The organism is Dyadobacter sp. HNCC25DJ183 (assembly GCF_056895175.1).
The window spans coordinates 461,373-518,369 of sequence record NZ_JBXHAP010000003.1; the positions used below are offsets into that span (position 1 = coordinate 461,373).

54 protein-coding genes (1 of these 54 cut by a window edge) are annotated in these 56,997 nt (G+C 46.4%); 19 read left to right on the plus strand and 35 right to left on the minus strand.

What is annotated here, in order from left to right:
- Positions 1 to 16: 16 nt before the first annotated feature.
- Positions 17 to 844 (minus strand): maleylpyruvate isomerase N-terminal domain-containing protein, encoded by an 828-nt coding sequence (locus AC1XTG_RS09415; protein ID WP_484841779.1) that lies wholly within the window; start codon positions 842 to 844, stop codon positions 17 to 19.
- A gap of 186 nt (positions 845 to 1,030) precedes the next feature.
- On the opposite strand from AC1XTG_RS09415, the gene AC1XTG_RS09420 reads away from it, so the two are divergent.
- Positions 1,031 to 1,768: a proteasome-type protease gene (locus tag AC1XTG_RS09420; RefSeq protein ID WP_056290510.1), complete on the plus strand. Its 738-nt coding sequence runs from the start codon at positions 1,031 to 1,033 to the stop codon at positions 1,766 to 1,768.
- Positions 1,769 to 1,790: 22 nt separating this feature from the next.
- On the opposite strand, the gene AC1XTG_RS09425 is transcribed toward AC1XTG_RS09420, so the two are convergent.
- From AC1XTG_RS09425 to pdxA, 7 genes are all read right to left on the minus strand, one after another.
- Complete coding sequence (locus AC1XTG_RS09425) at positions 1,791 to 3,170, minus strand: M28 family peptidase (protein ID WP_484841780.1); 1,380 nt, start codon at positions 3,168 to 3,170, stop codon at positions 1,791 to 1,793.
- Positions 3,171 to 3,205: 35 nt separating this feature from the next.
- Positions 3,206 to 5,527 (minus strand): efflux RND transporter permease subunit, encoded by a 2,322-nt coding sequence (locus AC1XTG_RS09430; protein WP_484841781.1) that lies wholly within the window; start codon positions 5,525 to 5,527, stop codon positions 3,206 to 3,208.
- 63 nt (positions 5,528 to 5,590) lie between these two features.
- The gene (locus AC1XTG_RS09435; RefSeq protein ID WP_484841782.1) at positions 5,591 to 6,781 is read right to left on the minus strand and encodes a class I SAM-dependent methyltransferase; all 1,191 of its coding nucleotides are present in this window, start codon (positions 6,779 to 6,781) and stop codon (positions 5,591 to 5,593) included.
- Positions 6,782 to 6,830: 49 nt separating this feature from the next.
- Positions 6,831 to 8,678: a tetratricopeptide repeat-containing sensor histidine kinase gene (locus tag AC1XTG_RS09440; protein ID WP_229238748.1), complete on the minus strand. Its 1,848-nt coding sequence runs from the start codon at positions 8,676 to 8,678 to the stop codon at positions 6,831 to 6,833.
- 117 nt (positions 8,679 to 8,795) lie between these two features.
- Positions 8,796 to 9,419 carry a DNA-3-methyladenine glycosylase gene (locus tag AC1XTG_RS09445; RefSeq protein ID WP_484841783.1) on the minus strand — a complete coding sequence of 208 codons (624 nt, stop codon included), beginning with the start codon at positions 9,417 to 9,419 and terminating at the stop codon, positions 8,796 to 8,798.
- Positions 9,420 to 9,423: 4 nt separating this feature from the next.
- On the minus strand, positions 9,424 to 10,311 hold the full coding sequence (locus AC1XTG_RS09450; RefSeq protein WP_484841784.1) for a YicC/YloC family endoribonuclease: 888 nt from the start codon (positions 10,309 to 10,311) through the stop codon (positions 9,424 to 9,426).
- 122 nt (positions 10,312 to 10,433) lie between these two features.
- On the minus strand, positions 10,434 to 11,540 hold the full coding sequence (gene pdxA, locus AC1XTG_RS09455) for a 4-hydroxythreonine-4-phosphate dehydrogenase PdxA (protein WP_484841785.1): 1,107 nt from the start codon (positions 11,538 to 11,540) through the stop codon (positions 10,434 to 10,436).
- A 96-nt stretch (positions 11,541 to 11,636) separates the two neighbouring features.
- On the opposite strand from pdxA, the gene AC1XTG_RS09460 reads away from it, so the two are divergent.
- Complete coding sequence (locus AC1XTG_RS09460; RefSeq protein WP_484841786.1) at positions 11,637 to 12,563, plus strand: 2-hydroxyacid dehydrogenase; 927 nt, start codon at positions 11,637 to 11,639, stop codon at positions 12,561 to 12,563.
- Between the two features lie 60 nt (positions 12,564 to 12,623).
- On the opposite strand, the gene AC1XTG_RS09465 is transcribed toward AC1XTG_RS09460, so the two are convergent.
- From AC1XTG_RS09465 to AC1XTG_RS09490, 6 genes are read right to left on the minus strand one after another with little or no spacing between them, the layout of a single operon-like run.
- Positions 12,624 to 13,190 (minus strand): 50S ribosomal protein L25/general stress protein Ctc, encoded by a 567-nt coding sequence (locus tag AC1XTG_RS09465; protein ID WP_056289314.1) that lies wholly within the window; start codon positions 13,188 to 13,190, stop codon positions 12,624 to 12,626.
- 36 nt (positions 13,191 to 13,226) lie between these two features.
- Positions 13,227 to 14,171, minus strand: a complete 945-nt coding sequence (locus tag AC1XTG_RS09470) for a ribose-phosphate pyrophosphokinase (protein ID WP_484841787.1) — start codon at positions 14,169 to 14,171, stop codon at positions 13,227 to 13,229.
- A 38-nt stretch (positions 14,172 to 14,209) separates the two neighbouring features.
- Positions 14,210 to 14,785, minus strand: a complete 576-nt coding sequence (locus AC1XTG_RS09475) for a phosphatase PAP2 family protein (protein WP_056289307.1) — start codon at positions 14,783 to 14,785, stop codon at positions 14,210 to 14,212.
- Positions 14,782 to 15,759: a tryptophan--tRNA ligase gene (trpS, locus tag AC1XTG_RS09480; RefSeq protein ID WP_056289303.1), complete on the minus strand. Its 978-nt coding sequence runs from the start codon at positions 15,757 to 15,759 to the stop codon at positions 14,782 to 14,784. The genes AC1XTG_RS09475 and trpS overlap by 4 nt, the downstream gene beginning before the upstream one ends.
- A gap of 25 nt (positions 15,760 to 15,784) precedes the next feature.
- Positions 15,785 to 16,078, minus strand: a complete 294-nt coding sequence (locus tag AC1XTG_RS09485) for a type II toxin-antitoxin system RelE/ParE family toxin (protein WP_484841788.1) — start codon at positions 16,076 to 16,078, stop codon at positions 15,785 to 15,787.
- Positions 16,075 to 16,302 carry a hypothetical protein gene (locus AC1XTG_RS09490; RefSeq protein WP_056289298.1) on the minus strand — a complete coding sequence of 76 codons (228 nt, stop codon included), beginning with the start codon at positions 16,300 to 16,302 and terminating at the stop codon, positions 16,075 to 16,077. Before AC1XTG_RS09490 ends, AC1XTG_RS09485 begins: the two co-directional genes overlap by 4 nt.
- Positions 16,303 to 16,415: 113 nt before the next feature.
- Between AC1XTG_RS09490 and AC1XTG_RS09495 the strand changes: the two genes are divergently transcribed.
- The 5 genes from AC1XTG_RS09495 (at position 16,416) to AC1XTG_RS09515 (ending at position 21,891) form a co-directional block, all read left to right on the plus strand.
- Entirely contained in the window at positions 16,416 to 17,099 is a 684-nt protein-coding gene (locus AC1XTG_RS09495; RefSeq protein WP_484841789.1) for a DUF2461 domain-containing protein, read from the plus strand.
- 39 nt (positions 17,100 to 17,138) lie between these two features.
- The gene (dnaE, locus tag AC1XTG_RS09500; protein ID WP_484841790.1) at positions 17,139 to 20,789 is read left to right on the plus strand and encodes a DNA polymerase III subunit alpha; all 3,651 of its coding nucleotides are present in this window, start codon (positions 17,139 to 17,141) and stop codon (positions 20,787 to 20,789) included.
- 86 nt (positions 20,790 to 20,875) lie between these two features.
- The gene (trxA, locus tag AC1XTG_RS09505; RefSeq protein ID WP_031527084.1) at positions 20,876 to 21,208 is read left to right on the plus strand and encodes a thioredoxin; all 333 of its coding nucleotides are present in this window, start codon (positions 20,876 to 20,878) and stop codon (positions 21,206 to 21,208) included.
- A 102-nt stretch (positions 21,209 to 21,310) separates the two neighbouring features.
- Positions 21,311 to 21,490: a type II toxin-antitoxin system HicA family toxin gene (locus tag AC1XTG_RS09510; protein ID WP_484841791.1), complete on the plus strand. Its 180-nt coding sequence runs from the start codon at positions 21,311 to 21,313 to the stop codon at positions 21,488 to 21,490.
- Positions 21,491 to 21,495: 5 nt separating this feature from the next.
- Positions 21,496 to 21,891: a type II toxin-antitoxin system HicB family antitoxin gene (locus tag AC1XTG_RS09515; protein WP_484841792.1), complete on the plus strand. Its 396-nt coding sequence runs from the start codon at positions 21,496 to 21,498 to the stop codon at positions 21,889 to 21,891.
- Between the two features lie 20 nt (positions 21,892 to 21,911).
- Here AC1XTG_RS09515 and AC1XTG_RS09520 read toward each other — a convergent pair whose 3' ends face one another.
- The 7 genes from AC1XTG_RS09520 to AC1XTG_RS09550 all read right to left on the minus strand — a co-directional run bounded on the left by AC1XTG_RS09520 (position 21,912) and on the right by AC1XTG_RS09550 (position 29,252).
- The gene (locus tag AC1XTG_RS09520; protein ID WP_484841793.1) at positions 21,912 to 22,790 is read right to left on the minus strand and encodes an aldose 1-epimerase family protein; all 879 of its coding nucleotides are present in this window, start codon (positions 22,788 to 22,790) and stop codon (positions 21,912 to 21,914) included.
- 9 nt (positions 22,791 to 22,799) lie between these two features.
- Positions 22,800 to 24,011, minus strand: coding sequence for an aspartate aminotransferase family protein (locus AC1XTG_RS09525; protein WP_484841794.1), 1,212 nt, complete (start codon positions 24,009 to 24,011; stop codon positions 22,800 to 22,802).
- A 50-nt stretch (positions 24,012 to 24,061) separates the two neighbouring features.
- Positions 24,062 to 25,252: a hypothetical protein gene (locus AC1XTG_RS09530; RefSeq protein WP_484841795.1), complete on the minus strand. Its 1,191-nt coding sequence runs from the start codon at positions 25,250 to 25,252 to the stop codon at positions 24,062 to 24,064.
- Complete coding sequence (locus tag AC1XTG_RS09535) at positions 25,245 to 26,087, minus strand: type 1 glutamine amidotransferase (protein ID WP_484841796.1); 843 nt, start codon at positions 26,085 to 26,087, stop codon at positions 25,245 to 25,247. Before AC1XTG_RS09535 ends, AC1XTG_RS09530 begins: the two co-directional genes overlap by 8 nt.
- A gap of 135 nt (positions 26,088 to 26,222) precedes the next feature.
- Entirely contained in the window at positions 26,223 to 27,323 is a 1,101-nt protein-coding gene (locus tag AC1XTG_RS09540) for a carboxylate-amine ligase (RefSeq protein WP_056289275.1), read from the minus strand.
- A gap of 24 nt (positions 27,324 to 27,347) precedes the next feature.
- A complete protein-coding gene (locus AC1XTG_RS09545; RefSeq protein WP_484841797.1) occupies positions 27,348 to 28,508 on the minus strand; it encodes an ATP-grasp domain-containing protein in 1,161 nt (386 codons plus the stop codon).
- 36 nt (positions 28,509 to 28,544) lie between these two features.
- The gene (locus AC1XTG_RS09550; protein WP_056289270.1) at positions 28,545 to 29,252 is read right to left on the minus strand and encodes an esterase family protein; all 708 of its coding nucleotides are present in this window, start codon (positions 29,250 to 29,252) and stop codon (positions 28,545 to 28,547) included.
- Between the two features lie 113 nt (positions 29,253 to 29,365).
- Between AC1XTG_RS09550 and AC1XTG_RS09555 the strand changes: the two genes are divergently transcribed.
- Positions 29,366 to 30,163, plus strand: coding sequence for an alpha/beta hydrolase (locus AC1XTG_RS09555; RefSeq protein ID WP_484841964.1), 798 nt, complete (start codon positions 29,366 to 29,368; stop codon positions 30,161 to 30,163).
- 4 nt (positions 30,164 to 30,167) lie between these two features.
- Here the strand turns inward: AC1XTG_RS09555 and AC1XTG_RS09560 are convergent, their stop codons facing one another.
- Positions 30,168 to 31,184 carry an acyl-CoA reductase gene (locus AC1XTG_RS09560; RefSeq protein WP_484841798.1) on the minus strand — a complete coding sequence of 339 codons (1,017 nt, stop codon included), beginning with the start codon at positions 31,182 to 31,184 and terminating at the stop codon, positions 30,168 to 30,170.
- Between the two features lie 128 nt (positions 31,185 to 31,312).
- On the opposite strand from AC1XTG_RS09560, the gene AC1XTG_RS09565 reads away from it, so the two are divergent.
- From AC1XTG_RS09565 to AC1XTG_RS09575, 3 genes are all read left to right on the plus strand, one after another.
- Positions 31,313 to 31,660, plus strand: coding sequence for a 4Fe-4S binding protein (locus AC1XTG_RS09565; protein ID WP_031527072.1), 348 nt, complete (start codon positions 31,313 to 31,315; stop codon positions 31,658 to 31,660).
- 346 nt (positions 31,661 to 32,006) lie between these two features.
- A complete protein-coding gene (locus tag AC1XTG_RS09570; RefSeq protein ID WP_484841799.1) occupies positions 32,007 to 33,203 on the plus strand; it encodes a porin in 1,197 nt (398 codons plus the stop codon).
- A gap of 49 nt (positions 33,204 to 33,252) precedes the next feature.
- On the plus strand, positions 33,253 to 34,572 hold the full coding sequence (locus AC1XTG_RS09575; protein ID WP_484841800.1) for an ammonium transporter: 1,320 nt from the start codon (positions 33,253 to 33,255) through the stop codon (positions 34,570 to 34,572).
- 102 nt (positions 34,573 to 34,674) lie between these two features.
- Here AC1XTG_RS09575 and mtaB read toward each other — a convergent pair whose 3' ends face one another.
- Entirely contained in the window at positions 34,675 to 36,003 is a 1,329-nt protein-coding gene (mtaB, locus tag AC1XTG_RS09580; RefSeq protein ID WP_484841801.1) for a tRNA (N(6)-L-threonylcarbamoyladenosine(37)-C(2))-methylthiotransferase MtaB, read from the minus strand.
- Positions 36,004 to 36,040: 37 nt separating this feature from the next.
- Positions 36,041 to 37,876, minus strand: coding sequence for an LTA synthase family protein (locus AC1XTG_RS09585; RefSeq protein WP_484841802.1), 1,836 nt, complete (start codon positions 37,874 to 37,876; stop codon positions 36,041 to 36,043).
- Positions 37,877 to 38,028: 152 nt separating this feature from the next.
- On the opposite strand from AC1XTG_RS09585, the gene AC1XTG_RS09590 reads away from it, so the two are divergent.
- Both AC1XTG_RS09590 and AC1XTG_RS09595 read left to right on the plus strand, forming a co-directional pair.
- Positions 38,029 to 40,215: a glutamine synthetase III family protein gene (locus AC1XTG_RS09590; RefSeq protein WP_056289249.1), complete on the plus strand. Its 2,187-nt coding sequence runs from the start codon at positions 38,029 to 38,031 to the stop codon at positions 40,213 to 40,215.
- 36 nt (positions 40,216 to 40,251) lie between these two features.
- Positions 40,252 to 40,803 (plus strand): hypothetical protein, encoded by a 552-nt coding sequence (locus AC1XTG_RS09595; RefSeq protein ID WP_056289244.1) that lies wholly within the window; start codon positions 40,252 to 40,254, stop codon positions 40,801 to 40,803.
- A gap of 78 nt (positions 40,804 to 40,881) precedes the next feature.
- Here the strand turns inward: AC1XTG_RS09595 and AC1XTG_RS09600 are convergent, their stop codons facing one another.
- A complete protein-coding gene (locus AC1XTG_RS09600; RefSeq protein ID WP_056289241.1) occupies positions 40,882 to 41,892 on the minus strand; it encodes a glutamine synthetase beta-grasp domain-containing protein in 1,011 nt (336 codons plus the stop codon).
- Between the two features lie 390 nt (positions 41,893 to 42,282).
- Between AC1XTG_RS09600 and AC1XTG_RS09605 the strand changes: the two genes are divergently transcribed.
- From AC1XTG_RS09605 to AC1XTG_RS09615, 3 genes are all read left to right on the plus strand, one after another.
- Positions 42,283 to 42,990, plus strand: coding sequence for an RsmE family RNA methyltransferase (locus AC1XTG_RS09605; RefSeq protein WP_484841803.1), 708 nt, complete (start codon positions 42,283 to 42,285; stop codon positions 42,988 to 42,990).
- Between the two features lie 200 nt (positions 42,991 to 43,190).
- Positions 43,191 to 43,850, plus strand: a complete 660-nt coding sequence (locus AC1XTG_RS09610) for a DUF4159 domain-containing protein (protein ID WP_484841804.1) — start codon at positions 43,191 to 43,193, stop codon at positions 43,848 to 43,850.
- A gap of 135 nt (positions 43,851 to 43,985) precedes the next feature.
- On the plus strand, positions 43,986 to 44,732 hold the full coding sequence (locus tag AC1XTG_RS09615) for an acyl-CoA desaturase (RefSeq protein ID WP_056289231.1): 747 nt from the start codon (positions 43,986 to 43,988) through the stop codon (positions 44,730 to 44,732).
- A 251-nt stretch (positions 44,733 to 44,983) separates the two neighbouring features.
- Here AC1XTG_RS09615 and AC1XTG_RS09620 read toward each other — a convergent pair whose 3' ends face one another.
- From AC1XTG_RS09620 to AC1XTG_RS09640, 5 genes are read right to left on the minus strand one after another with little or no spacing between them, the layout of a single operon-like run.
- Positions 44,984 to 46,360: a sensor histidine kinase gene (locus tag AC1XTG_RS09620; protein ID WP_056289228.1), complete on the minus strand. Its 1,377-nt coding sequence runs from the start codon at positions 46,358 to 46,360 to the stop codon at positions 44,984 to 44,986.
- A gap of 1 nt (position 46,361) precedes the next feature.
- Positions 46,362 to 47,039 carry a response regulator gene (locus tag AC1XTG_RS09625; RefSeq protein WP_484841805.1) on the minus strand — a complete coding sequence of 226 codons (678 nt, stop codon included), beginning with the start codon at positions 47,037 to 47,039 and terminating at the stop codon, positions 46,362 to 46,364.
- Complete coding sequence (locus AC1XTG_RS09630; protein ID WP_056289223.1) at positions 47,036 to 47,569, minus strand: 5' nucleotidase, NT5C type; 534 nt, start codon at positions 47,567 to 47,569, stop codon at positions 47,036 to 47,038. The genes AC1XTG_RS09625 and AC1XTG_RS09630 overlap by 4 nt, the downstream gene beginning before the upstream one ends.
- Positions 47,569 to 48,840 (minus strand): dihydrolipoamide acetyltransferase family protein, encoded by a 1,272-nt coding sequence (locus AC1XTG_RS09635; protein WP_484841806.1) that lies wholly within the window; start codon positions 48,838 to 48,840, stop codon positions 47,569 to 47,571. The genes AC1XTG_RS09630 and AC1XTG_RS09635 overlap by 1 nt, the downstream gene beginning before the upstream one ends.
- A 49-nt stretch (positions 48,841 to 48,889) precedes the next feature.
- The gene (locus tag AC1XTG_RS09640) at positions 48,890 to 50,161 is read right to left on the minus strand and encodes a competence/damage-inducible protein A (protein WP_484841807.1); all 1,272 of its coding nucleotides are present in this window, start codon (positions 50,159 to 50,161) and stop codon (positions 48,890 to 48,892) included.
- Positions 50,162 to 50,267: 106 nt separating this feature from the next.
- Here AC1XTG_RS09640 and AC1XTG_RS09645 point away from each other — a divergent pair, with 106 nt between their 5' ends.
- Positions 50,268 to 50,996 (plus strand): DUF4197 domain-containing protein, encoded by a 729-nt coding sequence (locus AC1XTG_RS09645; RefSeq protein WP_484841808.1) that lies wholly within the window; start codon positions 50,268 to 50,270, stop codon positions 50,994 to 50,996.
- A 57-nt stretch (positions 50,997 to 51,053) separates the two neighbouring features.
- On the plus strand, positions 51,054 to 51,395 hold the full coding sequence (gene gldC, locus AC1XTG_RS09650) for a gliding motility protein GldC (RefSeq protein WP_484841809.1): 342 nt from the start codon (positions 51,054 to 51,056) through the stop codon (positions 51,393 to 51,395).
- A gap of 82 nt (positions 51,396 to 51,477) precedes the next feature.
- On the opposite strand, the gene AC1XTG_RS09655 is transcribed toward gldC, so the two are convergent.
- The 5 genes from AC1XTG_RS09655 to AC1XTG_RS09675 all read right to left on the minus strand — a co-directional run bounded on the left by AC1XTG_RS09655 (position 51,478) and on the right by AC1XTG_RS09675 (position 56,567).
- Positions 51,478 to 51,834, minus strand: a complete 357-nt coding sequence (locus AC1XTG_RS09655; protein ID WP_484841810.1) for an MmcQ/YjbR family DNA-binding protein — start codon at positions 51,832 to 51,834, stop codon at positions 51,478 to 51,480.
- Positions 51,831 to 52,010, minus strand: a complete 180-nt coding sequence (locus AC1XTG_RS09660) for a DUF6728 family protein (protein WP_031527053.1) — start codon at positions 52,008 to 52,010, stop codon at positions 51,831 to 51,833. Before AC1XTG_RS09660 ends, AC1XTG_RS09655 begins: the two co-directional genes overlap by 4 nt.
- A 170-nt stretch (positions 52,011 to 52,180) precedes the next feature.
- Positions 52,181 to 54,175 (minus strand): (E)-4-hydroxy-3-methylbut-2-enyl-diphosphate synthase, encoded by a 1,995-nt coding sequence (ispG, locus tag AC1XTG_RS09665; protein WP_484841811.1) that lies wholly within the window; start codon positions 54,173 to 54,175, stop codon positions 52,181 to 52,183.
- A 73-nt stretch (positions 54,176 to 54,248) separates the two neighbouring features.
- Positions 54,249 to 55,340 carry a GHMP family kinase ATP-binding protein gene (locus tag AC1XTG_RS09670; RefSeq protein ID WP_484841812.1) on the minus strand — a complete coding sequence of 364 codons (1,092 nt, stop codon included), beginning with the start codon at positions 55,338 to 55,340 and terminating at the stop codon, positions 54,249 to 54,251.
- 3 nt (positions 55,341 to 55,343) lie between these two features.
- Complete coding sequence (locus tag AC1XTG_RS09675; protein WP_056289197.1) at positions 55,344 to 56,567, minus strand: sugar MFS transporter; 1,224 nt, start codon at positions 56,565 to 56,567, stop codon at positions 55,344 to 55,346.
- 332 nt (positions 56,568 to 56,899) lie between these two features.
- Between AC1XTG_RS09675 and AC1XTG_RS09680 the strand changes: the two genes are divergently transcribed.
- Positions 56,900 to 56,997 carry the start of a 6-pyruvoyl trahydropterin synthase family protein gene (locus AC1XTG_RS09680; protein ID WP_484841813.1) on the plus strand. It continues 319 nt past the right edge of the window, so 98 of the gene's 417 nt are visible here — the first part of the coding sequence; the start codon lies at positions 56,900 to 56,902; its stop codon lies off the right edge, out of view.

The window sequence follows — 56,997 nt, forward strand, 5'->3', positions numbered from 1 at the left end:
GTTATGTTTCGCAACATTAGCCCATGATCGCAATCAGGTTCAATGCGACGGCCGCCAGCTGCTCGTCGCCTGTGAGTGTAACAGCACTTCTTGCTTCTGCCGGGTACAACGCTTTGGTAAAAAGCTTCCATGCAATGTCAGCGGGGATGATGATACCGGCACTTTCGTTTTCTGTTATCTTATCGGCTAGTTCCCAGCTGTTTGATTTCAGCAGGTACCATGAAAATGATTCTTCCAGTACAATCGTAATCTTAATACTGGTTCCAATTGCAGCTTCTGTGTTACGGTAAGTGTGCGGTAAGCCGCGCAGCAGTGTTTCTATAAATGGAAGAAAAAGTGGTTTAGTAAGAATACCGGGCCGACCGGTAGCTTCCCTGATTTGTTGCTGGTGGTGCCACTTTTCGGTGTACTCACGCGCAATGTGAAACCAGTTTTTGGAGATTTGTTCGCCAGCCCAGGCTACTGAGAATATAGCGTCTACATCCGGCTCCTGGGCTCGCATGATCGCTGAATATTGTTTTCCCGTACTTTCCAGGAGCTCAGTGATGACCTCGTAACTCAAACGCTGCGAAGCTTTTATCCAGTCTTCATTAAACTGGTTTAAGTAAGCAACAAGGTCTGCGTAGGAGCTAATTTCCCGGTCCGGCGGACTGAGGTACCCGTCGCGCATATGGGATATTACCCGAAGGTTGCCGTCAAGCAAATGTGCAGCTACGTCTTTCACGCACCAGTGTTTGGCGACGGTAGGCTTGTTCCATTCTTCTGCGGAAAGGGATTTCAGCAGCTCAATCAGCTTTTGGTCTAATATAGGAAACAGATGTGCGGTTTCGATTTTATGGGGCATAGTACAGTTTTTTCAATGGGCTTTGTTCCGGTTTATGGGTGGCCAATTTTCAAAAAAAACGTGAAAAAGCCTTTTTTCTCGTTTGGTCACCATGCAATTTGGTACTTTTGATGCCAGATTAAAGATTTACCGGGCCGCGTTTCCACATTGACAGACAGCTTTATGCCCGTTATTAAAAAGAAAAAAATGACTTACTGCTTAGGAATAAAAGTTAAAGAAGGACTGGTAGCATTGGCCGATACCCGCATTACAGCCGGTACCAATACAACAGTGAAAAAGAAAATGTATGTTACCCAGCACGATAACTATTCGATGTTCATCATGACCAGCGGACTAAGATCTGTGCGTGATAAAGCGGTGCATTATTTTGAAGAACTGATCAACGAAGGCGTTGTATACAACAAGCTTTACAAGGCCGTGAATGCATTCGGCGAGCAGATCAAGCGGGTAGCGGAGGAAGACAGAGCCAACCTGGAAAGGTCGGGATTCAAGTTCAACCTGAATACGATCGTGGGCGGACAGCTGCGCGACGATGCGGAACACAAGCTTTTTCTGCTTTACTCCGAAGGAAACTGGGTGGAGCTGGATGAAGGTTCGCCTTACGTTATTATAGGGAATTCGGGACAGGGGAAAGCGATCCTGAACAGGGTTCTTAATCAGGAATCTACCATGAAGCAGGCGCTCAAAGCCGGTTTCCTCTCTTTTGACTCAACACGCGTGAGCAACAATGACGTCGATTTTCCGATTGATGTGGTGTTGTATAAGAAAGACAGCTTTCAGATTGTCGAGCACCGTTATGAGCAGAAGGATATGCTGGCGATTTCGGAAATATGGGCAGACAAGTTAAAAGAGGCGCTCGACGACATTCCCGAGGAATGGATGGACCAGAGCTTCGAAAAGATAATGCCTTCAAAGCCCGCCTGAAAAGCGGGCTTTGAAAAGCCTTTTATTCTACTCCGTATTTGTCGATCAGGTACATCATCGCTGCCATTGCGGCACCTCCGAGTTCCAGTTCGCGCTTGCTGACAGTTTCAAATTTGTCGCTCGATGCGTGATGATAATCAAAGTAGCGTTGCGAGTCGGGGATAAGGCCTAGTAGTAAGGTACCCTGCTGTGCCAGGGGACCAATATCGGCGCCGCCGCCACCCGGTCCGAGCTCATGAATACCGTATGCAGCAAAAAGCTTCTGCCAGCTTTGAATCCTGCTTTTCTGAGCAGCAGTACCTACAATGCCAAAACCTAACGGTGTAAACCCGCCGCGATCCGACTCGATGGCAGCTATGTGCACCTCTTTGGCAGACTTCGCTGAATCTGCATAGGTGATGCCGCCTTTCAATCCATTTTCTTCATTCATGAACATCACAGCGCGGAGCGTGTTGTTGGGCTGGTAACCCAGGGATTTTAGCAGGCGTACCGCTTCAATGGACTGCACGCATCCGGAACCATCATCGTGGGCGCCCTGCGCGAAATCCCAGGAATCGAGGTGGCCGCCAACCACGATATATTTACCTGATTTACCTTTAAGTTCACCAATCACATTGTGCGAAGGAGCGTCGGGCAGTGTTTCGCAGCTCTGCTCGAAGTATATCTGCGTTTGCGGGTTAGCTTTCAATGTCTTGCTGAGAAGCTCTGCTGCATTGGTAGAAATGGCCGCAGCGGGTATAATGGGGGCACCGCTTGCATAACGCATACTTCCTGTGTGCGGGAAATCGTCAAGCCGGGTGGTCATTGACCTTACAATTGCCCCAATCGCGCCAAGCTTGGCTGCTTCACTTGCCCCTGAACCGCGCTGTTCCACCGCACCGGCGTAGGCTTCAAACGTATTCAGCTTAGTGGGATCCATAGGCCGGTTGAAGAACACGATCTTGCCTTTGACCTTATCCGCACCTAACTCGCGCAGTTCCTGGAATGATTTTACCTCGATCACATTGCCCTTGATGCCGCCTTTCGGAGTAGCTACGGAACCACCCAGTGCGGCAACCGGAATGTCGGTCTTTTGTTTCCCATTAATGATCTGGGCCTTTTCCTTTGCGCCGCGTACCCAGTGAGGTACCATTACATTTTGCTGGAACACATTGTCCAATTGCTCCGCTTCCATCACAGACTTTGTATAAACAACCGCCTTCGCAGCACCTTCCGACCCGCTGAGCCGCGGCCCGACATCCTGGGTCAGCTGCCTGAGCCACTCGTAGGATTTACCCTCGCTAAGCGCGGTATTGAAGATTTTGCGGATAAAGATTGAGTCGGTCTGATAGTCACTTTGAGCATATGCATGCTGGCTCAGACCGGTCAGCAATGTGAGACCGAGCAATAAAGGTTTTTTCATGAAGCAACAGGAGTTATGTATTGAAATCAGGTATTTCAAGTTGGCTTTACATCTTTCCCCTGCCTTTTCGCAATCGACAACAGCAATGCAGGAAGCAATATCAGGTTGGTACACATGGCTACCAGCAGCGTAATCGACACCATCACACCCATTGCTGCCGTACCTCCGAAACTGGACGCCGAGAAGATCGAGAACCCGCAGAATAGAATAATGGCGGTATAGATCATACTCAATCCTGTTCCGAAAATGGAGCGCGTCACTGCTTTTGTCGGCGTTAACCCATTCTTGTAAAGTTCCTCCCGGTATCTGGTCAGGAAGTAAACAGTCCCATCAGAGGCGATACCAAATGTGATACTGAAAATAAGGATCGTAGTCGGTTTGAAATAAATATCAAAATACCCCATAATACCTGCGGTAAGCGCTAGGGGAATCAGGCAGGGCAACTTGGATAACAGAATGATTGGAATAGATCTGAAAAGCACCATTCCCACGATTGCGATGAGTACAATGGCGATGAGCAAACTTTCGTAAAGATTGCTGAGCAGGTAATCATTGCTTTTCAGGAAAACGAGGCTGTGACCGGTAAGGCTCACTTTGTATTTGGCAGGACTGAAAATGGAGTCAACCTTCGGGCGAATCTGTTGCATCAGTTCCTTAATGCGCTCCGATCCTACATCTGCCATTTGAAAGCTTACACGGGTTACACTTTTGTCTTCATTCAGAAATGAGTTCAGTTGTTTTGCAGCGCCTTGCTGTCCCTGAATGTAGTTGGATACTTTGTTCAGTTCAAGTACACCGGGCAATGCATAGTATTTTGAATCGCCTCCGCGGTAAGCCTGGTAAAGGAATTTGGAAGCTTCAACGATAGATACCGGCTTTGAGAATTCGGGAAACTTGGCCATTTCGTTTTGAAAGGCTTTTATCTTATAGAGCGCCTCAGCCTGATCAGCAAAAACGCCATTCGGCTGCTTTGTGTTGATCATCACTTCAAAGGGAAGTACCCCATTAAAATTTTTCTCAAAAAAGCGAAGGTCTGTGTAAACAATATCCTTTTTCGGCAAGTCATCGACTACATACCCGATGCTTTTGATCTTGGTCATACCAAATGCCGACACGATTATCATGATCACCATCGCAATGTAAATTTCCTTCCTGCGGTAATGAACCAGATAATTCACCTTGGTAAGGAATCCATTGGCCCATTTACCTTCCAGATGTTTCAGGTGGCGCGCTTTCGGAACACTCATATAATGCAGCGTAATCGGCAACAGGAGCAGACAAAGCACGTAAGTAACCATTACACTGATCGCGGCAACAACCCCGAATTCAACAAGTAGTATACTGTTCGTGAAGTAAAAAACACCAAAACCGATTGCAGTGGTCATATTCGCCAGGAATGTAGAAAGTCCGATCTGGCGGATCATCTGCATCAAAGCTTCGTCTTTGTTATTGTGAGAAAGCAACTCAGACTGGTATTTGTTGATCAAAAACACACAGTTAGGCACACCGATCACGATCAGCAATGGCGGTATAAGGCCAGTGAGCGCGGTGATTTTATAATTGAATAAATGCAGGATACCAACTGAGAATACCACGCCGATCAACACCACGACAATAGATAAAAGTGTAAGGCGTAACGACCTGAAAAAAGCCCACAGGATCAATAGTGTCACAAATACAGCCAGTCCCATAAAAAGCTCCATTTCGCCGGAAATCTTTTTCATGTTAACCGTCCTGATGTAGGGCATTCCCGAATAATGGAGGTCGGTGTTGTATTTTTGGGCAAAAGTCTCCGCCATTTGCTCGATGTCGTCAACAATCGTGAGGCGGCGTTTTGAGTTGAGTTCCTTGTCGTTGAAGGTCACTACGATGAGCGTAGCATTGGTTTTGCTGTTGATGACAAGTCCCTCGTAAATCGGCAGGTTGGCAATCTCCTTTTTAAGACTGTCTGCCTCTGCCTGGGTGTTGGGCATTTGTCTGATTACCGGCGCGAAATCAAACCGGGTAAGACTGTCATTACGGACTATCTTGTAAACATTGGCAAGAGAAAGTACGTTTTTGATACCTTCCGAGGCTTTTATTTCTTCAGAGAGCTTATACCAGTCGCGGAATTTATTGATGTTAAAAAGCTCGGAATCCTGCCAGCCGATTACCATCACGCTGCCATCTTCCCCGAATAATTTTCTGAAATCCTGGTATTCTTTTTCAACGGGATCGTTGGAAGGGAGGATTCTTGCAAAGTTGTAGGAGAGTTCAATTTTACTGGCCTCGTAAGCCATAAAGACCGTAGATACCAGCACCAGGGCAACCCACATAAGCCGGTACCGGATGATGTAAGTCGCTATTTTATTCCACATATTGAGTTAATCAGGTTTAACAAAAAGTCGCAATATAGGCACAGAAGCTCAAAAAAGGGCATTTTATCCTTCAATACCGGCTATTCTTTCCAGATGGTGGTAGCCAATTCCGAAGTATTCTTTGGCAGCTTTTATTTTTTCAAGGGTAGCATGGCGGTCGGTTTTGCCGGATGGATCTTTGACGCCTACAACCATCACGTTCTTAGGTGTATGCACATCAGAAACGAACTCGAATACTTTCGTTTTGTAGCCAAAATACTCCATAACCAAAGCCCGTATACCGTCCGTCACCATCTCTGCCTGACGTTCCAGAAAAATACCGTACCGGGTAAGAAACTGGACATCGTTACTGGCCTTGTGCTTTTCAATTTCCCGGCGGATCTGCTTGTGGCAGCAGGGCGCAACCACGATCAGGCTTGCTCCTGCGGAGATTCCCTTCCAGATCGCATCGTCCGTGGCAGTATCGCAGGCATGCAGCGCAATGAGAATGTCGGTTCCGGTGCTGTCAAATTGCTCGATCGTGCCTTCGGTAAAATGCAGCTTTTCAAATCCGGCGTGCTGAGCTATATCGTTACAAAGTGCTACGAGGTCATTCCTGAACTCTACGCCGGTCACTTCTGCTTTCCGTTGCAGTACGTTTTGCAGGTAATCATACAGCGCAAATGTGAGATAGCCCTTTCCTGATCCCATATCTGCTACTTTCAACGTATCCCGATCGGGTACTTCGCTGATCAACCCGGAAAGCAATTCAATGTAATGGTTGATCTGGCGGTATTTGTCCTGCGCATGCTTCAACACATTCCCTTGCTCGTCGGTAATGCCGAGCTGTTGTAAGTAAGGCTTCCGGCCTGCTGAGATTAGTCTATTCTTGTTCTTGTCGTGACTGAGCGAGGGCGCTTCCCGGTCCGTCACTTCCTTTTTTCTTAAAACCGCCTGCTGATTTCTGGTTATTTCAAATTGTAGGTCGGAATCAATGGTTTGCAAAGTAGCCACGTAGAACTCGCTGCCGATCAGGCGCGACAGGATATCCACTCCTTCTTCAATGGGGTAGTTGCGGGTAATGTCGCGTGTTTTGTGCCGGTAAGTAAAGCTCAGCTTTTCCTCACGCTTTACGAGCACCCGCTTTACGTAGATGTTTTTGAGCGTTTCATCCGGACCTTTGAAGTTGCCCAGGGATAGTTTGCTGAAACGCTCGTTTTCCAGACTGGCTCTTATTGCTGTTGTAAATTCTGCGACCTTTTCAGGGATATTCATAATGCATTTGTTTTCCTGCTCAACCGGGCAGGAGAGTGGGTTACTTCAATTAACGGTTGAATGTTTTGGGTATTTCAATTTCCACGCTGGTCCCGCGCTCTTCATTTGTATTGATCCGGATTTTACCGTGAATACTCTCTACGCGGCTTTTTACATTGCGCAATCCGGTACCCTGGCGGCCCGGTTCGATGATCCCGCTTCCATTGTCTTTCACTTCGAGCGAAATCGTTTTCAGGTTTTCAGTGAGATTGATCGTCGCCTGAGTCGCGCCGGCGTGTTTGATGATGTTATTCGTAAGTTCGAGTACAATGCTGTATAATTCAAATTCAACGCGGCTGTTCAGGCGGTTTTCCAATCCTGTCAGATTAAACTGAAAATCGATATTCTTGTTCTCATTCAACTTGGCAATCAGCCGGTCCAGCGCTTTGATCAGCCCATGTTCTTCGAGCTCGGCGGGCATTAAATTGTGTGAAAGACTTCTCACTTCGCGGTAAGCCGAGCCTACCATCTGATGTACACTGTCATAGATTTTCTGCTCTTCGGGAGACAGCATTTTCTTGTCAATGCCGTACATATACCAGTTTAATGAAGCGAGCGTACCGCCAAGATGATCGTGCAGCTCAGCCGCAACACGCTTTCTTTCGATCGTCTGGCCTTGAATCAGCGCCGCTTCAATTTCCGCATTTTTGCGCCGCAACTTTTTGTTATTCAGCCAGAGAAAGGCAGCCAGTGCCACAATCGCAATCGTAATGCCGAGCAAAATGCGCTGTATGGTCTGCTGTTCATTAATTGTGCTTTGCTGGATCTCCGATCCCATTGCCTCGTTTTCATACATCAGCTGGTACATGGTGTATTGCCTTCTTACCGTTTCATCGTGCACCATCCGTCGGTTATGGTTGACCTGCTCGTTGTACTCCAATGCTTCTCCCGGCATATTCTTTGCTTTGTACGCCCGCGAAAGCGTGATCAGTGCCCAGTTCGTTTGTTGGGAAGAGTGGTAGGATTTGGAATATTCAAGCGCCTTCAACCCCGTTTCAACTGCTTTGTCAAATTCATTCTGGTGGAAATAGGTATTACTCAGATCATTAAGGGTGTTCAGTTCCCCGTACCGGTTATTGATCTTCTGCGAAAGCCTGAGACTTTCCTTGAAATATTTCACTGCGGCGCCAAGTTCCTTCTGCCGCACTTTCGTATATCCTTTGTTTTGAAGAATGGAGGCACGTCCCCAGTCTGAATCAAGGCTGTCATAAATCTGGTAAGCGCGCCGGTATTCCTGCATTGCTTCATTGTACATCAGCTTGTCGCGGTAGCAGTTTCCCAGGTTCTCGATCGTCATGGCCCGCGCACTATCAGCTCCCAGACTGGCGAATATCTTGATAGCCTGGTTATAATTCACCTGCGCCGAATCCCACTGCCGGTATTCGGAATAGCTTTCGGCCAGAAAGCGTTTGGCATAGGCAGTATAAAGGGGCATGTTGAGCTCCTTTGACAGCGCCATTGTTTCATTGGAAAGCTCGCGTAGCACATCGTAATTCCCGTCGAGCAGGTAATAGGTACTTAAAAGGTTGTAGGCCAGTATCCTTCCTTCATCCCAGTTGTGTTTTTGCGAGAGGCGTAAAACATGCTTTGCATAAAGCATAGACCTGTCAGCGTCAAGGAAAATGTAGGAGGCTCCAAATGCGTAGTATTGCCGGATCAGGGCAGTATCTTCTGAAAAATCACTTCTGCGGGAAGGTAAGCTGCCTTCTATCGCACTGATATTGGCGTTTCGGGTGCATTGGTTCGCAGAGAGCAAACCGGCAAAGAGAAGTAGCAGAAAGTACCTGAAAAAATCATTCATAAGTCTGGATACCATGCCGGCGAGCTCCGAAATCAGCCGGAAATAGTGAATGATCATTCATGGTATTCGTTGGGCATTCGGGGATTTATATGTCAAATATAAAAAATCAATCGCAAAAAGCCGGATGAAATGTTTGGCAGAATTGACCTTTACTGATTTTTATTTGAATATAACCTAGGGTTTACTTATAAAACTGTTGTCGCGAAGATAATAGCGGAGTGGGAGGTCCGCACCTACATTGATTCCGATGCGGGTAGTAGTCACAACCGGAAGTTCTTCATTGTCAGCAGCAACGATATAGATCGTCTCATTATCCAGCGTGAGATTGTTATGCAGAGCACGATCAATTCCCATGGCTTTCACGAGCTTGCCAGGGCCGCGGCAGAGCTCTTTGAGACTTACTGGCTTCGTTTTGAATGTGATTCCCGCTTTGCCACGAATCTCCTGCCGGCGCTGCTGCATCAGGTCGACGCCCTGCCTGGGTTCCAGCGCGCGGATAAGTACCGCTTCGCCGATGCCGGCGTCATTGCTGACTACATTAAAGCATTGATACATCCCGTAAATGAGGTACACATAAATGGTGCCAGCCGGTTGGTACATCGGCTCGGTCCGGGAAGTTCTGCGGTTATATGCGTGGCAGGCGGGATCATCGCTGAGGTAAGCCTCCGTTTCTACGATGATCCCGCTGGTAGTGCCTTCTGCGCTTTCATGTACAAGCTCGCAGCCCAGCAGCTTTTGCGCAAGCGTGCGGGTATCGTACGATTGATAGAACGAGAGAGGAAGCCTGGTTCCCGCCATTTTATCAAATAATATTCATTGTCTGTTCCTTGATCTTTTCGAGCTCATCCTTCATTTGAACTACCAGATGCTGGATCGCCACATCGTTCGCTTTTGAGCCGATCGTATTGATCTCGCGGCCGATTTCCTGGGCGATGAAGTTGAGCTTTTTCCCATTGCTCTCGTGGGCGTTCATCGTTTCGATAAAGTAGGTAAGGTGATTTGCAAGACGTATTTTTTCTTCCGAGATATCGAATTTTTCTACGTAATAAATCAATTCCTGCTCAAAACGGTTAGTATCGAAATTATCGTCTGACAAGAGCTCGCGAACCTGTTTTTCAAGCCGCTCCCGCACATTGGGGATCCGCTGTTTGTCTTGTTCTGTTACTCCGGCGAGCAGCGTTTCAAGGTTTTTGATATAGTCAGTAAATTTATCAGCAGTCATTTTACCTTCCTGCTCCCTGAAAACGGTGCATTTGTGCAAGGCATTTAAGACCGCCACCTTAATCTGCGCCCAGTCATTTTCCCGGCTCGACTCGTCTACGGTTTCGTTGTTATATGCATTGGGCATTTGCATGGTAATGCGGAAAAGCTCGGTGTGGTCTGGTGAAAAGCCCAGCTCGGAAGCTGAGGCGAGCAAATCCTGATAGTAGGCATTAACCAGCGGCCGGTTCACAGAAGTGGACGCTACCGCCTTGCCCACAGGCTGGACAGTAAGTGTAAATTCCACCTTACCTCTTTCAAGAGATTGCGTGATCAGGTTACGGATCTCAATTTCCTTGTCAGAGTAGTTTCTTGGAATGCGGCAATAAATATCCAGGAATTTCGAATTAAGGGTCTTGATCTCAACGGTAACATTGATTGAATCGGACTCGATGTTGGATACACCGTACCCGGTCATAGATTTTAGCATTTCTGTATGTTTTGCAATCCCTCTGAGGATCTGGTTAAAATATCTAAAAAAATCAGCCGAAAGCCAGCGGATAAAAGCTAACGGCTAACAGCCAACAGCTAACAGCCAACAACTAGCCACTCCTAATTAAACCTCTGCTTCCCGCCTGATTTCGCCGGGTGCTGACTTTCTGATTGTTGTGGTTTGGAGATCAATGCATTCTTGTCCATTTCCTTATTAAAGATGCGGAAACGGGAAACGTCGCACGCCAGGTAGATCGCCTGCAGCAGAGAACCCGGTTCGGCGATGTTCTTGCCGGCAATGTTATAGGCAGTTCCATGGTCAGGGGAAGTCCGCACAGCAGAAAGGCCGGCTGTAAAGTTGACACCCTCATTGAATGCAAGTGTTTTGAACGGGATCAAGCCCTGATCGTGGTACATCGCCAGAACTGCGTCGTACTGTTTATAAGTGCCTGCTGCAAAGAAACCATCTGCCGGGAATGGGCCCACTACGATGTTTCCTTTTTCCTTAAAGTTCTTGATCACGGGCTGGATAACATCCTGCTCCTCAGTGCCCAGCAATCCGTTTTCGCCGGCATGCGGGTTCAGCCCAAGCACCGCCACACGTGGTTTTTTGATACCAAAATCACCTTTTAAAGATTGAAGGATCTGCTCGATCTTGGCGGATAGTTTCTCCGGCGTAATCTGTGACTTCACTTTTTCAAGCGGAATATGTCCTGTCAGTACGCCCACACGCAATTCCCCGGCGACCATAAACATCAATGCTTCTTCCTTTTCAAAAGCTTGCGCCAGGAATTCGGTGTGGCCCGGAAAATGAAATTGCTCGCTCTGAATATTGTCTTTATTAATAGGTCCGGTAACCAGCGCCTGGATTTTACCTTCTTTCAGGTCCTCCACCGCCCGTGTTAATGCAGCCAGTGAGCCTTGGCCAGCCTCGGCGGTAACTTTCCCCGGTTGCACTTCTGTTTGGTTATCCTGCCAGCAGGTAATCACATTAGTCAGTTTGTGGTTGGCCTGATCTGCTTTTTGTATCCCGTGGAGCGACCATTCTTTCATGTCCAGCAGATTTCTGTACTGGTTCAGTACTTTCAGGGAACCATAGATAATAGGCGTGCACAATTTGGCTAACTGGTTTCCTTCTAATGCTTTAAGGATCACTTCCGGCCCAATGCCATTATAATCCCCGATTGTTATTCCGATTACGGGTTTATCAACGTGTTGATCGCTCATGTAGGTAAAATGCGGTTGAATCTATTCTGCTGACCAATTCTCTATTATTTTTGCCAGCGCCTTAAACAGGCAAGTTACAAAAAATCCTGTGCTCCCATGAAAATCCTCATTGCCGACTCCATGCATCCCTCACTTTTCAATATGCTTGACGAGCGAGGCTGGGAGTATGACTACCACCCGGAATTCCGCCGGGAAGATATCAAAGCTGCATTGCCTGGCTACGAAGGCTTGTTTATCCGTAGTAAGACTTTCCTTGACGAAGAGTTGCTAATCAATGCAGAAAGGCTCCGTTTCATAGCCAGGGCGGGAGCAGGGCTTGATCTGATCGACCTCGACGTTGTTAAAAGAATGCATATCACTCTCTTTCACGCGGGCAAGGGAAACCGCGACGCAGTTGCAGAGCAGGCCCTGGGAATGCTGCTGGCACTGTTTAACAATATTCTGAAAGCAGACAGGGAAGTTCGTCAGGGTATCTGGGACAGGGAAGGTAACAGGGGAATTGAGCTGATGAATAAAACCGTGGGCATTATAGGCTACGGAAACAATGGATCTGCTACCGCAAAAAGGCTGAGCGGCTTTGGCTGCGAGGTACTTGCCTATGATAAATACCGGGATAATTACGGTGACGATTTCGCAACCGAGTCGACGATGGAGGAGATTATGGCCAAGGCAGATGTAATCAGTCTGCACATTCCATTAACTGATGTTACAAGGTATTTGATTAATGATGATTTTATTGCCGGATGCGCTAAGCCAATCTATTTACTTAACCTGTCACGGGGAGAGATTGTAAAGCTGGATGCAGTGGTTAAAGGGCTGGAAAGCGGGAGGATCAGAGGCGCTTGCCTGGATGTTCTTGAAAATGAAAAGATCGGTAAGCTGACCGAGGAGCAGCAAAGGACATTCGACTATTTGAAAAGTTCGGATAAAGTAGTGCTCACGCCGCATATAGGTGGCTGGACCCATGAGAGTTACGTGCGTATCAATGAAGTATTGGTTCAGCAGATTGCAGAATGGCTATAAACAAAAATGCCGACCAATGGTCGGCACGTTTGCATCTATTAGCCATGAAAAATAAAATACTTACTTGGTAAGCGTACCGCGAAGCGCACGTGGTATCTCTACTGAGGCGATCGGGTTGCTTGCGGCTGTCAATATAACAAAATTTTCAGCTTTAACTGCACCAACCTTTACAGATTTTCCTAAATCAAGCTCAGTTACATCAACATCTACATAGTCAGGAATATTATCAGCCAGACCTTGTACGCGCAATTTACGCAATTTTTGGTTCATTTTTCCACCTTTCATTACTCCGGTGGATGTACCTGTCAATTTAACAGGAACTTCAACTTTTATCTCCTTGCCATCAACGATCTGTAAAAAATCCGCGTGGATCAAAGAATCGTTAACCGGGTGAAACTGCTTTTCCTGAAGAATCGCGTTGTATGTAGTACCCTCAATATTAAGAGTTACATTGAAAATATCCGGTGTGAAAAGCAATTCACGGAACAACATAGCCGGAGCATAGAAATGTACCTGCTCTTGTCCACCGTACAGCACAGACGGAACATAACCTTGTGAACGTAGTTCCTGGGCTTCCGTCTTGCCGAGATTCGCTCTTTTAAACCCTACAATCTCATGCTTTTTCATAAGAATATTTATTAATAAAGTTAAAAAAAATAAAATTTACTGATGATTTATAAATAATGAACTAATAGATTCATGATCTCTGATCCTTCCGATCGCTTTTGCGAAGATTTCAGCTACCGACAGAACGCGAATTTTATCGTTCTGCTGTTTAAGAGGGATCGTGTCTGTAATAATCAACTCTTCCAAAACAGAGTTTGCAATGTTTTCGTGCGCTTTGCCGGACATAATAGCGTGCGTACTGATTGCTCTTACGGAGCTTGCGCCTTTATCAAGGATCAGTTCAGCCGCTTTGCAAAGTGTGCCGCCTGTGTCTATTAGGTCATCCACAAGCACTACATCCATTCCTTCCACGTCTCCGATTACCTGCATGCTGGCAATTTCATTTGCCCGCTTCCGGTGCTTATCGCAAAGGATCATATCCACATTCAGGAACTTCGCGAAATTCCGTGCACGTGCAGCTCCACCCATATCAGGCGATGCAATCAGCAGATTTTTAAGGTTCAATGATTTGATATAAGGAACAAAAATCGAAGTTCCTTCCAGGTGATCAACAGGTAAGTCAAAAAATCCCTGGATTTGTCCGGCGTGCAGATCGATCGTCATCAAACGGTCCACACCGACAGAAGTAAGCAGATTTGCCACCACTTTCGCAGCAATGGCAACGCGGGGTTTATCCTTGCGATCCTGCCTTGCGTAGCCGAAATATGGAATAACGACCGTAACGTAGTGAGCAGAAGCGCGTCGGGCGGCGTCTACCATCAGGAGTAGCTCCATCAGGTTATCGGCCGGCGGGAAAGTAGACTGGATTAAAAAAACGTCGCAGCCCCTGATGGATTCTTCGAAGCTGGGCGACAATTCACCGTCTGCAAACTTCCGTAAATTATACCCGCCGAGCTCCTTGCCATAATATCTGGCAATGTCTTTGGCCAAATACTCTGACTGACTTCCCGAGAATATTTTTACTGTATTGAAAGAACCCATGGACAGACTAAAATTTGCGCAAAATTAAACAAAATCAATTAATTAAGATAGTATCTCTTCAAAAAAATGTAGTGCAGCTGAATGCAGCAGTACCCCGTCAGCAACCCGACCAATGCGCCCACAAAGATGTCGGTAGGATAGTGTACGCCAACGTAAATCCTGCTATACGAGTAGGTTACAGCCCAAAGGAACAGTAATCCCGGGTATTTGACTTTGCCTTTTAAAAAGGTAAACCAGGTAATTGCGACAGCAAAGCTCGTTGAAGCGTGGGAAGATGCAAAACCATACAAACCACCACAGCCTGCAACTTCATGCACCATTCCGCGGAGTGTTGGTTCGTGACACGGGCGGAAGCGTATGAAGTAAGGTTTCATAAAGCCGGAGGTAATTTGGTCTGCGAGGATGACGGCCAGTATCACAGTGATCAATGCAGCAAAACCCCTCTTGCGGTCCCCCGCCAATGTGAATGCAATCAGGACCACGTACATCGGGATCCAGGTGTATTTGTAGGTGATCCAGTACATGATCGAGTCGAGCCAGGGCGTATGCAGCCCGTTTAGCCAAAGAAATAAATCCTGGTCAGCACGAATGAGCATGTCCAAGGCGTCGGTCATGAGCTGAATCCTAACACTTTACGTACTTTCGAAATAGTGTCCTGGGCAATCACACGCGCTTTTGCTTCGCCCTCTGTCAGAATTGCTTCCAGCTCCTGATTGTTTTCCATATAATAGTTGAAAATGCGTCTTGGCTCAGCAAACTTTTCAAGCATGCATTCAAACAGCGCCTGCTTGGCGTGGCCGTAACCGTAGCCGCCATTTATGTAATTCTGCCGCATTGCCTCTACTTCGCTGTCGGTGGCAATCAGGCTGTATAATTTATATGTAATATCATTGTCAGGATCCTTGGGCTCTTCCAGCGGGGTAGAATCAGAAATGATCTTTTTGACGACCTTTTTCAGCTCGTTCTCGGACAGGAAGATATCGATGTAATTATGATAGGACTTGCTCATCTTTTGTCCGTCCACACCCGGGATTGTCATAATGCGTTCGTCAATCTGCGGCTCGGGCAGTACCAGGATATCTTCTCCCGCAAGCTGGTTGAAGCGGGTTGCAATATCTTTCGTCATTTCAAGATGCTGCTTCTGGTCTTTGCCCACCGGGATAATGTTTGCATTGTAGAGCAAAATATCCGCAGCCTGTAAAACCGGGTAAGTGAACAAGCCCGCATTCACGTCGGCCAGCTTTTCAGATTTCTCTTTGAATGACGTTGCATTTGCCAGCATAGGAAAAGGCGTGAAGCAGTTTAGATACCACGCGAGCTCGGTATGCTCCTGCACGCGTGACTGGCGCCAGAACACATTCTTTTTGTAGTCGAAACCGAAGGCGAGCCAGGTTGCCGCAATAGCTCTTACGAAGTTCGTCCGCTCCGCACCATTTTTGAGGGAAGTGAGTGAATGCAGGTCCGCGATGAAGAAAAAAGATTCGTTTTTGGGATCTTTCGAGAGTTCGATCGCCGGAGCAATTGCTCCAAGAATATTACCTAAATGCGGTCTCCCGCTACTTTGAATGCCTGTGAGAATTCTGGCCATTTGCAGTTTTAATAGTATTACTTAGTTATTCATCGACCTTTGGTTCTCTGCGATTATCCCAGAAAGATAACAGCACAATGCGGTCTTCTTCAATTTGATAGAAAAGGGATTGTTGTTTTGCGAGAACTGCTTTTCTCACTCTGGGACTTGATGGTGAAGCTTCAAACATTTGAGGAAAAGCTGCTATATGTTTGACTATCTTTTTTACACGATGGATAAAGTTTTTAACTTCTCGTTCAGTCCATTGATCTTCCAGATACCCTATGATTTCAGCAAAGCCGGTTTCAGCTTCAAAAGTCCATACAACGGGTAAACTCATAGGTATTTTGCATATTTCTGCATTACCTCTTCGTTCGATGTCACCTGTTCCGCAGCTGCCTGTTTTTGTCCTCTTCCAATACTTTCCCTAACATGTTCGGGCAAGGTTTCCCAAAAGTCTGAACTTCGGGGTTTAAGCCTGTTTTGGATCTTTTTCCACTCATTCATGGGAATTACAACTGAGGTCTTCATCGTTTTTTCTTTTAACAAAAATTGAACATTCATACCATTCAAAAGTTGAGTGTTAAATAGATGATCCTATTCCCCGTTCACCAAAATTCGTTAAATTGGATCAGAAATCGTAGTAAAAACAGATAATATACAGTCACCAAATAAGAATGGAATCCGCAACACTTCACTTTCTCAGTCAATTAGCCGAAAACAACAACAGGGAATGGTTTCAGGAAAACAGAGGGCGGTATGACGAGGCCAAAGCGGATATGGAAAAGCTCGTGGGTTACCTGATCAGTGAGGTAGGAAAATTTCAGGATCTTGGAAATTTGCAGGTAAAAGAATGTCTGCTGCGCATCAACCGGGATATTCGTTTTTCAAAAAACAAGGCGCCTTACAAGAACAATCTAGCCGCGGGCATTGGGCCGGGTGGGAAAAGTTCGGGTAAGGTTGACTACTATATACAGATCCAGCCTGGCGATCAGACTTTCCTAGGAGGAGGAATGTGGGAGACCACTCCCGAGCAGCTCGCGCGGTTCAGGCAGGAAGTGGATTATAATGCAGAAGAGTTGAAAGCGATCATTGAGGAAAAGGAATTCCGCACGTTTTTTCCCGAAATCCACGGTGATACCTTGAAGACAACGCCCAAAGGTTACCCGAAAGGCCATCCTGAAATTGAACTGCTGAAACGTAAGCAGCTTTTTTTTGTACACCGGTTTACCGATAAAGAAGTGGCTTCCAGGGATTTTGGTAAAACAATTGTAAAAGGCATTCAACTCCTTAAACCTTTTGCAGACTATATGAATTATGTATTGTATGAACAGCCCGCAACGCATTATCTGATACGTTAAGTTCCTTCAAAGCCAATTCCATTATTCAACCCGTTACAAATGCAATTTTCCCATTTACACTGCCATACCCAATTTTCACTTCTGGACGGGGCGGCTGACATTAAAAAACTATTCAAAAAGGCCAAAGAAGACAATATGCCCGCCGTCGCGATTACCGACCACGGCAATATGTTCGGCGTTTTTGAGTTTGTGGCGGAAGGAAATAAGCAGGGTATCAAGCCGGTCGTAGGATGTGAATTCTATGTGGTGGAAGACAGGCACGTGCGACAATTCACCAAAGACAAAAAGGATGTACGTCACCACCAGCTTTTACTTGCAAAAGACGAAATCGGGTATAAAAATCTGGTCAAGATGTGCTCCCTGGGCTTTATCGAAGGGATGTACGGGAAATATCCGCGGATTGACAAAAGCCTGATTGTTCAATATCACAAAGGTTTGATCGCCACTACCTGCTGCATTGGAGCGATTATTCCTAAAACCATTATCAGGCAAGGAGAGGAAGCTGCCGAGAAAGAATTCAAATGGTGGCTGGATCTGTTCGGCGAGGATTTCTATATCGAGTTGCAGCGTCACGAGATCCGCGATCAATACATTGTCAATGAGGTTCTTTTAAGGTTTGCCAAAAAATACAACGTTAAAGTAATCTGCTCCAACGATTCTCATTATGTGGATCGCGACGACTGGAATGCACACGATATTCTTCTGTGTATCAACACCGGCGACAAGCAAAGTACCCCATCTGCAAAGGATTTTGATGACGAAAAGGGTATTCCGAAGGGTTCCCGCTTTGCATTCTATAATGATCAGTTCTATTTCAAGAAGACCAGCGAAATGATGCAGCTGTTCAACGACTTACCCGAGTCGCTGGACAATACGAATGAGATTGTTGACAAGATCAAAACACTTGATCTCAGAAAAGATATTTTACTCCCCAACTTCCCGATCCCCGACGAGTTTAAGACACATACTTTGTCGGAAATGGTTGGTAAAAAGGAGCTGACGGCGGATGTGCTCAATCAGTGGGAGTACCTGAAACACCTCACTTTTGAAGGTGCGAAGTTTAAGTACGGCACAATAACCCCCGAAATTGAGGAGCGGATCAACTTTGAGTTAAATACAATCCGTAACATGGGTTTTCCCGGTTACTTCCTGATTGTGGCTGATTTTATTGACGCGGGACGTAAAATGGGTGTGTTTATTGGTCCGGGCCGTGGTTCGGCAGCCGGTTCCGTGGTGGCTTACGCAACAGGGATCACCAATATCGACCCGATCAAGTACGATCTGCTTTTTGAGCGTTTCCTTAATCCTGACCGTATTTCACTCCCTGATATTGATACGGACTTCGATGATGAAGGCCGGCAGAAAGTGATTGATTATGTTGTTAAAAAATATGGTTACAACCAGGTAGCGCAGATTGTCACTTACGGTACAATGGCGGCTAAATCTGCCATTAAGGATGTGGCCAGGGTAATGGACCTGCCGCTTGCGGAGGCAAATGCACTCGCCAAGCTGGTACCCGACAAGCCTACCTATAATATGACGCTGAACCGGATCTTCACCGCGCCGCTGGAAGGGGAAGGAAGCCTCCTGAAAAAGGAAGGTATCGCACCGGAAGAACTGGACAATGTGAAGAAAATGCGGCAGATCGCATTGGGTAAAGATTTGCAGGCCAGCGTGTTGCAGGAGGCGAGAAGGCTGGAAGGTACTGTAAGGAATACGGGGATCCACGCAGCCGGTATCATCATTGCACCGAGCGATCTGACGGAAATTATTCCGGTAAGTACTTCCAAAGATTCTGATTTTCTGATCACCCAGTATCAGGGAAAGATTATTGAGGATGCAGGAGTTATTAAAATGGACTTCCTGGGGTTGCGAAACCTGACCATTATCAAAGAGGCGCTCCGGCTTATCAAGCAAAACCACAATGTGGATATTGTGATCGACGATGTGCCGCTTGACGATCCGAAGGTTTTTGAACTGTTTCAAAGGGGAGAAACAAATGCGATTTTCCAGTTTGAATCTGACGGGATGAAAAAGCACATGCGCGACCTCATTCCCGATCGGTTTGAGCACTTGATCGCCATGAATGCATTGTACCGCCCGGGTCCAATCGCGTACATCCCCAACTTTATCCGTCGTAAAAACGGGCAGGAGGAAATTACCTACGATTTGCCGGAGCTGGAAGAGTATTTGTCTGACACTTACGGGATTACCGTTTACCAGGAGCAGGTAATGCTTCTTTCGCAGAAGCTGGCCGGATTTACAAAGGGCCAGGCGGATACCTTGCGTAAAGCAATGGGAAAGAAGCAGATCGAAACGCTGAACAAGCTGAAAGGCGACTTCATGAAAGGCGGTACCGAGCGCGGGCTTGATTCCAAAAAGCTTGAAAAGATCTGGACTGACTGGGAAGCATTCGCTTCTTATGCCTTTAACAAGTCACACTCAACCTGTTATGCATTCGTCGCTTATCAGACAGCTTACCTGAAAGCGCATTATCCCGCTGAATATATGGCAGCGGTTTTGACGAGCTCACTGGGTAACATTGATAAGATTACATTCTTCATGGAGGAATGTAAAGCGTTGGGTATAACTGTTTTGGGGCCGGATATCAATGAATCCGACAGGCAATTTAACGTGAACAGCCGGGGTGAAATCCGGTTTGGTCTGGCTGGTGTAAAAGGCAGCGGCGACGCAGCGGTGGAGTCGATTATAGAGGAAAGAGCAGCAGGCGGCCCATTTGCCGATATATATGATTTTATCACGCGTGTCAATTTAAGGACTGTTAATAAGAAGACGATTGAAAGTCTTGCTTATGCGGGCGGGTTTGACTGTTTTGAAGATTATCACCGTGCACATTACTTCGCTGTTGAAACTGGCGAAAACGGTACATTCATTGAGAAGCTTATTCGTTACGCGAACAATTATCATGCGGAAAAATCATCTGCACAGGCTTCTTTGTTCGGGATATTAGGCGATGGCAGCTCTACGCTTGCGAGACCGAAAGCGGCGGATGTTGCTGCCTGGGATGATCTGGCAAAGCTGCGGTATGAGCAGGAGGTAGTCGGTTTCTACATTTCGGGTCACCCGCTAGATACATTCAGGGTTGAGCTAGACAACTTTTGCAATTGCACGGTCGACAAAGTAATGGAGATTGCGGAAGGAGAGCGCTCTCCGAAGTATTTTGGGAAGGAGATCAGCGTGGCCGGAATTGTTACCAGCGCGCAGGAAAGAATGTCAAAGAATGGCAGTCATTTTATGATTTTTAAAGTGGAGGATTATAAAGGTTCACTTGAAATGCTGCTGGGAGGCGAGGATTATATCAGGTTCAAAAATTATCTGCAGGTGGGCCAGTTTCTTTACATAAAGGGTAAGGTACAAAACCGCTGGAAACAGGAGGACCAGTTTGAGTTCAAGATCACACAGATTCAGCTGTTGCCCGAGATCATGGCTAAAATGTGTAAGAAGATCAAGATCAATCTTGCATTGGATCAGATTGACGCTCAGTTCATTCACGTATTAAGTGATACGCTCAGCCACCACCCGGGGCCATGTGCTATTAATATGACGGTGGTAGATCCGGATACAAGGCTGGAAGTCGAAATGTTATCGCGCGGATACCGGGTTGCGCCGACCACTGAACTCTTCAAAGTACTTCGCGGATTTCATGGCGTACAATTCTCTTTGAACTGATTTACATTAGCAATATTCAGGAACTTTTAGGCACCAATTATCCTTATTAGAACAGATTTATAAAACAACATTAGACATTTTCAAACATGGGAAAAGCACTTGAAATTACCGATAGCACCTTTGAAGAATTGATCCAAAGCGAAAAGCCAGTACTTGTTGATTTTTGGGCTGAATGGTGCGGACCTTGTAAAATGATCGGGCCGGTTGTAGAGCAGCTTGCAGGAGAGTACGAGGGTAAAGCAGTTATTGGTAAAATGGATGTGGATATGAATTCTTCGGTTCCAGCTAAATTCGGTATCCGCAGTATCCCTACTTTAATGATATTCAAAGGCGGTCAATTGGTTGACAAAGTGGTAGGTGTAGTTCCTAAAACAACGCTGGAAGACAAATTGAACGCTCAGATCGAAGCGACGGTATAACATCTTACCGCCAGATAAATGAAAGCTCCCACGTGGGGGCTTTTTTTGTGAGTGCTTGTTTAAAGGTATATTATTGTATACTTTTAATCTTAGTTACACACTATGAAATATTCAGAGTTCCATCGCTTGATACGACGCAGTGGTTGGGTATGCATCAGAGCGCGGGGCAGTCACTATCTATATAGAAAAGATAATGTTACCGTCAGCGTGCCCTATCATGGATCAAAAGAAATGGGTGAAGGACTACGATTAACAATCCTGAAAAAAATGAATTTAGACTGAAAATCATGAAAAAGATCAGCGTAATTATCGAACGCAGTAAAGATTTTTTTAGCGCATATAGTAACAATGTAGCGAAGATCTATGGAGGAGGCGAGACGATTGACGATGTAAAAAAAAACGTTTTAGAATGCATTGAGATCGTCAAATCATTTGACGATAAAAATATTCCAGCTGCTTTAAAAGGCGATTACGAGATTGAATGGAAGCTTGATGTGGGAAGCTTTTTGAAGTATTACAAAGGAATATTCAGCCAGACCGGCATTGCGAAGATTACCGGAATTAACGAGAAGCTGCTGAACCACTATGCTTCCGGCATTAAAAAGCCAAGGCCAGCACAAGCCAAAAAAATTGAAGCAGCCCTGCACAAACTTGGCAATGAACTTTTAGCAGTAAAGCTGTAAGCGTTACTGCTAAAAGTGAACTATTCATTAATTTCAATGGAAAAGCTGGCCCGGAAAGTTTCACCGGCCGCCAGCTGCAAAATTCCCTCTTTCGTTTCAAAATTCTGGTCCGAATCTGCGCTATCTGCAATGCCCAGCCAGGGTTCAATGCAAACGAAGTCTCCCTTTGGTTTCGCCCAGATACCCAGATAGGGGAAATCATCGAAACGAACGGTGACTACCTGTGCAGATTTTGTACTTCTCAGACTTACCTGCTTTGAAACCAGATGTTTGAATATCAACGCATCGTTGTCGAACAGGTGATGATCCAGATGAAGTACATTGGTATTATCAAAAATCTTTTTGGTCTCATTCCCTACCAGTCCATCTTTCGTCAGTAGCCAGGTAGAGTCGTTTTCAATGGCTTCAAATTCGAGATAATAGTCCGAATAATTTTCACCCTCATGCACCGGGCATTTAAATGCAGGATGCCCGCCCAAAGAAAAGAGCATCTCATTGTCGCCGTCATTAACGATTTTGTGACTGACCACAATCCTGCGCTCTTCCAGTCGGTAGGTGATTTGAAAATCAAATGCAAATGGATAAATTTCCATGGTTTGTTCCAACGATTTCAACCCAAAGGTCAGGCTTGAACCGGTTTGTTCAATTAGAGTTACCTCCGGATTATTTCGGACGATTCCGTGGCGGGGTACTGCATAATCTTTTCCATTATACCGTACGAAACCATTTTTAATAGCGCCTATAACCGGGAACAAAACGGGCGCGTAGCTTGGCCAGATGTCAGGATCAGCATTCCACATGAAATCAGTACCTGTTACCTTCGATTGAATGCGGCACAATTCCGCACCTGCCTGCCTTACGGCGATACGCAAAAATTCATTCTCAATTGAATATTCCATAAGCTTGGTTTAAGAATTCAAAACATCAATAATCACCTTGCAAGCTGTGCGGATTTCGTCTTCCGAAATTACCAGCGGCGGCGCAATGCGCATGGCATTGTCGCAGAACAGGAACCAGTCTGTCACAACACCATTTTCAATGCAGCGATCTATGGTATCTTTCAGTTTTTCAAACGATTCCATTTGCGCAGCCAACATCAAACCTCTTCCTCTTACCTCACTGATCGCCGGATGTACAAGCAGCGATTTAAACAACTCGCCCTTTTCAACAGCAGAATGGTGCAAATTCTCGTCTAAAATTACATTTAATGCGGCCAGTGAAGAAGCGCAGCAAACCGGGTGACCGCCAAAAGTGGTAATGTGTCCAAGTATGGGATTGTTCTTAAAAACGGCCATCACTTCCTGCGAAGCCATAAACGCACCAATGGGCATACCGCCACCCATTCCCTTGGCACTTAGTAAAATGTCAGGGTAAATATCAAATTGTTCAAATGCCCAGAAACTTCCGGTACGGCCAAACCCGGTTTGGATTTCGTCCAGGATCAGCAGTGCCCCAGTCTCGGTACATTTCTGTCGCAATGCGATCATGAAATCCTTTTCAGGTACCCGCACACCAGACTCTCCGCCGATCACTTCAATGATCACAGCCGCTGTTTTATCAGTGATCTGCTCCAGATCTACCATGTTACCATGTCGGATCTGGCGTGTACCGGGAAGCAGTGGACGGAAATTCTGTTTGAAAAAGTCGGCTCCGGCCAGGCTCAATGCGCCTTGTGTGGCCCCGTGATAGGCATTTACGCAGGATATGAATTCGTGCCTGCGTGTAAATCGCTTTGCCAGCTTCATCGCACCCTCGGTAGCCTCCGTGCCAGAGTTAGTGAAATACACATTATCAATGAGGCCGAAAGGGGAGGGGCAGGGTGGGGTAACCTGCAATGTCTCCGTCAATGCAGTTGCGAGCTGCACCTGTGCGCTCTGCACAAATTCGCCATAAACGAGCAAATGCATGTGCTTTTCCAGCTGCTCGTGAATGGCGGATATTACCTTAGGGTGCCGGTGACCGACATTACTTACTGCAATTCCGGATATCAGATCCAGGTAGGATTTCCCGTCTGCTCCATACATATAAACTCCCTGGGCACTTTCAATTTCGAGCGCGAGCGGGTAATCGGAGGTTTGGGCGAGATGATCAAAAAACTGTTGACGATGGGTAATATACATTCTTTACTTTTGATACTTTTTTAAAGTGTAGTTCTTTTCTGGTGTTTTCCTCATTCAAAGAAAGTGGCACTGCCGCCAACCCAGGTAAAATCTTTATTGAAGCGCACTCCGATCATTTCGCCTCGACTCAATCTGCTCAAACTGATCAGCAACTCCGGCTTCTCAGCTTGATCTTCCCAGCTGTACATCATCCTTACCTCACATTTTACGAGTCCGTCCGGTGCCTGTATCACAGGTTCATAGGATACCTTGCGCTGTAAAATGTAGTTTTCGGGATCGGGTAATGCATGAAGATCCGCAGCTGTAACCTGCAAACGTACGCCGGAACCAGCAAAAGAGAATAGAGGTTTCAGGACGTAGTTTTGAAGATCCTCCGGAAAGTCACCCGCATAGTCACTCACGAAACGCGTTTCCGGTATGTACGAACCTTTGAGAAAGGGCATTGAAAACTTGCTGATCCGGAAAAACCAATTCGGATGCCCTACCCAGGTTACATCCACTTCATCGGTAAGATGATAGCTGGTAACCAGGTCCGGGTAGTTGAGCAGATCGTCGAATATCAGCCTGTTATAAATTCGTTTGACCTGCACCTTCCGCCCATCTTTCTCGTAAAAAAGCGATTTTCCTTCACGGATAAGTTTGGTATAGCAAACTGCCTGGATCCCCAGCATTTCCGCCGTTACAGCAAAGTCGATCCTGGTTTTTTGTTTTTCAGGAAAAATTTCGAGCAGGATTACGGATTCCGGTTCTTCGCCAGCGAGAATAAGCGATCGCAGTTTTGCTATATAAGCATTGTATCCGTCACTGTTGAAGAGGTACTGAAATTCAGGTAGCACATCAAAATGCATCTTGAATGCTTCTGATAAAAAAGCCTGGTACCCGAAGATCGACGGAAATCCTTGTAGCTCGATCAACTGAGGAACAAGCGCTCCATTCTCATCCCTGCAAATCGCATAGTCAATTGCCAGGAATGAAGTATGCGCATTTTCACCGGGAACAAACTGCGTTTCGGGGACAGCGCGCTCGGTTTTTGCTTTGAAGTCTGGCGAGCGCAATACCTCGATAATCTGCTCCGAAGTTTCCAGGATCTTCTCTTTCAGCTCCTTCGGAATAAACACGGGTGTTTCGGCCACACGAAAATCCAGCTGGCCAGGGAATGCAGATTCAATGTAAGCCACAAAGTCCTGGTACTTCTTGTCAGAAAATGACCGGTTAAATGCTTCCCGGGCTTCCTTATGCATAGGCGGGCGTGAATGATTTGTCCAATGCGTTTTTCAGAAATGCAGGCAAGATAACAGACTCGGTGAGCAGGATCTTGTCAGGATCGTTCAGGTGCGCAATCATGTCATTGTATTTAGTCTCCCCGTGCGCGGCGATAATCGCGGTTTTTTTATCCTCGCTGAGAAAATACCGCAGCATTCCTTCTGCGTCAGCTTCCGGGTGAAACTGTGTTCCCACGATCTCATTAGAAAAGCGGATCGCCATTACAGCGCGTTCCAGCGGCACATGCGGACGGATCTTTTCAAGACAAAGCAATTTTGCGCCCATATCGTCAAACATGAACTGATCGGGCTGGGTTACCTGAAAGTCACGCGAATCCACGATCCAGAAAGGATCTGCAAGCCCGGTAAGCAGCGGATCTTTACGTCCCGTGCTTGTCTTGTGTACCGGGAATGTACCAAATGAAGTCTTTCTCCTCTTGCTCACACGAGCAAGTTGCCAGTGTATGCAAGCCATTTGGAATGAGTGGCAGATCAGGAACAAGTGTTTTTTGACGCGGTTCTGACGTTTCTGATTGTATTGAAACAGCTGGTCAAGGAAAGAAAAGTACTTCTTCTCCCAGGCTTCGCCGACTGGTGAAGGATTACCCGGCCCACCGGTAGAAATATAGGCATCGAAGTCCATTCCGGGAATTTTGAGCTTTTGGCGTACATCGAAAATCGTGTATTCAACGGGCACTGCTTCTTTCTCACCAAAACTGGTGATAATTTTCCTGATGCATCGCATCCCTTCGTTCTCGAACCCGTCGTACATGTCCAGGATTGCTACCCGGAAATGTCGTGTATTGTGAATCATTTTTGTGAGGGCTTTTTGCCAGGAGCTGTTGCTGTTAGCTTTTAGCAGTTAGCTGTTAGTTTATTTTTTTGTAAAATATTTAAACAAACTATATGCATATAAGTTCGATGGGCAGAATTTTATTTGGAGGCTTTGTTACTCCAAACCTATCTTAGTCTCCGCTACGATATAATCTACCACTGCATTCATACTTCCCGTTTGTTCAAAAACAGCCAGCTGGCGATCAGCGCCGGTGCCCATTTCCATGATCTGGTAGATGTAGTCGATCTCCTTCCGGCTTCCCAGCTCGTCCACCACATCGTCGATAAATTCAAGCAGCTCGCCGGCGAGCAATTTGTATTCCACTTCTTCCTGTTTGCCAAAATCAATGAGCTTTCCGTGAATGCCATACCGTGCCGCGCGCCATTTGTTTTCATTAATGAGCATCCGGTCGTAAACGCGGAAGCTGAGGTTCATCCGGTGCAGCTTGTAAATTTTTGCAACCAGCGCCTGCATAATCGCGGCGAGGCAGATAGTCTCGTCTGTCCGCATCGGTACATCGCACATCCTGAACTCAATCGTATTGAAAAAAGGATGTACCCGAATGTCCCACCAGATCTTCTTCCCGTTATCAATGCATTTGGTCTTAATCAGCAGGTTTACATACTCGTCATACTCGGATGCGCTGGAAAAATAATCGGGTATACCTGTTCTCGGGAATTTATCAAAAACCTTGGAGCGATACGATTTAAAGCCTGTATTCCGACCGCACCAGAAAGGCGAGTTGGTAGATAATGCATAAATGTGCGGTAAAAAGTACCTGACTGCATTCATGATCTGAATTCCTTCATTACGGTCTTCGATCCCAACATGCACGTGCAGCCCGAAAATGAGATTGCCCCGTGCTACATCCCGCATTTCATCTATAATCTCATCATACCTCGGATCGTCGGTAATCAGCTGATCAACCCAGTCGGCGAAAGGGTGGGTACCTGCTGCTGCTACCTGTAAATCCTGCTTTTCAGCCAGGCCGAGGATCATTTTACGCAGGTAAGTCACTTCTTCTCTCGCTTCCTGTATGTTGTGGCAAATATTGGTACCTACTTCCACAACAGCCTGGTGCATTTCGGCCTTCACACGCTCCTTTAAGGTGATCTTACCATCTTCAACCAGCTTCGACATATGCGATCGCAGGTTGCGGGTAATGGGATCTATCGTCTGAAATTCTTCTTCAATTCCTAGTGTGAAAGTGGCCATAAAGGGCAATTTGAAATGCTTTGATCAGGATTTTTTCATTTTTGAATTCTTGGCAGGCGCTTTGGTCACCGCAGCTTTGTTGGTGGGGAGCAGCGGATCCGGTTCTGCGATCGGCTCTGAACTTCCGGCTGTCGGCTTCTTGACCGATTTCTTCGGCGTAACAGCTTTGATGTTAACTTCCGTGGCAGAGGGAACAGGAGCTGGTTGCGCTGGTTGCGCGGGAGCAGGAATACCAGCCTGCACTGCATTGCTCAGGAAGGTTCCCCAGGTAAGGTTAACCTGTCCGGGTACCTGCGCTTTGGCTCGTTCAATTGCCATATTAGCGGCAGCTTCTACTACCCACTCAAAATTGTCGGGACCTACGGAATATATGTCCGCATCGGGTGCTGGGTTGCAAAAGTCGATGGCGTAAGGAATACCGTCACGTACGGCAAATTCAACCGTATTGAAATCATAGCCCAGCGCTTTATTCAATTTCAGGGTATAATCTTTGATGGTTTCGAGCAGCTTTTCTCTTTCCTCTCCGGTAGCCTTTAATTCCGATGCATATCTCAAATGGTGCGGGTTGCGGGGCTCGTAAGGCATGATCAGTACATCTTTCTGGCCGATACAATAGCAACGAACATAGTCGCTAAACTCAATCTCTTCCTGCAGCATCATCACAAGCTGGCCTGTTTCCTCATGCTTAAACCACATATCCTGCGGATTCACAACCTTGTAAACGCTCTTCCAGCCGCCGCCATCGTGTGGTTTCATGTACGCCGGAAAACCTACATACTGGAATATCTCTTCCCACGCCATCGGGAATGCGAGGTTGCGGAATGAAGTTTCAGTTGTATTATCAGGCCGCTGCTTAGAAGGCAGCAAAACTGTTTTAGGGACAGGTACACCGATCTGTTCTGCCAGCGCATTGTTGAAGAACTTTTCGTCCGCGCTCCACCAGAATGGATTATTGATCACTGCGGTGCCACACAATGCCGCGTTTTTGAGGTAAGACCTATAAAAAGGTACATCCTGCGAAATGCGGTCGATGATTACGGCATATTCAGTCGGAGCAGCTTGCGCGACTTTATCAATGGTAACTGCCTCGGCAATTATATCGGGTTCTCCCTTACTGTTAACTCTTTCTATAAATGCATTCGGGAAAGTATTTTCCATCCCAAACAGTATTCCAATTTTTTTCATACTAAAAACGCGGTTTTGTTATTGATAAAGTCCATTTTACATGATCCTCGCCAGATAATCGGGAAACATCTTGGTCCACAAAGGCCAATCGTGCTTCTCCCAGCCCCGGATATCCAGCCAGTGTTCTATGCCATTTGCATTTAAAATATCAGACATCCTTACATTGCTATCGAGACAGATATCCCATTCAGAAGTACCCAGCACGATTTTCATGTGCCCATATCGCCAGCCTTGTTCATTAGGCATGTAGTCGACCGGATTATTGAAATAAACAGTATCGTCGTAAAAGCCATCGGTAAAGGTCCTGATATCGAATGCGCCACTCATGCTGATCAGGTAAGCGACAAGATCGGGATGCCTGAATGCGAAATTGGCGGAATGAAAACCTCCGAAGCTGCAACCCGCCACACCGATCTTCCCGACATTACACTCAGCCTTAATATATGGTACCAGCTCGTTTGCCAGAAACTTATCGTACTGAATGTGGTTGAGAACCCTGTATTGCGGGTTAATGTGTTTGGCGTACCAGGAATCCGCGTCAATGGAATCGACACAATAAAGCTTGTATTTACCTGAGTCGATTAAATTCCTCACTGACTCGGTCAGGCCCATATCTTTGGCCTGATAATACCGCCCGAGGGTGGTTGGAAAAAGGAGGATAGGATACCCCCAGCTTCCGTAAACAAGCATATCAATCTCTCTGTCCAGGTGATGAGAGTAGTATTTAATGTGCTTCTCTTCCAAATCAGCCGGTGTTAAATTTGATAAATGAAATATACAAAACAAATCATAGGAAGCAAATTAATAACTTGCACGTTTGTTTTAGTCCATTTCAGAGGTTTAAGGGTTTGAGCGCAGTGTATTCTTCCACATTTCTTAACGATATAAAAATTTATTCCAACTTCCTTCACAGGAAAGTCCGCATAAGCGTGCTCTTGCCGGCCGGGTACGACGCGACAATGCATTATCCATTGCTCCTGTTCAATGACGGACAGGATTTCGGGTCACTCAGGTTGGTGGAAATCGCCGGGGAGCTGCACAGTTCAGGACTAATAAAACCGATGGTTATCGCGGGTATCCACGCAAATGAACGTCGCATTTACGAGTACGGAACGGCCAGCAAGTCTGACTACGCAGGCAGAGGCAGTGAAGCCGGGCAAACAACTTCATTCGTCACTAATGAGCTTCTTCCGTTTTTGCAACAGCATTATAAGGTAAGGCCCGCCGGCAATGCCTACGCCGGCTGTTCGCTGGGCGGGTTGATGGCGCTGGATGTGGCGCTGCATTTTCCGGCATTGTTTCCGCTTACCGGGGTTTTTTCCGGCGCGTTGTGGTGGAGGCAGAAGGCGATCGGAGAGGGGTACCAGGATTCTGACAGGATAATTCATGCGCAAATCCGGGATATTGAGGAAAAACCTGCATTGAAATGCTGGTTTCAATGCGGCTCGCAGGACGAGCACGACGATCGCGATGGCGACGGTGTGATCGATTCTATACAGGATACCCTTGAATGCATTGCTGCATTGGAAAGAAAAGGATTGGTCTGGAACCAGGATGTTTTCTACACCGAGGTGCCGGAGGGGCGCCACGACCAGGCTACCTGGTCGAAGATGATGCCCGGATTCCTGAAATGGGTATCTGCAAACCTGGAATAAGCTCCTATAGGGTGCTGAGGAACGCCATCGTGTCCACAGCATCCGCATAGTCGGAAAGGCCGGGTTCCTGTGATTCTCCAAAAGGTACATTACCGGGAATGCCTGCGTTACCGACTACGCACTGAACCTTCTCTGCCGCCTCGTCCAGAGCAGATTTGACAGTTTCCAAATCCGTGTATGTTTCAAAATGTAAAACACTGATCGGAGAAACGAGCGCGCTGTTTTCGGTGATCATCAAAAAACCATTATCAAGGTGCGGAACCCTGTTAATCAGGAAAATCGACTTGTTGTATTCGTAGTTATTGAAGTATTTATGATTTTGAAGATAGAGGTAAGCCCTGTCTTCTATCGCTTCGTAAAACTTGGTAAAATCATATCCGGCAGGAACAAAGAGCTTGGAAACATTGCGGCAACCCAGACCAAAATATTGAAGTACGTCCCTGCCAAGTAATTGCAGTTCTTCATGCGTCTCGCTGCCCGTCAAAACAGCAGCAGAAGTCCTGTTCCGGCGGATCACATTGGGTTTGTTGGCGAAATAATAATGAAAGTACCGGGCTGTGTTATCACTGCCGGTGGCAATGTAGGCGTCGGCCTCGTTGAGCCGCTCCACAAACCTGATCTGTGAAGTAAATTCAGGTTCTATTTGCATTAATTGGTTAAGCAATGCGGAAATCAGCACCGGATCATCAGAGCTGGGTTTCACCAGCAGTGTGTGCCCGCTGATCAGTACGCACAAAGCATCCTGAAAACCGACTGCAGGAATATTTCCAGCCATTACAACGCCTACTTTTCTGGATTCCCGCGGCTCGGTATATCGCGCTGACCATTCACGAAGCTTTTCAGGATCAAGGAATTCGGTGGCAATAGCATGAAGTGATTTCCTTACATTCTCAGGCGTAAACCAGTTGTTCCGGCTGTTGGCTGATTCAACCCAATCCTGTATAATTTCCTCATTCTCCGCGTCTGTAATGAACTTTCCTAATTGGATGAATGCCTCTTCCCGCCTGATCCTTGCTAACATACCTTGTGAACTCTAAAAAGTTTTACTAACCTGCCGTTTTTATTTTTCTGATTGTTGGGAAACTATAAATAGTTATATTTGTTACTCTAAGCAGAAGAATAGCAACAAATATAAACAATCCGGCGACTATGGCTATAATGATAACCGATGAATGCATAAATTGTGGGGCGTGCGAGCCAGAGTGCCCCAATACAGCAATTTATGAAGGCGGTGTAGAGTGGACCTGGGGAGATGGGACCAGTTTAGATGAAGTAGATTTTGGCGACGGTACAGTGGTGAGCGGTAAGGAGAAGCAGGCGCCTGTTTCAGACGAGTTCTATTATATTGTTACCGATAAATGTACTGAATGCGTTGGCTTCCATGAAGAGCCGCAATGTGCTGCGGTTTGCCCGGTTGATTGCTGTGTGCCGGATCCGGACAATGAAGAAGAAGAAGATACATTGTTAGCTAAAAAAGCCTGGATGCACGGCGAATAGCCACTTCCGGAAATACAAGTTTGATAGCCCTGCCTTTGGCGGGGCTTTTTTTGTGCCCAAACTTTTCTGTAATGGCATTATGATAATAAAATTTCTTAATAATTGGACTGTTGTAACTGAAAGAATATTCTGCGTATCAAGGTGAATGCAAAATTTAAATTTTTGACGCAAATCTGAATAAAGTGTTATTTTCTGTTGATTATCCGTTAAAAAAGAGAACAAAAACATGAAAATTGTATTTTTTTGGATAAAAAAGGTGAGGTATATTTGATTAATATAATTTATGCACAATATTTGATTCATAAATCCCGCCGGAGAGTAATATAAACTTAAACAGAATATAATTATGAGAAAAGTCTATTGCACAGTATTATCTTTGATGGTTCCTTTTTTGGGTTTTGCAAAGTCTGGCGAAGACAAAAAGGCTGTTAAAGCTGATACGACAGTCGTAGCAGAAGCAGCTGAGGAAGAAGGAAAGGGAGCATTTGCGTTCTCAGGCTATCTTGACTCTTATTACATGGCCAATTTCAACAAGCCAGCTTCCCGGTCAAACATGGGTGCCACCAATGCACGTGTGTTCGATCAGCGATCAGGTCAGTTTTCGCTAGGCCTTGTTCAGACGAGAGTTGCTTACACCAATGCGAAGTCGGAAGCAGTAGTAGATTTGACATTCGGCCCGAATGCCAATATGGGTAACTATGGAAATGCATTGTTCAGCACCGCACTTGCTATCAAACAGGCATACTTCACTTATAAATTCACAGACAAGTTTTCAATGACCGCGGGACAGTTTGGAACGCACATCGGATATGAAGTGATCGACGCACCGGCCAACTTCAACTATTCGCTGTCCAACCTGTTTAACAATGGTCCGTTTTACCATGCCGGTCTTAAAGCGACTTATGCGTTTTCTGACAAGGCTTCTTTAATGGTAGGCGTAGTGAACAATGTAGACGGACTTGGCGATAATAACCGCGCAAAAGGAATCATCAGTCAATTATACCTTCAACCTGCATCAGGCTGGAACGTATACCTGAACTACATCGGAAGCAACGAAGCGAATACAGACAGCCTTGGCAAGCAGCCGGAAGGTCTTTACCAGGTATTTGATCTGACAACCAGCTTCCAGGTATCGGAAAAATTCCTGCTTGGCTTGAATGCCGCTTATGGCAGCCAGAAAGGTGACTACCAGGGTGCAGGCGGCCCACTGGGCACAGAATCATGGAGTGGAGTTGCAGTTTATGCAAATACTGCTCTGACGGATAACTTCGGAATTGGCGCGCGTTACGAATATTTCAACAACGATAACGGTGTGCGTGGATTGCTGACACGTGGAGGAATGGGTACCAAGGTTAACTCAGTAACATTGACTGGTAATATCAGCCTTGCTGACGGACACATTCTTGTAAAACCTGAGTTCCGCCTGGACGCTTATCCTAAGCTGTCAGGAGCTGGTGAAGAGCAACAGTTCGAAGATTCAGATGGAAACTGGACTAAAAACAGCCAGACTACTTTCGGACTTGCATTCATTTACAAATTCTAATTAGTAACAATATACCTTCTTAATCTACCTATAATAACAATTTACAAAAATGGAAAAACGCAGTTTTATCCCACTGATTATCCTTCTGGTAATCGCAATCCTCGGTGCCTTCGTGCCAAATGTTCCGACTCAAATTGTCACCGAAGGAGTAAACGGCGGTGATACGGCCTGGTTGCTGGTTTCAGCCGCGCTGGTATTGCTGATGACGCCCGGTCTGGCTTATTTCTACGGCGGGATGGTTAACAACAAAAACGTAATTTCTACCATGCTCCAAAGCTTTATCGCAATGGGGGTAATCAGTGTGTTATGGGTAGTGGTAGGGTTCAGTATTGCTTTCGGAGATGATTTCGGCGGCGTTGTTGGAAATCCATTCACGCACTTTATGTTCAAAGGCGTATTGGACGGACCAGTTTGGGGTACAATTCCTTTCGCGCTTTTCGCAATGTTCCAGATGAAGTTCGCGGTGATCACACCTGCACTGGTAACTGGTTCAATGGCTGAGCGTATCAACTTCCGCTCATACGTATTGTTCATTATTCTGTTCTGTATTTTTATCTACGCTCCGCTGGCGCACATGACTTGGCATGCAGATGGTATCCTGTTCAAAATGGGTGTGCTTGACTTCGCTGGTGGAACTGTTGTTCACATGTCTGCTGGCTGGGCTGCATTGGCTGGCGCGCTTTACCTGAAAAGACGTAAATCACTTCTTGAAGATCACGTATTGCCACCTGCAAACATTCCTTTTGTTCTTTTAGGAACAGGTTTGCTCTGGTTCGGCTGGTTCGGTTTCAATGCAGGTTCTGCATTATCTGCTGGTCCTTTGGCGGTATCTGCTTTCGCCACTACCAACACAGCTGCGGGCGCCGCTGGTCTTGCATGGGTTCTTTTTGACGCTGCAAAAGGAAAGAAAGTATCTGCACTTGGTTTTTGTATCGGTGCGGTTGTAGGTTTGGTTGCTATCACACCTGCTGCTGGTTTCGTAACGGTTCCTGCTTCTCTTTTCATCGGTACAGTTGCTTCCATCATCAGTAACTATGTAGCGCACCTGCGCACCCGTTCCACTTTGGACGATACACTTGACGTGTTCCCTTGCCACGGTGTAGGAGGTATGGTTGGTATGTTAATGACCGGTATCTTCTCTACAAGCGGCGTTAACCCGCTGGTAGTTGACCAGGGCCTTGCATTCGGCGAAACCAAGCTGTTCATCAACCACGTAATTGCATTGGTTGGTGTATCTGCCTTCGCATTTGCCGGTTCATTCCTTCTTCTGAAAATCACTGACCTGATTTTACCACTTCGTGTATCTGAGCAGGATGAGAAAGTTGGTTTGGACGTAAGTCAGCACGACGAGTTCATGATCGAGGCTTAATTTTACTCAACGTTTATTTAAATAGCAGGAAAGCCCGGCATTGTGCCGGGCTTTCCTTTTTATGCATTGAAATAAAAATTTTACTTGGGTGGGCCGGGCCGCTTAATGTACAAGTACCTCCGTTTCGACCTCTGTCACTTCCATTAATCCTGCTTCATTCAGCTGCTCGTACTTCACGAATTTCGTTTCGTTAATGAGCAGCGGATCGTATTTAACGGAAACGCGCACATAGTTTTCGCTGAAACCCAGCATCTGACCGTCCTGAACTTCATCTTCAAACAGCACCGTCCCGGCTTTCCCGACCTGCTGCTCATAGAAGGAGCGGCGCTTTTTGTCGGAGAGGATATGCAGCATTTTTGATCTGTCGGCCCTGATATTTTTTGGTACTACCGGTTTAATCGCCAAAGCAGCGGTATTTTCTCTTTCTGAGTAAGTGAATACGTGCAGATAGGAAATTTCAAGTTCATTTAAAAAGCGGTAACTCTCTTCGAAGAGCTCCTGCGTTTCGCCAGGGTGACCTACGATAACGTCAACACCAATGCAGCAGTCGGGCATCAATGATTTGATTTTCGCGACGCGCTCTGCATACAACTCCCTTTTGTACCGGCGCTTCATTAGTCCCAGCACTTTGTTAGAGCCCGATTGCAGCGGAATATGGAAGTGCGGAACAAACCTTTTTGACTGCGCGACGAATTCGATGATCTCGTCGGTCAGAAGGTTAGGCTCGATCGATGAAATGCGAAAGCGCTCAATGCCTTCTACTTCGTCCAATGCTTTTACAAGGTCCAGAAAAGTTTCCCTGCGTTCGCCATTCTGGATGCCAAAGTCGCCAATGTTCACACCGGTGAGTACGATCTCTTTTACCTCCCGCGCCGCAATTTCATACGCCGCTTTCACGATATTCTGAATGCTGTCGGACCTGCTTTTCCCGCGTGCCAGTGGAATGGTGCAGTAGGAGCAGGGATAGTCGCAGCCGTCCTGAACTTTCAGGAATGTGCGCGTTCTGTCATTCAGTGAGTAGGAAGTGTGGTAATCAACCGCTTCGTCAATATGGGAAGCCATGATTTTTGCAGGCTGACCTACCGGCGTTTTTTCAAAAGTATCAACCAGATCTGCCAGCCTGAACTTCTCGGCAGCGCCAAGAACTGCGTCAACGCCTGGAATTTCTGATATCTCTGCAGGTTTCAACTGGGCGTAGCAACCTATAATGGCTACATAGCCGTCAGGATTGATCTTCTGCGCTTCACGCACGATTTTCCGGCATTTTTTATCTGCATTTTCGGTAACCGAACAGGTATTGATTATGAAAACATCCGGGCTTTCATTGAACTCAACCCTGGAATGCCCTTTTGCTTCGAACATTCTCGCGATCGAAGAGCTTTCTGAGTAGTTGAGCTTGCAGCCCAGTGTATAAAAAGCGACTTTTTTCATTTTTCTTGATTATCCCGCAAAAATACAGCTTTTATGCTCAACGCTTTAAATAATCTCCGAAAGAAGCTTGGAGGTATGCTTTCGCAAGATCTTCTTCTGACTGATCAAGCGTTCCTTCTCTTTCCGTGATATTCCCGCCAATATTGTCCCTGATCAGAAATCCGCCCGGCCTGATCCAGCCCAACCCGTTGTTGAATGCAAAGTAGGAAAACGGTTCACGGCCAGCAGAAAAGATATCGCTGCTCCATTCAAATTGCACGGACGGAAGTCTGAACTGGTTCAGCAATGTAGCTGCAAGGTCCGTTTGCGAGCATAATGCATCTATTTTCCGTCCCGGCCTGGCCAGCGCGCCACTCAGCCAAAGCATTGGAATGTGGAACTCTGCCGGCTTTGACTTTTGTGTGTAGGGTAGCGGGTGGCCGTGATCTGCGAGAATAATTACAAGCGTATTCTTCCACCACGGTCTGGATTTCGCTTTTTTGATGAAGTTCCCGATGGCGGCATCCGTATAATGGTGCGCATTCAAAAACAGATGTTCCGGGTCATTTCCGGGAATGGCGGTCTTGACCGGAACTTCGAAAGGTTCGTGGCTGCTTAATGTAAACAGGGTCGAAAAAAATGGCTGCTTTTCCTTGTCGAGATCATCAAGCAGTCTGTCGAGCACAACGTGGTCATGTGCGCCCCATTTCGAGTTCATATCCGCTTTGTCAAAATCATCCTTGTCAACAATCCGGTCAAAATTGTCCTGCAAAAGGTAGGATTTCATATTAGCGAACTCGGTTTCCCCGCCGTAATAAAATGATGTTTGCCAGCCATTCTGCCGGAATGCGCGGGGTAAGGAAGGCAGCGTGCTGGTTTTTTTAGGTATTTTGATGATAGAATGTGTGGGCTGGGCAGGGTAGCCGCTTAATATCGCAACCAGGCCTTTGTCGCTCCGGTTGCCGCTCGCGTACATATTCGTAAACAGCATTCCTTCCTTAACCAGCTTGTCAAACTGCGGGGTCACACCCGGAACGCCATTGAGGCTGGCAGATATCTTCGCCGTAAAACTCTCCCAGATAATCACCACGACATTCAGCCTGGCTGTCGAATCAATGACCTGCTCCGTTTTCCCCCGGACTTTGTACAGCTCCTGAACCAGTCTTTGTGCCTTTGCTTCATCCTGGTATATAAAAGGATTTTTGTTACTGTAAGAAGCATTGATAATGGAGCTCATGTAATTCCAGGGGACATTAACCGCCGCATAGTTGGCAAAACTCTTATCTGAAAAAAACACCGCACTTTCATTCATAGGAGCCAGCTGAAATCCCCCGCGGATCGGGATGATCAATGCAGCTGTGAGGATCAGGAAAACCGGTAGCGTGTAAACGAACCTGACAGGACCGAAAGCAGCTATGCTCCGGCTGATGATGTTGCGTAGTACTGTTACCGTCAGGGCAAGCAGCACAAGCAGTAATAGTAAGAGCGGCAGAACAGGCGCGGCGCCTGCCGAGGCCAGTGCTTCACCGGGAGTTTCAAGGTAATGGAGTGAAGTACTGTCGATCCTGAAACCCCAGGCTTTGAACAGTTCAAGGTCAATGACGGTAAGTGTTACTATTACAGGTGCAAGTACATAGCTGTAAATGAGCAGGAAGAGCTTATACCAGCCCCAGCGCCGGGCTGTGAAAATCAGCAGAATGGTCGGGATCGCGAGGATATAGGCCGCGAAAGAAAGATCCATTCTCAGCCCGTGTACTGCACTTTGTACCCAGAGTGAAGAGGGGAGTTCAAGCGTTTTCTGGTAATGATAGGCAAGAAAGAGGAGGCGGAAAAGCTGAAAAAGTACTACCCAGCTCAGCCCGTAAAGGGCAAACAATTCAATTCTTTTACGCATTAGTGTCAATCAAAATATTCCGTAAAGTTCTTAAAAATGAGTATAATGTGCGACCAGCGGCAAAACATAAATGTGAAAATGTACCCCCAGCATTGTTGTTGCTATCCTTAAATAAATAATTTTGGGGAGATTTAATATAACTGATTGAATACATGACTTTTCGTTCCAAGGCATTTGAAATCGCGCAAGGGCGGGTTTCGCCTGTTTTAACCCCTCCTGTTGAAAAAGTAGCCGATCTGTACGGAAGCAACACTTTCAATGATGAAGTGATGAAAACGCTGCTGTCGGCAGAAGCTTACGCCAAGATTTCAACTGCGATCCGCTCAGGGTCAACGATAGACCGGGAAGTAGCGGATGAAGTTTCGGCAGCTATGAAATCCTGGGCCATATCAAAAGGTGCCACGCACTATACGCACTGGTTTCAGCCTCTGACAGGTACAACCGCCGAAAAGCACGATTCGTTCTTTGACCTGACCATGGATGGACGCGCTGTTGAAAAATTCAAAGGCAGTGCACTGGTACAGCAGGAACCCGATGCTTCTTCATTTCCTAGCGGCGGCTTGCGCGCCACTTTTGAGGCGCGTGGATATACCGGCTGGGACCCGAGTTCTCCTGCTTTTTTAATGGATAATGGCGCCGGCGGTAAGACCCTGTGCATTCCTTCCGTTTTCATTTCCTATACAGGCGAGGCGCTCGATTACAAGGCACCATTGCTGCGCTCACTGGTGATGCTCGACAAAGCGGCTACCGGTGTGTGCCAGTTTTTCAACCGGGATGTAAGCAAGGTAACTCCCACGCTGGGCATTGAGCAGGAGTACTTTTTGGTTGATAAAGCATTATACTATGCGCGTCCCGACCTGTTGATGGCTGGTAGAACGGTGTTTGGTCACAGCCCGGCGCGGGGTCAGCAGCTCGATGATCACTATTTTGGCTCTATCTCGCCGCGTGTGAATGCATTTATGGTTGATTTCGAGTTTGAAGCCTTAAAGCTCGGAATACCGGTACGTACCAGACACAATGAAGTTGCGCCAGGTCAGTTTGAATGCGCGCCTACTTTTGAAGAGGTGAACCTGGCGATTGATCATAATGCATTGTTAATGGACTTAATGCAGAAGATCGGAGAAAGGCATAATTTTCAGGTTCTTTTTCATGAAAAACCTTTTGCAGGAATCAACGGCAGTGGCAAGCATAATAACTGGTCACTCGGTACGGACACGGGCATTAACCTGCTCGCGCCTACTTCAAAGCCAAAAGAAAACCTGCGTTTCCTGACTTTCCTTCTGAATGTTGTAAAGGCGGTTCACGATCACGCAGACTTGTTGCGTGCCTCCATTTCCTCGGCGGGTAACGAGCATCGGCTCGGAGCGAACGAGGCGCCGCCTTCCATTGTGTCGGTGTTTTTAGGAAATGAGTTGACAAACATGCTGGAAGAGCTGGTCAATAAAGGAGAAATCACGCTCGAAAAAGGAGAGAACTTTTACTATAAGCTGGGTATATCGCGCATTCCAAATTTACAGCGGGACAATACGGACAGAAACCGGACTTCACCATTCTGTTTTACGGGAAATAAATTCGAGTACCGGGCGGTGGGAAGTGCGCAGAATAGTGCTTCGCCGATGATTGTTCTGAACACGATCGTGGCTAACCAGCTGATGGATTTTAAAAGGGAAATGGACGAGCGGCTGGCGGCAGGAGAAGAGAAGAAAGTAGCGACTGTAGAAATACTCAAACGGTATTTTACCGAATCCAAAAACATTCTTTTTGAAGGAAACGGGTATTCCGAAGAATGGATACAAATGGCTAAGGAGCGCGGACTTAGTAACATCAGTGCCACTTACGACGCGCTTTACGCTTACAAAACAGAAAATACAATTGCTGTTTTCGAGAAAATGGGTGTACTTACTTCGAGAGAGCTGCACGCACGCTACGAGATCGAGCTGGAAAACTATGTTAAAAAGCTGCAAATCGAATCGCGGGTTATTGGCGATCTTGCATTGAACCACATTGTTTCGACGGTAGTGAAGTACCAGTTTAAGCTCGCGCAAACAGCCCGCGCACTGACCGACCTGGAAATGCTGGAAGAGGCCGAGCCGATCAAGGAAATTATACGTGATATCTCTACGCACATTGTTGTGATCAAGCGTCTGGTGCACGAAATGACAGAAAGCAGGAAGACTGCGAACAACATTGAAAACCTTTTTGAACGCGCAAAACTGTATGGTTCAGAGGTGAAAGGCTTTTTTGAAGAGATCCGCTATCACGTTGATAAGCTTGAATTGCTGATCGACGATGAAGATTGGCCTTTGGCAAAGTACCGCGAAATGCTATTTTTGGAGTAAATTACACAGCCTATTTAGTAACAAACATTGTAAATCATGAATCCGGGATTCGATCCAGAAGAAATTGCTCAGCTGAAAAGGGAGTGCAAAGCCGAGAGAGCCAACTTCATCTACGTTGATGATGAATTTGAAGACGAAGACGAAAACAACGAACATGCACACGTGCAGTTTGTTGGTATGTATAAAGAGTCGGAAGTGATTTACGACGCATTGATTTATACATTGCGGTTACACCATTCCACGCTTGTATACGACGCCGCCTTGGAACGTTTGAAGAAGGAAATGCCGCATTATGTTTCGCAGGACGAGCGCCCCGCAGACTACAAGATCAGCGAGGAAGACGAGGACGAAGCCGAGTTGCTGCTAACCGAGTTTATCGAAGAGATTGAAGAAAATGAAGAAATCACCGTGCGTGAGCATGTGGAAATCGACGATACCTTCGAGTACGGCGTGGGACTGGAAGTTGGTCTTAACAAAACTGAAATCACTGATAAGGTAATCGACGAGTTTATTGCCTTGTTCAATGCAGATCGGGTACAGCTTGATCCGACCTTGTATTCTTTTACAGGAAGTGAAGACGAAGATTGATCTGATTGATTTTCAAAACTGATACAAACAAAAAAGCCACCATTCGGTGGCTTTTTTGTTGATCATATGTCAATGCGACTAAACCGCAGATTTAACAGTTTTGATGATACGTGCAGCTACTTTGTAAGGATCAGCAGCCGAGTTAGGACGACGATCTTCCAGGTATCCGCTCCATCCTTTCTGAGGAACCAGAACAGGGATACGGATGGATGCACCGCGGTCAGAAACACCGTAGCTGAAATCGTGGATAGAAGCAGTTTCGTGCTTTCCAGTCAAACGCAGGTGGTTATCTGCACCGTAAACTTCGATATGTTCTTTCACAACAGGGCGGAAAGATTCGCAAACTTTGTCGAATACTTCTTTGCTTCCTGCAGTTCTCAAAGCTGTGTTAGAGAAGTTAGCGTGCATACCGCTACCATTCCAGTCAAGTGCGCCAAGCGGCTTGCAGTGCCAGTTGATAGATACACCATATTTCTCACCGATACGCTCCAACAGGTAGCGGCCCAACCAGATCTGGTCACCAGCTTCTTTCGCGCCTTTTGCGAAAATCTGGAATTCCCACTGACCAGCAGCAACTTCTGCATTGATACCTTCTACATTCAAACCAGCTTCAAGGCATGCATCAAGGTGCTCTTCGATGATCTCACGACCGTATGCATTCTGTGCGCCTACTGAACAATAGTATGGACCTTGTGGTGCAGGGTATCCGTTTGCAGGGAAGCCCAGTGGTTTGTTGGTTTCATTGTCCCAAAGGAAATACTCCTGCTCAAAACCAAACCAGAAGTCGTTATCGTCATCTTCGATAGTGGCACGACCATTTGAGATGTGAGGAGTACCGTCGGCGTTCAATACTTCGCACATTACCAAATATCCGTTTTTACGTTGTGGATCCGGAATAATGTAGACTGGTTTCAACAAACAGTCAGAAGATCCGCCAAGCGCCTGCTCAGTTGACGAACCGTCAAATGACCAGTTACTGCAATCTTCCAATTTGCCGCTAAAATTATCTTCGATTTTGGTTTTGCTGCGTAGACTTTGGGTCGGCTTGTAGCCATCCAACCAAATATATTCCAGCTTGGACTTAGACATAATAGTACTAGATAAAGTGGTGACGAATAATTTGAACGGCACAATATTAATGCAAAAATGTATTTCCAAAAAATAAAAAATAAGAAAAATTCGGTATACGCAGAATAATATTGCGTTCGTGGTAGTATTGTCAGTAAAAGATGTACTTTTCTTATAAATTGAGTCGGTTTGTTCAGGAGGGGATTTCGCGGAAAAATTTGTAAAAACCGCCGAAATGCGACTTAAAACACCGTATCATTTAAGAAAATATTAGTAAAATGTTATAAATGGCTTTGTCAGGTTTTACCGGAGACATGACCGAAGATAATTTCGCTGATGTTCAGCAAATGGCAATTATTTAGCTATTTTTGGACAAATCGATTCATTAAATGGCTAGTGCCAATATTAGAAATGCACATTTTTTATCAACCAGAGGATAGTGTTTTTGAACTGGAAGAAGAGGAGGCAAAACACAGCACCAAGGTACTCAGACTTGGATCCGGGGATATGATTTTAGTAACAAACGGACGAGGGCAGCTGCGCAAGTGCGTGCTCAACATTCAGGGGCGCAAGGTGGGCTACGAAGTTCTTGAAACCAACCTGATCGAACCCCGGCCTTTTACCGTAAATATGGCAATAGCACCCACGCGAAAAGCCGAGAGAAACGAATGGATGGTCGAGAAAATGACAGAGATAGGAGTGGAGCGCATTGACTTTATCGTCACAGAACATACGAATCCCGAAACCCTTAACCGGGTGGTGAACCTGGGCAGGCTCAACCGCATTGCGGCAAGTGCAATGAAGCAGTCGCAGCAATATTATAAACCGATCATTACAGTAAACAACCGTTTTGATTCGTTTATCAAAAATGTAACAACGGAAACCAGGCTGATCGCCTACGTGCCCGATCAATATAAGGTAGAGCATGTTTTCAGCAAGATTAAAAAAAACACTGGTACGACTTTGTTAATAGGTCCGGAAGGTGATTTTAGTGAGAGGGAAATTGAGCTGGCTCTGGAGCAGGGCTTTACCACAGTATCCCTCGGCCCAACCCGCCTGAGAACCGAAACCGCCGCTGTCACAGGTTGCCACGCGATTAATCTGGCGCAGGAGGTTTAAGTTGTGAATGATTGAATGAGTGAATGAGTGAATGTGGCTTGGGAAGTTTGATTTGCAGTTATAGAATCCTAGTCTTCAGTTACTTAAATCTGGTCACTTAGTTATTTAAATTCATTTATTAATTGAACATTCACTAACTCACTTATTCACTAACTCACTCATTCAATCATTCACTCATTCACTCATTCAACATTAACAAAATGCCCGCTCGCCTAGTAGTTCTCGCCCTTTTGCTCTGCGCTGCTATCTCGTCGCAGGCACAGTCTTCATTGAAGATTGCCAAATTGAAGTACGGTGGCGGCGGCGACTGGTATGCGAATAAAACCTCGCTGCCAAACCTGATCAAATTCTGTAATACAGAGTTGAAAATGAATATCAATCCGGCGGAGGATGTCGTAGAGGTAGGCAGTCCTGACATTTTCACCTACCCGTTTGTACACATGACAGGCCACGGAAATGTGGTGTTCAACGACGCGGAGGCACAAAACCTGAGAAATTACCTGCTTTCAGGCGGCTTTCTGCACATTGATGATAATTATGGACTGGATCAGTTTGTGCGCCGCGAAATGAAGAAGGTATTTCCTGAGCTTACATTCGTTGAGCTCCCATTTGATCACCAGATTTACCGTGTCAAATATGTTTTCCCGGAAGGGCTGCCCAAAGTGCATGAACACGATGGTAAGCAGCCGCAGGGATTTGGATTGATCTGGCAGGGGAGACTCGTATGTTATTACAGCTATGAAACCGACCTTGGCAATGGCTGGGAGGATCAAAGTGTATATAATGATCCCGAAGAAATGCGCAGAAAGGCACTTCAAATGGGCGCAAATCTGCTGAGCTACGCTTTTATGATCCAGTAAAATCTGTTGATCTCAAACTTTTACCCGGAGTGCCTGTAACGTTATATTCCATTTTACTCGCTTAAATTTCGGTTTTTAACCCACTTACGCTTACTTTTGTACAAACTTCGTTCTTAAAAATCCCGCACGCGTTTCATGTATATTGTTCTTATTGTATTTGTTTTACACTGGTACCTCTCTCTTTTCTGCCAGACCTTCTTCCTGCACCGCTATTCCGCTCATAAAATGTTTATAATGAGCAAGCCGTGGGAGCGTTTTTTCTATTTACTCACCTACATTTCACAAGGTTCGTCGTACCTGAGCCCCCGCGCATACGCGATTTTGCACCGGATGCACCATGCATTCAGTGACACTGAAAAGGACCCGCATTCACCGCATCATACCAAGAATGTATTTACCATGATGTGGGAGACCAAGCATATCTATAATGCAGTACTGAGCCGCAAGAGAGCTATCGAAAATCGCTTCGAAAGAAACTATCCTGAATGGAATTTTGTGGAAAAACTAGGTGACTCCTGGATTTCCCGCATTGGCTGGGGATTGATTTATATGGCGTTCTATATCCTGGCTTACGTGTACCTGGATATGCACTGGGCGTTTTTCTTCCTGCTGCCGATCCACTTTTTAATGGGACCAATCCACGGTGCAATCGTCAATTGGAGTGGTCACAAGTACGGTTACCAGAACTTCGACAATGATGATAAATCAAAAAACTCATTGATTTTCGACTTCTTAATGCTTGGTGAGCTTTTCCAGAACAATCACCACAAACGCCCGAATTCGATCAACTTCGGTTCAAGATGGTACGAAGTTGACCCAACTTACCCAGTAATTAAGTTATTGAATAAGTTGAAGATTATTGAGATAAGGAAGAAGCACTAGGCTTAACGCCAAGGTGAAGCCCTTCGACTCCGCTCAGGGTGACAAACGTTTGTCACCCTGAGCGGAGTCGAAGGGCTCTTCATTTATAGTACCCCCAAAAAACTTTTGGCAGGCGTGAGACACACCTGCCAAGTTTGCTTATTAACACCACAAAAAATGAAATTCGTTTGAAAGGTCGCGCGTGAATACCGCGACAATACAAATTAATCATCCAATACTTAAAAACGCGTTAATTGCGCGTTAGAATTTGCTTAGAGGTGTGAAAGTTTAATGCGGAAGGTAGTACCCTTGGGTTCATTGGGTTGAATCGTGATCGTGCCGTTGTGCAGCTTCACGATCCGCTCCACCAGGGACAGGCCAATTCCATATCCTTTGATGTTCGCGGTATTGTCGCTGCGGAAGAATGGTTGAAAAACCAGGCTCTGATCTTCTTTCGGGATACCTTTTCCCTGATCTGTAAAACCGATTGTGAGCTGCTCTTTGGAAGGTTGCAGGTTAATGTGAACTGCGTGGTTGTCTGAGAATTTGCACGCATTATCCATGAGATTCAGGAATGCTGTTTTCAGCAGGGTTGAGTTGCCTGTTACTTCCAGCCACGTATCATCCTCAGGCAGCTCGTCAAAATTGAGGATAATGTTATAAGCGGGATTCGCCTCGGCCAGGTTGAGGCGACAGTCGAGCAAGAGTTCATCCACCCGCACAACCTCCGTCAGCAATTCACGCTGGTGTTCGCTCACTTTGGCCAGTTCCAGCAAGGTATTCGAAAGCTGCGCGAGTTCCTGAATATCTTCCAGAACAGAGAGAATGGTAACCTGGTACTCCGCCGCATTGCGCTCCTTCAACATACTTACTTCCAGCTGTGACCTGATTTTCGTTAGCGGGTTCTTCAACTCGTGGGATACATTCGCAACAAAGATCTTCTGCATTTGAAAAGCCGTTTCAATCCGGTCGAGCAGCTTGTTGAAGGTGGTTGTAAGCCGACCAATCTCGTCTTTTTGATTGGGTACTTCCAGGCGCGTATCCAGGTTCTGCGGCAGGATACGTTCCACCGAGTTCATGACCTTGGATATGGGCCGTAATGCGCGTTTGGAGAAAACCCAACCGACGATCGCTACGATGAAAGTCACAATGAAGAACAATACCGTAAGCAATGTGCTGAGATTGGACAAGTTGGCTTCGCCATACAAATCCTTGGCACCCAGCATGACCACCGCCCGGTTGAAAGGGTATTTATAGTACAAACCCACAACCTTATAGTCGCCGTCAGTATACCGGATCTGTCCCGATTTCCTGATCTCATCCAGCCAGTAATCTGAAACGTGCAGCGCCTTGGTTTGAGGAGAGGAAAGATTGCTGTAAATGAGCCGGTTTTCTTCGTCGAAAATAAAGGTATTCTCGTCGTAGATCAGGTCGCGGTTAGTCTCGTCGAGCGCTTTCAGAACCTCGATATTTACCTGAGGTACCTTCAAAAGCAGCTCTGCCTGCGACTTTGCCTTGGAGCCAAGTCGGGCATAGAAATCTTTGGTAACGTTGTCGTACGAGAAATAGTAGATAGCGAGAAACGTAATAAGAAGGATACCGCTTACCAACAAGGAAAACTGAACCGTAAGTCGAGTGCGGATCTGCATGTTACTCTACTTTAAGCACATAGCCCATTCCAAAAAGGGTATGAATGAGCTTGACGGGATAATCTTTGTCAATTTTTTTACGCAAATAATTAACGTAAACTTCAATCACATTGGTACCCGTATCAAATCCGATATCCCAAACCTGTTCTGCAATTTCTACTTTTGAAATGACCCTGCCCTGGTTGCGGATCAGGTACACGAGCAGGTTAAACTCACGTGCGGTGAGATTGATCTTGTTCCCGGAGCGATGAACCGTTTTTGCGTCCAGGGATACTTCCAGATCTGCAAAGCGCAGTACCTGCGCAGTGTGCCCCACAGTAGCGCCACGCTTGGTTAATGCACGGACACGGGCGAGCAATTCTTTAAATTCGAACGGTTTAACCAGGTAATCGTCTGCGCCGGCATCTAGGCCGGTTACCTTGTCGTCGGTAGTACCGAGCGCAGTCAGCATGAGGATCGGCGTTTCATTTCCCCAGCTTCTAATTTGCCGGCAAAGCTCTATACCGTTGATTCCAGGTATAATGATATCGCTGATAATGAGCTGGTAAGCATTGTTTTTTGCCAGCTGTTTTCCGATCAGGCCATCGTACGCAATATCAACTTCATAACCGTTTTCTTCCAATCCCTGCTTAATGGACTGCAATGTTTTCGGTTCATCCTCAATCAGTAGTAGCTTCATTTGATAGGTAAAAATAGCTCGGAAACCTCATTCCAGTCAGAAACACGCTTGTAGCCATTTTCTTTCAGGTTGTGCGGAGCAGTGAATAAAATACCCTGCCCTTGAAATGCAGCCAGGTTCCTTACATGGTCATCGATCAGGTAGTCGGACTGGATAATGCTTTTATATCCGCAAAAAACAATGTTGGTCCAGGGTATGAATGAAAAATGCTTTTTAAGCCAGTCGAACTTGTCCCGGAACGAAGTCGGGAATTCCATGCAGGCTGTTGCAACAAACAGTTCGTAATACTTGGACAGCTTGTAAACAGTTTCCTGCGCGCCGTCCATTACCTTGATATCTGCAAAAAAGCCGGGCGTATCTATGATCTTGTTGAGCTTGGTCAGCTGCTTCGGATGAAGCAGTTCGCGCAATGCCTTGGAACGCAGCTGTTCGGCTGTCAGGATCGTATCGAAATCATTCAGGATGACGCTGATCAGTTTCTCGTGTGTATCCGCCAGCACATCGTCCATGTCCAGGGTCAGTCTCAGCATCAGATCAAAATTCTTTGCGTGTCAAAATTTTCAAGATAATCATTTACACGTTTCAGGAACAAGCCGCCCAGTGAACCGTCAACTACGCGGTGGTCATAGGAATGCGAGATAAACATCAGGCTCCGGATCCCCAGTAAGTCTCCCTGTGGCGTTTCAATCACGGCGGGTTTTTTCTTGATCGCACCAAAAGCCATAATCGCCACCTGAGGCTGTACGATAATAGGTGTTCCCATTAAGTTCGCGAATGCACCAATGTTCGAAATGGTATAAGTACCACCTGCAAGATCGTCGGCTTTCAGCTTGTTTTCACGCGCGCGCCTTGCAAGTTCATTAACTTTTCTGGCCAGTCCCGGTAAATCGTACTGGTCGGCGTGGTGAATTACAGGAACGATCAGGTTGCCGTCAGGCAGCGCCACCGCCATACCAATATTTATCTCCTTTTTCCTGATAATTCTGTCTCCGTCGACGGAAATATTGATCAGCGGGTAGTCTTTGATTGCTTTCACCACTGCCTCGATCAGGATAGGAGTGAACGTAATGCTGTCTCCCGATTTCTTCCGGTAATCATTTTTGACATGCTCGCGCCATTGCACAACGGGCGTCATATCTGTTTCAATGAAAGAAGTTACGTGCGCTGAAATCCGTTTGGAATCGACCATGCGCTGGGCGATCATTTTCCGCATCCGGTCCATTTCCACGATCTCGCTGCTTCCATTCAGTGAAGTAGCAGGAGGTGCAGTTTGGGGTACTTGTTTTCTGGTGTCAAGAAATGCCAGGATATCATTCTTGGTGACACGGTTTTCCATTCCGGTACCATGAATAGAAGCAAGCTCCTGCTCACTTACGTGTTCTTCGCGGGCAATGCTTAGTACAAGAGGGGAATAAAAGGGGTTCAACCCGGCTTCCTGACTACTTACTACTTTTTCTTTCTGTGTAAGCGCCTGTTCGAATTCCTGTTCAAGTTGGGTTGCGATGGCCACTTCTTCCGCGGGGGCCTGCTGTAAAAATGCCGGTTCACCGGGCGTGTCATCTGCCACTTCGATCTGCGCGACCGGACTGCCGATCGGCACTACGTCATTTTCCTTCACAAGCCATTTGGCCAGCTTGCCTACGTAGGGGCAGGGTACTTCGGTATCCACCTTATCTGTCGCTACTTCCAGAACGGAATCGTCTATCACCACTGCCTCGCCCTCTTTTTTGAGCAGGTGCAACACGGTGCATTCCATTATGCTTTCGCCCATTGAAGGCATTACCATTTCTAAAATTTTCATAAAGACTATATTAACCGGCAACAATGGTCGCCCGTAATTGATCAATTACCTAAGCTTTTGTTACCAGATTGGCTTTCAATATGGTTTTTCTTAAAAGATTAAGTACATAGGAAGATGTAAGTTCAATGTTTATTTTCCTGTCGTTTCGCAAAGTCAGCAGCTGCGTAAAGGTTTCATCCGGTCCCGCACACGCAATCCAGACGGTACCCACAGGCTTTTCTGGTGTGCCTCCATCAGGTCCGGCAATGCCGGTGGTGGCGATTGAAAAAGTTGTATTCAGAACATTTCTTGCTCCTTCGGCCATTTCACGGGCAGTTTGCTCGCTCACCGCTCCGAATGCATCCAGAGTTTCTTTCTTTACACCCAGCACATTCATTTTGATCGCATTGCTATAACTCACAACGGAACCTTCAAAATAGCGGGACGATCCTGCGACCGAGGTAATGCGGCTGGCCACATAGCCTCCTGTACAGCTTTCTGCGGTGGCTAGTGTAGCCTGATTTTGCATCAGCAAGGAGCCTATGACCGTTTCGAGTTCATCAATATCAAAGCCGAATACGTGTTCCTCTATGATCGGCATAACCTTGTCAACCTGATCCTGCAACTCTTTTTCAAGAAGCGCCTGATCGGTGCCGGTACCTGTTAGGCGCAGGCGGACCTGGCCGAAATGGGGCAGGTAGGCGAGCTTGATATGGGGCGGCAATGCAGTTTCCCAATCGGCTATCTTCTCAGCCAGAAAGGATTCACCTATTCCGATCGTGCGAATGGATTTATGCTGGATGATAGAAGTCGGGAACTTGGCTTTCAGTCTCGGCAGAATCTCGTGCTCCATCAGGTTCTTCATTTCATAAGGAACCCCGGGCAGTGAAACATACACGACATTGTCTTTTTCAAACCACATTCCCGGAGCTGTTCCCCAAAGGTTTGGTATATAGGTACAGTTTTTGGGTAGTGCTGCCTGTTGAATATTCATCTCGGTCATGGCGCGACCTCTTTTTTCGAAAAACGAGGTAACCAGGGCCAGGGCGTCCTGATTGATTTCAAGTTCAGTGCCGAAATATTCGCAAAATGTGTGTTTGGTGATATCGTCGCGGGTTGGTCCGAGACCTCCTGTAACTATAATTACCTGCACGCGCTGACTTGCTTCTGCGAATGCATCCAGTATATCCTGCTTGTTGTCTCCAACAGAAGTTTTTCGCACCGGACGAATGCCGATGTCAGTTAGTTGAGTGCCAATCCATTGAGTATTGGTGTCGGTAATCTGACCAAAAAGTATCTCGTCACCGATGGTAATTATTTCAGCCCTTGTCGAAGAAATCATCTCGTTGAAATGGATTGTTAAGAACCGTTAATTCCCAAAAATAAGTAAAATTAATCGTTATTGAGTACGTTTGAACCTTAGTCCAGTACCAACCAAGTCTTTTGTAATGAAACATAAAATTATAGCTCTTACGTTGTTTTCTCTGCTTTCAGCTACCGCTTCCATGGCGCAGTTTAACCTCGGAAAGGTGTTCGATAAAGTAGGAGGAAAGAATAACACCGGCCTTGCCGAAAATGAGATTGTTCAGGGATTGAAGGAGGCGCTGAATGTGGGTATCAGCAATGGATCGGCAGAAGCTTCCAAGGTTGATGGTTTTTTTAAAAATGAGCTGATCAAGATTGCCGTACCTCCTGAGGCGCAGAAAGTTGCAGAGACTTTAAGGAAAATGGGACTGGGTGCGCAGGTAGACAAGTTTACATTGTCCCTTAACCGCGCAGCCGAGGATGCAGCAAAGAAGTCGAAGCCAATCTTCGTCAAAGCAATCACTTCCATGACTGTACCCGACGCACTTGGTATCCTCAAAGGCCAGGATGATGCGGCAACACAGTACCTGAGAAAGTCAACCAATGATGATCTGTTTAAAACCTTTTACCCCGTTGTAGACAGTACATTGAACCTCAACAAGGCGACTGAATATTATACAGACATTGTAAATACCTACAACCAGATTCCATTGGTAAAGAAGGTTAATCCGAACCTCAAAGAATATGCCACGCAGAAAACCATTGACGGACTGTACGTTCTGATCGCGCAGGAGGAAAAGAAGATCCGCGAGAACCCCGGTGCGAGGGTAACTGATTTGTTGAAGAAGGTTTTCAGCAAGTCCGGAAAGTAGCGTTATCCAGCTTTTGTAAACGTCAAATGCTTACTTTTGCTGAAAATTAACACCGTTATGAAAAAGTCAGAAATACATTTCACCGTTGAATTAGACGATAAAAATATACCTGAAAAGATATTCTGGGATGCTACCGACAACCCGAATGAAGGTATCAACGACACCCGCGCCATTGCCATTGCCGTTTGGGACCATTACCACAGAGGTACCCTCAAAATTGACCTTTGGACAAAGGATATGGAGGTTTTTGACATGAAGCGCTTCTATATCGAACTCATGAGCGGAATTGCCGATACCATGCTGACTGCAACAAACGACCGCGTCATGGCGGAAGCAATCGAAGGCTTATGCGAAACACTCAGCAAGAAGTTGGATGAAGAAATGAAGGCTGCGAAGTAGCCCTTCGACTGCGCTCAGGGTGACAAGGCTTCAACTATGTCTTGTCACCCTGAGCGCACGGGGCCGCCGGGCGGCCGAAGGGCTAATGCACTATTAACCCTTCGCGGTCCTTCTTAGGCAAGCTCTTCACGACAAGATCGTAAGACTCTTTCACCCATTCAAGTAACAAATCACTGGGAATGCTGCCGTTTACATTGACAGTATTCCAGTGTTTCTTATTCATGTGATACCCGGGCAAAACGTCCGGGTATTTTTCTCTTAGCTCTATTGCTTTTTCAGGGTCGCATTTTACATTAAACCCAAACTGTGGTGAATCCAGCGAGGTGAGCAGAAATACCTTGCCTTTTACCTTGAAAACAAGTGTATCAGGTCCAAAAGGCAGTTCTTCTGTAACACCGGGTTGTTCAAGGCAATACTCACGCAATGTTTCTAAATTCATCTGGTCAATGCTCTTACGATCATTACAATAAGACAAATCAGGAACATGATGATGGAAATGCGGTTGATTCCATGCATCATGCGAAGGTTAAATGAGTCGGGCGCATTCGGGTCTTTTTTCTTGAAAACCCGCACGAAGTAGTAAAACACGTCGCCCAGTTGGAAGTACTTTTTCATATGATTGGTGCTGGTAGCTATTGGCTATTGGCTGTTAGCTATTAGCAGTTAGCGGTTAGTTTTTTAATTCTGCCTTTTTTAACAAAGTATACATGCTGAAAATCCATTGTGGGTCTTAGAAGCTACTCAGCAACACTAAAAGCCGATAGCTAACAGCTAACAGCTTTTGACTAAACATACACCTCTCTCTCCTCCGGTTCAATCCACCGGCCATCTTCACGAATAAGCTCAATCAGTTCTTCGACTGCCTTCGCAGCCGTTACCGATCTTTTTATTACTTCCTGGCCGCGATACAAGGCAATTTTGTCTTTACCCATTCCCACATAACCATAATCCGCGTCGGCCATTTCGCCCGGGCCGTTTACAATGCAGCCCATGATACCAATTTTCACGCCTTTCAGGTGCTCGGTGTGCTTACGGATCATTGCTGTGGTTTCCTGCAGGTCAAAAAGCGTCCTGCCGCAGGATGGGCACGAGATATATTCCGTTTTCGACATTCTTGTACGCGCTGCCTGCAAGATCCCGAAAGCGATATTGTTATAGGAAGCGGCAATGGTCAGCTTGTCGTCGTGCAATGTATTTTCATCAAAATCAGGGCTAAGTATTACACCATCGCCAAATCCATCCACCAGCAAGCCGCCAATATCAGTTGCAGAATAAAGTGTCAGCTTATCGCCTATATCCGTCTTGTAGCTTCTCTGAACAATGACAGGTACCTTGATTTTCAGCTCAGTTAATTTGTAGAAAAACCTGCGCAGCTCGGGCATTGCATGTTTGTTCTGAGTAAAAACAACCAGTACGATCCTGTCATTCTCCCTGATGTTGTTCAGGAAGGTATTGTCAAAAGAATGAATGTTACCTCTTACAAAGTTGAGCTGCCCGCTTCTTTCTGCTGTCCATTCTTCTGCTTCAAACAATGGGAATTTGCTGTCTTTTTCAGGATGTTGCAACCACTGTTCGTAATCCAGTATTTCCTTCAATCCATTTGGGAGCATGAAGGGAATAGGGTTTTTGGCAGTATAAATGTAGTCAGCACCCAAATCGTTCATAGCCCATTTATCAGGTACCGGAAGGAAAAAATGGCCGATGCTTTTCAGGTCTGAAAGATTTTGAACAGGTATATCAGAGTAGTCAGCGATAACTCTGGGTACGTTCAGGTGACCAAGGTTATTGACTTCGTAAGTATCTCTCCGGGTATATTGAAAGGGATTAATCGGGCAGCCCGCAATAGGCTCGATCTCATCGTGTGGGACGCGTTTGGTGTACCGCTCGACCAATGCACGCGCAACAGGCGCCTCTTTTTCGGGTGCTTCCGTAAGTGAGACCCTCACGGTATCTCCCAATCCATCTTCCAGCAAAGTGCCGATACCCACCGCCGATTTGATCCGCCCATCTTCTGCCTCACCTGCCTCGGTTACGCCGAGGTGAAGCGGATAAGGTTTAAGACCTTCTTCATCCAGGCGCTGCACCAGCAGGCGGTAAGCTTCTACCATCACTTGGGTGTTACTGGATTTCATCGACAATGCGATGTTATAGTAGTTCAGCTCCTCGCAGATCCGCAGGAATTCCAATGCGGATTCCACCATACCCAGCGGTGTGTCGCCGTAACGGCTTAATATCCTGTCAGAAAGGGAACCGTGGTTGGTACCAATGCGCATTGCTGTCCCATACTCCTTGCAGATCCTGACCAGCGGAATAAATTTCTCCCTGATCCTTTCAAGCTCGGCTGCGTAGGAAGCGTCTGTATAATCTATAATTTCGAATCGCTTTTTGTCGGCATAGTTTCCGGGGTTAATCCTCACTTTCTCGACGATGCGCGCCGCCAGCTCTGCGGCGTTGGGTGTAAAGTGAATGTCCGCAATCAATGGAACATTGATACCCAGTTTCCGCAGCCCGTTTCTGATATTTTCAAGGTTTTGCGCCTCTTTCACACTCGGAGCTGTGATCCGCACGTACTCGCATCCGGAATCAACCATTCGGACAACCTCGTCAATGGAACCCTGAGTGTCCATTGTGTCTACGGTTGTCATTGATTGAACCCGGATAGGGTAATCGGAGCCCATTGGAAGGTCTCCGATCTGAATTGAAATGGTTTTTCTGCGTTGATATGCTGTCAGCGATGGACAGTACAAGTTACTTTTTGTCTCAGAAGGTGCGATGATCATGGAATTTGAATGTGATCCGGTAAGCACAAAGGTCTTAAAAGAATAACACAATCGGAATTACATTCGTGCCTTTTTAAGGGTTTGCATCTTCAATCCTCGTACCGGAATCGACTGTGATGATGTAACTTTTTCCACCTTCTCTTTCAATGGCTGCGGCTACTTCTTCGGCTTTTTGGGGCGCGTAAACGAACATGCAGCCGCCGCCGCCCGATCCGTTTATTTTTCCGCCCAATGCGCCAGCGAGTAAGGCTGCATCCATCATCCGCTCAATTTTGGGAGTTGAAGTGCGCTTGAAATCGCGGAGGTTTTTGTAGTGCCGGTAAAGCAAATCGCCGAAATGTTTATCGAATGACGGATCGACAGCTTCTTCCGGACTCTGGCTCAAAAGCGCCTTGCCTTCCAGCAATATATCCCGGTCCTCTACATTGGCGTGCAAAAGCCCGAGCTCGTCCTCCGAAAGAATGTTCCGGTAGTCAGTAAGATGCTCAGGCGGTGTGCTGAAAATGGAGAATTGCGGGTTGAACGAGGTTACCTTCCTGATTACATCCTCCATTCCGAACCGGCATCTTGCCAGAATCCCGAGGGTGTCTTTTGGTTCAAGGGAATCACCGAGAACGAAGGTACCCAACTTGGGCGTGAGCGTTTCAACCTTGATTTCGGGCGTGGATTCAAGGTAAATTACATTTCCGATCGCAGTAGAATAGTGGTCCATCATGCCGCCGGGCTCTCCGAATTCGAGAACCTCCGCTGCATTGGCAATTTCCCCAAGCTCCTTTTGAGAATAGTTGGCGGGATTATCGCTCATTCTGTCCAGGAAGTGCGCCCAGGAAACGATGAGGGCAGACGAACTTGACGTACCTGAATTGATCGGAATGTTGCCGTGAATGGTACACTCAAAGCCCCTTGAAAAGACAAGTCCCTTTCGCCTGAGCACATTAATTGTACTGCGAAAATAATCGCGCTGCACCACGTAGGGAAACGTATCGCGGAGTGAAAAATCTTCCCTGATACCCAGATCAGGCAAATGCAGGGTTACCTGATCGTCGTTCCGGTAAGTACCGTCGATACTGATCCTGCGCGATATAGCGGCTGCGATGACCGGTAATCCAAGATAATCCTGGTGTTCACCAAAGAGACAAATGCGGCCGGAAGTTGAAATTCTCATGAACTACCAGCTTTTCTTTTTGTGGCCAAACAGACCGAAATAGAGAATAAACAGGTAGAGCGGCAACATGATCCAGTAAGCCTGCTGGGTGCTGCCAATGGAATCAGCGATACCTCCGTACACAAGCGGCAGAATGGCGCCACCCGATATACCCATTACCAGAAGGGCAGAAGCAGTTTTGGTAAACTTACCCAAACCGCTCAGCGACAATGGCCAGAGCGCAGGCCAGATTACCGCATTGGCAAAACCTAATATTGCAATGCAAAGTACGGAAGTGAAGCCCGTTGAGTTTACTGCAACCAGGGTGACAATTACACCCAGGATCGCGCAGAATTTGAGGTAAGCTTGTTGGGAAACATATTTAGGGATCAATGCAACCCCAAGAATGTAGCCGAACATCATTCCATAAAGTGTGTAGGTGCCAAAAAGGCGCGCCTCTTCTTCTGCGAAGCCAAGGTCGATACCATAACTGATAATCGTATCACCGGCGATTACTTCTACACCCACATAACAGAACAATGCAATCACACCCATGACAAGGTTCGGGAATTGCAATACGCTCGTTTTTGTCACAACAACCTGCGATGAGCTTACCACAGGCTCTTCTTCCTCTTCGCTCACTTCCACAAGTCCTTTTGAAAACCGGATCATGATCGCAGTAGCCACGAGCACAAGTGTAAGTACAATGTAAGGAGTGACCACTTTATCGAGCTCATCTTTCGGATCAACAGACGAGGCGCCTGCCAGTAGCAACTGGCCAAAAATCAGCTGGCTGATTACACCGGCTGTTTTGTTGGCAATCCCCATGATACTGATACGCTGCGCAGCACTTTCACGCGGCCCAAGAATCGTAACGTAAGGGTTTGAGGCAGTTTGCAATACCGTAAGTCCGATCCCTATCGTGAATAAACCCACCAGGAAGAGTCCGTAAGACGCCATGGAAGCTGCAGGAATAAATATCAGTGTACCAGCCGCCATTACCAGCAATGCGATCGACATTCCATTCTTGAAACCCGTCTTTTTGAGAACGAGTGAAGAGGGGATTGCCATTAAGGTATAGGAAATGAAGAATGCGAATGTTACCAGGTAGGAACTGGTGTTATCCAGCGAAAATGCCTTTTTGAAGAAACTGATCAGTGTTCCGTTGACCCAGGTCACGAAACCCATGATGAAAAAGATGATACCAATGATAAGGAGAGGAACCAGGTAGCTATTTTTTTTGCTCATTTAAATGTTGGTTAATGGACTTTCCGGGGGGTTATCTGTCGCGAAATTTAACTATTTATATACAATACTGAATAATCGCCATTCAGGCTCTTCTTTATTCTGCGTTTGAGCGCAATTTACATGCAATAAGTAGTTTTTTATTTTTTTTACGAATTAAATAATTCCACGAAGCTGCACATGATTTTGCATTGATGTGAACATTTTGGAAATGTATGGCGTTTACCCAAAGCAAGTGACTCCAAAGAGCATTTCACGCAGGCTCACGCCTTAAATGTGTTGGACACATACTTTGTTACGACATTTAAGGATTCATTATTTAAGTGATTTACAATATGGTGCAAAAGGTGGCTGTGTTCCGGAAGGAGCATTTCAATGCGGCTCATCGTCTTCATAACCCGGCGTGGTCAGAGGAGAAGAACGCAGCAGTATT

Excerpts from the sequence above, each read along its gene's own strand:
- ispG (WP_484841811.1), bottom strand. The coding sequence starts at position 54,175 with ATGATCATCGCACCTTCTGAGACAAAAAGTAACTTGTACTGTCCATCG.
- AC1XTG_RS09465 (WP_056289314.1), bottom strand. The coding sequence starts at position 13,190 with ATGAAAAAGCATGAGATTGTAGGGTTTAAAAGAGCGAATCTCGGCAAG.
- AC1XTG_RS09440 (WP_229238748.1), bottom strand. The coding sequence starts at position 8,678 with ATGATCATTCACTATTTCCGGCTGATTTCGGAGCTCGCCGGCATGGTA.
- AC1XTG_RS09595 (WP_056289244.1), top strand. The coding sequence starts at position 40,252 with ATGAATCCGGGATTCGATCCAGAAGAAATTGCTCAGCTGAAAAGGGAG.
- AC1XTG_RS09620 (WP_056289228.1), bottom strand. The coding sequence starts at position 46,360 with ATGCAGATCCGCACTCGACTTACGGTTCAGTTTTCCTTGTTGGTAAGC.
- AC1XTG_RS09570 (WP_484841799.1), top strand. The coding sequence starts at position 32,007 with ATGAGAAAAGTCTATTGCACAGTATTATCTTTGATGGTTCCTTTTTTG.
- AC1XTG_RS09495 (WP_484841789.1), top strand. The coding sequence starts at position 16,416 with ATGGAATCCGCAACACTTCACTTTCTCAGTCAATTAGCCGAAAACAAC.
- AC1XTG_RS09605 (WP_484841803.1), top strand. The coding sequence starts at position 42,283 with ATGCACATTTTTTATCAACCAGAGGATAGTGTTTTTGAACTGGAAGAA.
- AC1XTG_RS09590 (WP_056289249.1), top strand. The coding sequence starts at position 38,029 with ATGACTTTTCGTTCCAAGGCATTTGAAATCGCGCAAGGGCGGGTTTCG.
- AC1XTG_RS09565 (WP_031527072.1), top strand. The coding sequence starts at position 31,313 with ATGGCTATAATGATAACCGATGAATGCATAAATTGTGGGGCGTGCGAG.
- mtaB (WP_484841801.1), bottom strand. The coding sequence starts at position 36,003 with ATGAAAAAAGTCGCTTTTTATACACTGGGCTGCAAGCTCAACTACTCA.
- AC1XTG_RS09525 (WP_484841794.1), bottom strand. The coding sequence starts at position 24,011 with ATGTATATTACCCATCGTCAACAGTTTTTTGATCATCTCGCCCAAACC.
- AC1XTG_RS09540 (WP_056289275.1), bottom strand. The coding sequence starts at position 27,323 with ATGGCCACTTTCACACTAGGAATTGAAGAAGAATTTCAGACGATAGAT.
- AC1XTG_RS09445 (WP_484841783.1), bottom strand. The coding sequence starts at position 9,419 with ATGGCGGGAACCAGGCTTCCTCTCTCGTTCTATCAATCGTACGATACC.
- trxA (WP_031527084.1), top strand. The coding sequence starts at position 20,876 with ATGGGAAAAGCACTTGAAATTACCGATAGCACCTTTGAAGAATTGATC.
- AC1XTG_RS09660 (WP_031527053.1), bottom strand. The coding sequence starts at position 52,010 with ATGAAAAAGTACTTCCAACTGGGCGACGTGTTTTACTACTTCGTGCGG.
- AC1XTG_RS09615 (WP_056289231.1), top strand. The coding sequence starts at position 43,986 with ATGTATATTGTTCTTATTGTATTTGTTTTACACTGGTACCTCTCTCTT.
- AC1XTG_RS09655 (WP_484841810.1), bottom strand. The coding sequence starts at position 51,834 with ATGAATTTAGAAACATTGCGTGAGTATTGCCTTGAACAACCCGGTGTT.
- AC1XTG_RS09530 (WP_484841795.1), bottom strand. The coding sequence starts at position 25,252 with ATGCATAAGGAAGCCCGGGAAGCATTTAACCGGTCATTTTCTGACAAG.
- AC1XTG_RS09420 (WP_056290510.1), top strand. The coding sequence starts at position 1,031 with ATGACTTACTGCTTAGGAATAAAAGTTAAAGAAGGACTGGTAGCATTG.
- dnaE (WP_484841790.1), top strand. The coding sequence starts at position 17,139 with ATGCAATTTTCCCATTTACACTGCCATACCCAATTTTCACTTCTGGAC.
- AC1XTG_RS09435 (WP_484841782.1), bottom strand. The coding sequence starts at position 6,781 with ATGAATATCCCTGAAAAGGTCGCAGAATTTACAACAGCAATAAGAGCC.
- AC1XTG_RS09560 (WP_484841798.1), bottom strand. The coding sequence starts at position 31,184 with ATGTTAGCAAGGATCAGGCGGGAAGAGGCATTCATCCAATTAGGAAAG.
- AC1XTG_RS09610 (WP_484841804.1), top strand. The coding sequence starts at position 43,191 with ATGCCCGCTCGCCTAGTAGTTCTCGCCCTTTTGCTCTGCGCTGCTATC.
- AC1XTG_RS09450 (WP_484841784.1), bottom strand. The coding sequence starts at position 10,311 with ATGCTAAAATCTATGACCGGGTACGGTGTATCCAACATCGAGTCCGAT.
- gldC (WP_484841809.1), top strand. The coding sequence starts at position 51,054 with ATGAAAAAGTCAGAAATACATTTCACCGTTGAATTAGACGATAAAAAT.
- AC1XTG_RS09675 (WP_056289197.1), bottom strand. The coding sequence starts at position 56,567 with ATGAGCAAAAAAAATAGCTACCTGGTTCCTCTCCTTATCATTGGTATC.
- AC1XTG_RS09475 (WP_056289307.1), bottom strand. The coding sequence starts at position 14,785 with ATGACCGACGCCTTGGACATGCTCATTCGTGCTGACCAGGATTTATTT.
- AC1XTG_RS09520 (WP_484841793.1), bottom strand. The coding sequence starts at position 22,790 with ATGGAATATTCAATTGAGAATGAATTTTTGCGTATCGCCGTAAGGCAG.
- AC1XTG_RS09510 (WP_484841791.1), top strand. The coding sequence starts at position 21,311 with ATGAAATATTCAGAGTTCCATCGCTTGATACGACGCAGTGGTTGGGTA.
- AC1XTG_RS09415 (WP_484841779.1), bottom strand. The coding sequence starts at position 844 with ATGCCCCATAAAATCGAAACCGCACATCTGTTTCCTATATTAGACCAA.
- trpS (WP_056289303.1), bottom strand. The coding sequence starts at position 15,759 with ATGGCCAGAATTCTCACAGGCATTCAAAGTAGCGGGAGACCGCATTTA.
- AC1XTG_RS09430 (WP_484841781.1), bottom strand. The coding sequence starts at position 5,527 with ATGTGGAATAAAATAGCGACTTACATCATCCGGTACCGGCTTATGTGG.
- AC1XTG_RS09625 (WP_484841805.1), bottom strand. The coding sequence starts at position 47,039 with ATGAAGCTACTACTGATTGAGGATGAACCGAAAACATTGCAGTCCATT.
- AC1XTG_RS09600 (WP_056289241.1), bottom strand. The coding sequence starts at position 41,892 with ATGTCTAAGTCCAAGCTGGAATATATTTGGTTGGATGGCTACAAGCCG.
- AC1XTG_RS09635 (WP_484841806.1), bottom strand. The coding sequence starts at position 48,840 with ATGAAAATTTTAGAAATGGTAATGCCTTCAATGGGCGAAAGCATAATG.
- AC1XTG_RS09545 (WP_484841797.1), bottom strand. The coding sequence starts at position 28,508 with ATGAAAAAAATTGGAATACTGTTTGGGATGGAAAATACTTTCCCGAAT.
- AC1XTG_RS09645 (WP_484841808.1), top strand. The coding sequence starts at position 50,268 with ATGAAACATAAAATTATAGCTCTTACGTTGTTTTCTCTGCTTTCAGCT.
- AC1XTG_RS09460 (WP_484841786.1), top strand. The coding sequence starts at position 11,637 with ATGAAAATCCTCATTGCCGACTCCATGCATCCCTCACTTTTCAATATG.
- AC1XTG_RS09425 (WP_484841780.1), bottom strand. The coding sequence starts at position 3,170 with ATGAAAAAACCTTTATTGCTCGGTCTCACATTGCTGACCGGTCTGAGC.
- AC1XTG_RS09490 (WP_056289298.1), bottom strand. The coding sequence starts at position 16,302 with ATGAATGTTCAATTTTTGTTAAAAGAAAAAACGATGAAGACCTCAGTT.
- AC1XTG_RS09630 (WP_056289223.1), bottom strand. The coding sequence starts at position 47,569 with ATGCTGAGACTGACCCTGGACATGGACGATGTGCTGGCGGATACACAC.
- AC1XTG_RS09575 (WP_484841800.1), top strand. The coding sequence starts at position 33,253 with ATGGAAAAACGCAGTTTTATCCCACTGATTATCCTTCTGGTAATCGCA.
- AC1XTG_RS09585 (WP_484841802.1), bottom strand. The coding sequence starts at position 37,876 with ATGCGTAAAAGAATTGAATTGTTTGCCCTTTACGGGCTGAGCTGGGTA.
- AC1XTG_RS09485 (WP_484841788.1), bottom strand. The coding sequence starts at position 16,078 with ATGAGTTTACCCGTTGTATGGACTTTTGAAGCTGAAACCGGCTTTGCT.
- pdxA (WP_484841785.1), bottom strand. The coding sequence starts at position 11,540 with ATGAGCGATCAACACGTTGATAAACCCGTAATCGGAATAACAATCGGG.
- AC1XTG_RS09535 (WP_484841796.1), bottom strand. The coding sequence starts at position 26,087 with ATGATTCACAATACACGACATTTCCGGGTAGCAATCCTGGACATGTAC.
- AC1XTG_RS09470 (WP_484841787.1), bottom strand. The coding sequence starts at position 14,171 with ATGGGTTCTTTCAATACAGTAAAAATATTCTCGGGAAGTCAGTCAGAG.
- AC1XTG_RS09515 (WP_484841792.1), top strand. The coding sequence starts at position 21,496 with ATGAAAAAGATCAGCGTAATTATCGAACGCAGTAAAGATTTTTTTAGC.
- AC1XTG_RS09670 (WP_484841812.1), bottom strand. The coding sequence starts at position 55,340 with ATGAGAATTTCAACTTCCGGCCGCATTTGTCTCTTTGGTGAACACCAG.
- AC1XTG_RS09640 (WP_484841807.1), bottom strand. The coding sequence starts at position 50,161 with ATGATTTCTTCGACAAGGGCTGAAATAATTACCATCGGTGACGAGATA.